This window comes from Pseudoxanthomonas sp. OG2, from assembly GCF_014192765.1.
Classification (GTDB): domain Bacteria; phylum Pseudomonadota; class Gammaproteobacteria; order Xanthomonadales; family Xanthomonadaceae; genus Pseudoxanthomonas_A; species Pseudoxanthomonas_A beigongshangi.
Genome location: NZ_JACHYM010000001.1, coordinates 285,887 through 342,236, shown reverse-complemented (window position 1 = coordinate 342,236; position 56,350 = coordinate 285,887). Strand labels below are relative to the sequence as shown.

Genomic DNA, 56,350 nt, shown 5'->3' with positions numbered 1-56,350 from the left:
ACGATGCCGACGCGGTGCGCCTGCTCACCGAGCTGCGCCGCTACGCCGACGACGATCTGAAGAAGAAGCTGGAGCCGGTCGAAGGCGTGGCCGCGGTCAAGGTCGGCGGCGGCCTGGAAGACGAAATCCAGGTCGACATCGACCAGCAGAAGCTGGCCCAGTTGAACCTGCCCATCGACAACGTCATCCAGCGCCTGCAACAGGAGAACATCAATATCTCCGGCGGTCGCCTGGAAGAGGGGTCGCAGCGTTACCTGGTGCGCACGGTCAACCAGTTCGCCACGGTCAACGAAATCCGCGAGATGCTGATCACCGCGCAGACCAACGGCGGCAGCAGCGCCGCGCAATCGGCGGCCGCGCAGATGGCGGCGATCGCCGCGTCCACCGGTTCGGCGGCAGCGATGGCCGCGGCGGCTTCGGTGCAGAGCGCGTCTTCGAGCGATACAAGCGCCATCGCCGGCGGTATGGCGGTGCGGCTGAAGGACGTCGCGGATGTCCGCCAGGGCTACAAGGAGCGCGAGGCGATCATCCGCCTGGCCGGCAAGGAAGCGGTGGAACTGGCCATCTACAAGGAAGGTGATGCCAACACCGTGTCCACGGCCGACGCGGTCAAGAAGAAACTGGAAGAGCTCAAGAGCCAGATTCCACCGGACGTCGAGCTGACCACCATCGAGGACCAGTCGCTGTTCATCGAGCAAGCGATTGCCGACGTCAAGAAGGACGCGGTCATCGGCGGCATCCTGGCGATCCTGATCATCTTCATGTTCCTGCGCGATGGCTGGAGCACGTTCGTCATCAGCCTGTCGCTGCCGGTGTCGATCATCACCACGTTCTTCTTCATGGGCCAGCTAGGCCTGAGCCTGAATGTGATGTCGCTGGGCGGTTTGGCGCTGGCGACCGGCCTGGTGGTGGACGATTCCATCGTGGTGCTGGAGAGCATCGCCAAGGCGCGCGAGCGCGGACTGGGCATATTGCAGGCGGCGATCGCCGGCACCCGCGAAGTGAGCATGGCGGTGGTGGCGTCGACCCTGACCACGGTGGCGGTGTTCCTGCCGCTGGTGTTCGTGGAAGGCATCGCCGGCCAGTTGTTCCGCGATCAGGCACTGACCGTGGCGATCGCCATCGCGATTTCGCTGGTGGTGGCGATGACCCTGATTCCGATGCTGAGCTCGCTCAAGGGCCGCCCGCCATTGGCGTTCCCGGAGGAAGCACCGCATCCGCGCTGGCAGCCGACCTCGGCCTGGCAGCGTCCTTTCGCCTTCGTCGGCCATCTGATCGGGCTGGTGTTCCGCTCCGTGTTCTTCGGCATCGCTTGGTTCGTGGTCAAGGCGTGGCGTGGCGTGGCCGCGGTGGTCGGTCCGATCATGCGCAAGCTCAGCGACCTGGTGATGATGCCGTACAACGGCGCCGAGCGTGCCTATCTGCGCCTGCTGCCGGCTTCGCTGGCACGACCCTGGCTGGTGCTGGGCTTCGCCGGCGCGGCATTCGGCCTGACCCTGCTGACGGTGCCGATGCTGGGCGCGGACCTGATTCCGCAGCTGGCCCAGGATCGCTTCGAAATGACGGTCAAGCTGCCGCCGGGCACGCCGTTGAAGGACACCGATGCGCTGGTCCGCGAGTTGCAGCAGAAGCACTCCAAGGATGACGGCGTGCAATCGCTGTATGGCGTCAGCGGCAGCGGTACCCGGCTGGACGCCAGCCCGACCGAGAGCGGCGAGAACATCGGCAAGCTGACGGTGGTGATGACCGGTGGCGGCAGCGAGAAGATCGAGGCCGCCGAGACCGAGCGCCTGCGCGCGACCATGCAGTCGCACGCCGGCGTGCAGGTGGACTTCGCCCGTCCCGAACTGTTCAGTTTCTCCACCCCCCTGGAAGTTGAGCTGCGCGGACAGGATCTGGCCTCGATCGAGCAGGCCGGCCGCAAGCTGGCGGCGATGCTGCGCAACAATCCGCACTACGCCGACGTCAAGTCGACGGTGGAGGAGGGCTTCCCGGAGATCCAGATCCGCTTCGATCAGGAGCGCGCCGGTGCGCTGGGCCTGACCACCCGCCAGATTGCCGACGTGGTGGTGAAGAAGGTCCGCGGTGAAGTGGCCACGCGCTACAGCTTCCGCGATCGCAAGATCGACGTGCTGGTGCGCGCGCAGGAAACCGACCGCGCCAGCGTGGAGAGCATCCGCCGTCTGATCGTCAATCCCGGCAGCAGCCGGCCGGTGACCCTGGACGCGGTCGCCGACGTGGTGTCCACCACCGGTCCCAGCGAGATTCATCGCACCGACCAGATCCGGGTGGCGATCGTCTCGGCCAACCTGCGCGACATCGACCTGGGCGGCGCCGTCGCCGAGGTGCGCGACATGGTCGCCAAGGAACCGCTGGGCGCGGCCATCGGCATGCACATCGGCGGACAGGGCGAGGAACTCGCCGAGTCGGTGCGCTCGCTGCTGTTCGCGTTCGCCCTGGCGGTGTTCCTGGTCTACCTGGTGATGGCCTCGCAGTTCGAGTCGCTGCTGCATCCGTTCGTCATCCTGTTCACCATCCCGCTGGCCCTGGTCGGCGCGGTGCTGGCGCTGCTGATGACGCGCTCGCCGGTGTCGGTGGTGGTGTTCATCGGTTTGATCCTGCTGGTCGGCCTGGTGGTGAAGAACGCGATCATCCTGATCGACAAGGTGAATCAGTTGCGCGAGGCCGGTGTGGCCAAGCGCGAGGCCCTGATCGAGGGTGCGCGCTCGCGCCTGCGCCCGATCGTGATGACCACGCTGTGCACGCTGTTCGGCTTCCTGCCCCTGGCCGTCGCGCCGCTGTTCGGCAGTCCGGGCGCGGAAGTGCGTTCGCCGATGGCGATCACCGTGATCGGCGGCCTGCTGGTGTCGACCCTGCTGACCCTGCTGGTCATCCCGGTGGTCTACAACCTGCTGGACCGCCGCGCCGATGACTACTACCTGGAGCGCGGGCGCCGCAATCGCGCCTCGGCCGAAGGCATTGATGGTGCGGGTGAGGGCGGCACGGCCGCGGCGGAGCACGCATGAGCGTCGCCGAGTTCAGCATCAAGCGGCCGGTCACGACGATCATGTTCTTCGTGTCGTTGTTCGTGATCGGCATGATCGCGGCGATCCGGCTGCCGCTGGAAGCGTTCCCGGACGTGTCGCCGCCGTTCATCATGGTGCAGCTGCCGTACACCGGCTCGACCCCGGAAGAGGTCGAGCGCACGGTGCTGCGGCCGGTCGAGGAAACGCTCTCGACCATGACCGGCATCAAGCGGATGGACAGCTCCGCGCGCTCGGATGGGGCCAACATCTTCATCCAGTTCTCGGACTGGAACCGCGACGTGGCCATCGCCGCCTCGGAGGCGCGCGAGCGCATCGACGCCATCCGTGACGACTTGCCGGACGACCTGCAGCGCTACTTCGTTTTCAAGTTCTCGACCACCGACGAACCGGTCCTGCGGGTGCGCCTGGCCAGTGCCACCGACCTGACCGGCGCGTACGACATGATCGACCGCGAATTCAAGCGCCGGCTGGAACGGATTCCCGGCGTGGCGCGGGTCGAGGTGTCCGGCGCGCCGGCCAACGAGGTGGAAATCGCGATCGAGCCGGATCGCCTGACCGCGCACAACCTGAGCCTCAACGAGCTGACCACCCGCCTCCAAGCCGTCAATTTCTCGGTCTCGGCCGGGCAGATCACCGACGGAGGCCGCCGCCTGCGCGTGCAGCCGGTGGGCGAACTGGCCGATCTCGAACAACTGCGCTCGCTGGTGCTGAACAACAGCGGCCTGCGCCTGGGCGACATCGCCGAGGTGCGGCTGAAGCCGGCGCGGATGGACTACGGGCGCCGCCTGGACGGGCGCGCGGCGGTGGGCCTGGACATCTTCAAGGAGCGCAACGCCAACCTGGTGGAAGTCTCCAGCGCGGCGCTGAAGGAAGTGGAGGCGATTCGCGAAAGCCCGGCACTGAATGACGTGCAGGTCCTGGTGATGGACAACCAGGGCGACAACGTCACCTCCTCGCTGCTGAGCCTGGCCGAAGCCGGCGGCATCGGCCTAGTGCTGTCTATCGCGGTGCTGTTCTTCTTCCTGCGCCATTGGCCGTCGACGCTGATGGTGACCCTGGCGATTCCGATCTGCTTCGTGATGACCCTGGGCTTCATGTACTTCGCCGGCGTCACCCTCAACATCCTCAGCATGATGGGGCTGCTGCTGGCCGTGGGCATGCTGGTGGACAACGCGGTGGTGGTGGTGGAGAGCATCTATCAGGAACGCGAGCGGATGCCGGGCCAGCCGGTGCTGGCCTCGATCGTCGGCACCCGCCACGTCGCCATCGCGCTGTCGGCGGGTACGTTGTGCCACTGCATCGTGTTCGTGCCGACGATGTTCGGCGAACGCAACATGCTGAGCATCTTCCTGTCCCAGATCGCCATCACCATCTCGGTGTCGCTGCTCGCGTCCTGGCTGGTCGCGGTGAGCCTGATCCCGATGATCTCCGCGCGACTGAAGACGCCGCCGGCGGTGAGTAAGCCCGACGGGCTGATTCCGCGCATGCAGCGCCGCTACGCCGGCCTGCTGCGCTGGACACTGGCCCATCGCGGCTGGAGCGTGCTGGGCATCCTGCTGATCATCGCGGCCAGCGTGCTGCCGATGACCCAGATGAAGACCAACATGTTCGGCGGCGAGGATGCCGGCGAGACGCGAATCTTCTATCAGTGGAAGGGCGCCTACACCAAGGAGCAGATGTCGCAGGAAGTCGGCAAGATCGAGGCCTACCTGGAAGCCAACCGCAAGCGCTTCAAGATCACCCAGATCTATTCGTTCTTCAGCGAACAGGGCTGGGGTGGCACCAACATCAAGCTGGACACCAAGGACATCACCGAGAGCAAGCAGCTGGTCGATGCCATCCGCAAGGACCTGCCGAAGTCGGCGCGTGCCAACGTCGGCATCGGCGACCAGGGCGGACCGGGTGGCGGTGGCGGCCAGCAGGCGCAGAGCGTATCGGTGCAACTGGTGGGTGATTCCACCCAGACCCTGACCGAGCTGGCCAACGAAGTCGTGCCGATCCTGGCCAAGCGCAAGGAATTGACCGACGTGCGCGTGAACAGCGGCGACCGCAACAGCGAACTGGCGGTGCGCGTGGATCGCGAGCGTGCGCTGGCGTTCGGCTTCAGCGCCCAGGAAGTGGGGCGCTTCGTCGAACTGGCCCTGCGCGGCGCGCCGCTGCGCGAATTCCGCCGTGGCGAGAACGAGGTGCCGGTGTGGGTTCGCTTCTCCGGCGCCGAACATTATGGTTCCGAGGATCTGGAATCGTTCACCGTGCGCGCACCGGATGGCCGCACCGTGCCGCTGCTGGCGATGGTCGACGTGGCCATCAAGCCGTCGGCCAACGAGGTCCAGCGTTCCAATCGCCAGACCACGCTGACCATCCAGGCCAACCTGGCCGACAAGGTGTCGATGCCGGAAGCACGCAAGGCGATGGAGGATACCCTCAAGCCGCTGGCGTATCCGGCGGGTTACAGCTACAGCTTCGATGGCGGTGGTTTCCAGGAGGATCAGGAAGCCATGCAGCAGATGATGTTCAACCTGCTGATTGCCCTGATCATGATCTACGTGGTGATGGCGGCGGTGTTCGAGTCGCTGCTGTTCCCGTCGGCGATCATGAGTGGCGTGCTGTTCTCGGTGCTGGGCGTGTTCTGGCTGTTCTGGCTGACCGGCACCGAATTCAACATCATGGCCTTCATCGGCATCCTGGTGCTGATGGGCGTGGTGGTGAACAACGGCATCGTGATGATCGAGCACATCAACAACCTGCGACGGCGCGGCATGTCCCGCACCGAGGCGCTGGTGGAAGGCAGCCGCGAACGCCTGCGCCCGATCATGATGACGATGGGCACGGCGATCCTGGCAATGGTGCCGATTGCGATCAGCAATACCCAGTTGGCGGGTGATGGCCCGCCGTACTTCCCGATGGCGCGCGCCATCGCCGGTGGGCTGGCGTTCTCCACCGTGGTCAGCCTGCTGTTCCTGCCGACCATCTACGCGATCCTCGACGATCTGCGCAGCGGTACGGTCCGGGCCCTCCGGCGTGCGCGTGGCAAGGGCGATGCGCCGGCGGCGGCCAGCCTGACCGCATTGCATACGGAGTAATGCGGACAGGCGTGCCTGACCAGGAAGGCCGGCCCAAAGCCGGCCTTCTTTTTTCCTTCCTCACCCTCCTTCCGCCAGGAGGGCACGCAACGACGGGTGTTACTTCTCCACGAAGGCGCGTTCGAACACGTAGTCCCCGGGATGGCCGGTCCGGGGCGAAACCTGGAAGCCCCGCTGGTCCAGCAGGGCGCGGATCTCGGCGAGCATTGACGGGCTGCCGCAGATCATGAAGCGATCGCGGGCCGGATGCAGCGGCGGCAATCCGCTGGCATCCGCCAGGCGGCCATCGGCGATCTGCGCGGTGAGCCGGCCGGTGTTGCGAAAGGCGTCGCGGGTCACGGTCGGGTGGTAGAGCAGCTTCTGCCGGATCTGCGCGCCGAGGAACGGGTGCGCCGGCAGATCCCGCTCGATGAAGGCCGAGTAGGCCAGATCACTGATGTGCCGCACGCCATGCGCGACGATGACCTTCTCGTAGCGCTCGTAGGTTTCCGGATCCTGGATGATGCTCATGTACGGGGCCAGGCCGGTGCCGGTGCCGAGCAAATACAGATGCCGTCCGGGATGCAGGTCGTGCAGGACCAGCGTGCCGGTGGGCTTGCGGCTGACCAGTACCGGATCGCCGACCTGAAGATGCTGGAGCCGGGACGTCAGCTGCCCGTCCTGGACCTTGATGCTGAAGAACTCGAGATGTTCTTCCCAGTGCGGGCTGGCGATGCTGTAGGCCCGCATCAGCGGACGGCCGTCGACTTCGAGCCCGATCATCACGAAATGGCCGCTCTCGAAGCGCAGGCCCGGATCGCGGGTGGTGCGGAACGAGAACAGGCTGTCGTTCCAGTGGTGGACATGGGTGACGCGTTCGGTCACGTGCAGGCTCATCGGTGGACTCCGGGACAGAAGAAAAGAGGGAGGTGTTCACGCCAACCATGCACGCAGGCCCGCGAGTGCCGCGAGTCCGCACAGCGTCCAGGCGACGCCCGCCAGCCAGCGCGGCCGGTAAGGCAGGACGCCCAGCGCAAGCGAGAGGCCGGCCGCAGTCATCGCGCCCAACCAGATCACCGGACCGCGCGCCCAGTCCTCGGCCTGGCCGGCCACCAGCAGGGCCAGCGCGAGCAGGCTTCCGCCGAGCCAGCGCCACTGGCGCATCCGGCCGGTACCGGCCCGTGCGGCGCCGTGCAGATCCATCTGGTGTTTTTCCATCGACAGGCACAGCGCCGCGAAACCCGCATAGGCCAGAGCCGTCAGCAGCAGGAACACGAGCACGCTCATGCGTTCGCTCCCGCCGGCCCCGTATTGGCGACATTGGCGGCCTGCCGTCGCCGCGCCGCCGCGCTTGCCGGCGGTTGCCAGCGCTGCATGCGGCGGCCGGCACAGGCCAGGCCGGCACCCAGCGCAAGCATGGCGAGATCAAAACCGGCCATCACCCAGTCATGCCGCATGAGCGAGACACCGAGGTGCGTCGAAGTGGTCAATGCGTTGACCAGCGGCAGCAGCAGGAACAGCAGTGCGGCGACGTAGAGCTGCCAGGCCCACATGGCGCGCCTGGGCCAGGCGAAAGCGGCCAGCAGCGCGACGGCCCATGCCGCGAAAAACACGTTCGCCTCCGCGGACGCGCGCTCGGCGATCGTCAACGGCAGCAACCGGTTGCTCCAGAAGTAGGCCGCGAACGCGATCGGCAGGCCGGCGACCGCGCCGATGTTGAGCGCATCCACCAGCCGCAGGCCGAAACCGATGCGCCCTGTCTTCAGGTGTTTGGGGCGCTCCTTGATGGCCCACAGGATCACGCCGCTGGCGACCATCAGGCAACCGGCGAGGCCGGACAGGAAGAACAGCAGGCGCAGCAGGGGATCGGCGAAGCGTGCCAGATGCAGGCCATACATCACGCCGCGGGTGCGGGTGGTACCACCCGGACCGGGGCTGGCATCAAGCAGGGCGCCGGTGGCGCCGTCGAAACGCAACGAGGGCGTGTCGATCGACAGGCGCTTGCCGGTGCGCTGGAACACGTCGACCACGGCATTCGCATCACCGGGATGGTGAACGGTGAAGCCGCCGGGCTCGCCGCCCTGCCAATACCGGCGCGAGGCATCGAGCACACGCAGGATGTCCGGTGTGCCTGGCGCGGATGTCCCCGCGGCGTCGCGCGGTTCGCCGAACCGGGCGAACGCGGCGCTGAAGAAGGCATCCTCGTCGGCCGGATAGGCCGCCTTCACGCCCCAGGGCAGGTACATGAACATCAGGGTGACGATGCCGGTATAGGTGATCATCGCGTGGTATGGCAGCGCCATCACCGCGCTGACGTTGTGGAAATCCAGCCACGAGCGCTGGCCCTTGCCGGGGCGGAACGTGAAGAAGTCCTTGAAGATCTTCTTGTGGGTGATCACGCCGGTGATGATCGCCACCAGCATGAACATCGCGCAGAAGCCGACCAGGTAGCGCGCCCACACCACCGGGATGTAGTGCAGGTCGAAATGCAGGCGGTAGAAGAAATCGCCGCCGCGGGTTTCGCGGGCGGCAATCGCCTCGCCGGTATCGGGGTTGACGGTGGCGTCGCCGAAGCGTCCGCCCCGCCGGCCACGGCGCTTGCCCTCGTCCGGCGAAGTGGCGGATTCGGGATTGCGCCAGAACATCCGCAGGGTGCCGTTACGGTCGTCGGGCAGGGTAACGGTCCAGCTTTCGGCCCGCGCCGCGTGCCGTTGAAGGTATTGAAGCGCACGCTCGGCGGCTTCCGGCCCCCGCGCGAGGGTGCTGGGTACCTCCGGACGCATCCAGCGGCTGATTTCCTCGCGGTAATAGCTGGCGGTACCGGCCATGAAAATCAGCAGCAGCAGCCAGCCGACCAGCAAGCCTGTCCAGGTGTGCAGCCAGGCCATCGACTGGCGGAAACCCTGCTTCATGCCGCAGGTCCCAGCCAGGCCGTGCCCACGCCCATCAGCAGCGCAGGCAGGGCGATGCCGATCCAGGCACGCAGGGCGGTGCGTACCGCGAACGCCCACAGCGCGGCGCAGGCGCAGACGACGATCGCGACCAGCATGCCGGTCAGCACGGCCTGGGCGCGATCCATCGGCAGCGCCAGGGCGAGGAAGGACGAGGTAGTGGCGGCCAGCGCATAGCCGCCGAGGATGGCCGCGAGGCTGCGCGAGGCGATGCCGGCGCGCGGATGCCGGAGCACACCGGCAAGGCGTTGGGGACGGGGGGAGAAAAGAACTTTCACGAACGCATCCGGGCTTGCGACAGGAATGGGCAGGCGGCTTCGCCACCCGCCCGGGAGCCGCCTTCCCTGGCGGCGGCCGACGCCATCGGGCGCGGTGTCCATTCCGCTATAACGTGCCAGGCCACCGCATCCCTCAAGGATTGCCGGGCGCGGGTGGCCGATGCCGGGGTCAGAGACGGATGCGCAGGTTCAGGGTGACGTTGCGTGGTTCTCCCCAATGCACGCCGTTGTAGAACCCCATCCGGCTGTAATAGTCCTTGTCCAGCAGGTTGTTGATGTTGAGGCTGGCAGTGATGTTGTCGCTGAAGCGATAGCTGGCCGCCAGATTGAGCAGATGGACGGCGTCCTGTTCCATCGGTGCGCGCCGGGTGAGCGGGGCGCCGGTGGCCGGGTCGTACGCGCCCGTCGGCCGGTTGCCGGTACCGGTGAGCTTGCCTTGCCAGGTGACGCCGCCACCGATGCTCAGACGGTTCCAGCGGCCAGGCAGGCGGTAGTAGGTATTGAGGCGGAACAGATCCACCGGCTGCATGGTGTTGATGCGAACGCCGGCCGCGTTCTCGGCCTTGGCGTGGGTGAAGCCGCCGGCGATGTTCCAGTTCTCGGTGACCTGGCCTTGCACTTCCAGTTCCCAGCCCCGCACCTGGTTGCCCTTGCCGCTGGACTTGTAGGCGTAGGCCGGCGAGCCGTTGATGATCCGTGGAGGGACCGAATCATCGATTTCCGCCAGGTTGTCCTGTTCGCTGCGGAACACCGCCGCGCTCGCGTTGAGGCCGCCATCGAAGAACTCGCCCTTCAGGCCCAGCTCGTAGCTGTTGCCCTCGATCGGATCCAGATAGCGGTCGTTGCGATCGCGATATTCCTGCGGCTTGAAGATGCTCGTGTAGCTGGCATAGGCGGTCAGCTTGTCATTGAGATCGAAGAGCACGCCGGCGTAGGGAGTGAACACATCTTCGACTTTGTAGCCACCCCGGGCCTCGAGCGTGCCGGCCGTGTTGTAGCGTTCCTCGTTGGCGGTTTCCCAGGTGCTGTAGCGCGCACCAACCACCGCCTTCAGGGCGTCGGTGAAATTCAGGTGCGCGGCGATGAAACCGGCGCTCTGCCGGGTTCGGGAGCTGTAGGCGTTGTGGCCATGGCGGATACTGCCGAACCGGGGCACGTTGCCGTCCCAGGTGCGCCAGTCCGGAATCCGACTGTAGTCGGCCCAGCTGGCATAGCCAGCCGGCGGCAGGGTTTGCGTATAGGGTTCGTAAGATCGCTGGCTCAGGGTGCTGTAGCCAGCCAGCAGGGTGTGCTCGCGGCCGAACAGGCGGAACGGACCGCCGGCGTTGAACTCCCAGGCATCGCTGCGGGTGCTTCCCAGGAAGCGCGAAGTCCACACCTGGATCCCGCTGCCGTCGGCGCGCGGAAAGCCTTCGCCGCCGTAGAACATGTAGCCGTCGGTGTCGCTGTCGGCACGGGTATAGGCCAGTCTGGCCAGCCAGCCATTGGCGAAGGACTGTTCCAGGCGGGCGAAAGCCTGGCGATCCTCGCGTGGCCACGAACTCCATTTGGCCGACAGATTGGTGTTGCGCGGCAATCGCGCCAGACTGCCGTCGGCCATCCAGTAGGGCAGCGTGCCCCAGGTGGCGCCCTGGGTTTTCGGCGACTGGTAGTCGTAGCCCGCGGTCAGCAGCGTGCGCGGCGTCAGATCGGCTTCGATCACACCGTACAGCACGTTCTTGTCGAGCCGGTAGAAGTCGCGCCAGGAGTCGCTCTGCTGCTTGGCGGCGACCAGGCGGCCACGCAGCCGACCATCCCAGCCCAGCGGGCCACTGATGTCGGTCTCGAAGCGGTGGTTGCTCCAGCGCCCGATCGTCAGCCCCGTGGTCATCGCGAATTCGGAGGTCGGCCGCTTGCGGATCAGGTTGATGGTGCCGGACGGATCTCCCGCGCCCGTGGTCAGGCCGGTGGCGCCACGAACCACTTCGATGCGTTCGTACACGGCCGAATCACCGTCGGCCTTGACGTAGCCGCCGGTATTGAGCATGCCGTCGACCTGGATGTTGTTGATGGCGTAGCCGCGCGCGTTGTAGCTGACGCGCTCGCTGTCGGTGTACTGGACGAACACGCCGGTGACCTGCTGCATCACGCCGGACAGGCTGAACAGTCCCATGTCGTCCAGGCGCTGGCGGGTGATGACGGTGACCGACTGCGGGGTTTCGCGCAGGGACAGATTCAACTTGGTCGCGCTGCCGGTTTCGCGGACCGTATAGGAGTTCTTGTTTTCCTTTTCACCGTGGACTTCGATTGCATCCAGCGTCGTCGGTCCGTCCGAGGCGGCCTGCGCGCGGGCGAGTCCAGGCAGCAGCGCGCACGCCAGGGCGATGGCCTGTGCCAGGGGATGGCGGAAAGGAAGCGTGGGAACGGGGGTGGGGGACATGATGTGATTCCTGAAATGGCGTGGTGTTCGCCCCGGGTGGGGTACGCACGTACAACGCGCCAGCAATGGGAATCACTCAACGGGCAGAACGCCGTCTCAACGCAACAGGCAGTAGATCACCACGCAACACAGCAACAACGCCGCGACCGCCATCCACGTAGGTTGCCCGGCGCGGGACGGGGGCGTGGAAGTAATATGACTAAACTCGCTCGCGAGTACGTGCGCGGGCTGTTCCAGTTGCTCGGACAACTGCAGCGTCTCTTCCCACGCGGTCTGGTGTGCGGGTTCACCCAGCCATGCCAGGAATCGTTCCTGCTCGGCCTCCTCCATCGGCACACCCGAATGCAGGCGCACGTGCCAGGCAATGGCCTGGTCGGAGGGGGAAGGAGTTGGGCTCTCGTGGGGTGCCGACATGGGTGCCTGGGAGCGGTGGCCAGTATGTGGATCAGGTCAACCTGTAACGTTCACCGGCGACCGCGGTTGACTCGGCCTGTGCCTGCCGGCGCAGGAAATCGCGGCAGCGATGCATGGCCAGCATCATCTCCTTTTCGACCGTGCTGGTCGATACGCCGAGCGCCTGGCCGATTTGCGGGTAGGTCCAGCCATCGATGCGTTGCATGAGGAACACCCGGCGCGTGCGCGGCGGCAGTCCGCGCAGGGTTTGCAGCAGTCCTTCCAGACGCGCGCGGCTGTCCGCCATCTGTTCCGGGGATGCGGAGGAAACGTCGGTATCGTGGCTGGCCTGGCGTGCGTGCTCGTGGCGCACGCGCCGGGATCGCAGATGATCCAGCGCCAGGTTCTGCGCGGTGCGGAACACCAGGCTGAGATCCGCTTCACCCAGGTGGCGATCCTTCAGCCGCAGGTAGGTGTCCTGCACGATGTCCTCGGCCGTGCTGTCGCAGCCGACGATGCGGCGCACCAGATGAACGATGCGCTGGCGCTCGCGGACGAAAACGCGGGTGAAGCCATCCATGTCGTCGGCAGTTCTCACGATAATCGCAAATGATAGTCATTACCATTTGAGCGGGCAACGTGGATCACATAGACGCCCCAGAAACCGCGGTCAACGACTGTGGAACAGTACGGGAGCGTCCGGTCTTATGGCATCGCCGGTGCGCAGCCACGGCGCCGTCGCGGTTTCGATGGTGCAGGGACCGAGCGTGGCGATGCGCAGTGGCCGCATGCGCGCCTGGCGTTCCAGGATCGCCAGCATCCCGGCCAGCATCGCGCCGGAGAACGGCGAATAGAGGTAATACACGCTCGCGGCGGATAGATCGATGGTGCGGGCGTCGCCGGCGACGAAGCGGACGTGCTCAAGCGCCAGCGCGTCGGCACTGCGCCGCGCGCTGGCGACGTAGGCGGGCTCGATTTCGATGCCGACGGCCTGCGCGGGCGTGAGGATGGCGGTCAGCAGCGGGAGATGGCCCAGGCCCGAACCGAGATCGATCAGGACATCGGATTCGCGCAAATCCAGCCGGCGCAGCAGCGCCAGCAAGTGGCGCGCCGGCGTGGGCTGGTAGAACACCATGTCCGGAAGCAGCCCGCCGATGTCCGTCGAGGGCGCATCCGGCGCGAGCACCTCGGCCAACAGCGCGTCCAATGCGTCATAGCCATCGCCATCGGGTGCGTCGCCTTGGCCTGCCGTCAGCGCGGTGAGCGCTTCCGCGCCCCGGCCCTGGCGGATGGCGCCACGCAGCATCGCGCAGAAATCGCGATGGATTGCTTCCAGTTCTTCGCGCAGCGCGCCTGTCTGTCGGGACAGCCCAGCCTCTGCCTGGAAACCGCAGGCTTCCAGGCGATCCAGCACATCACCACGCCGACGCCATTGATCCGGCGCGCGCAGGGCGGCGTCGGCCGTCCAGTGCCGCACCTGTTGCCGTAATCGATCGAGCGGATCCGGAGCGGACAATCGGCAGCCGGATCAGCCGAACAGCTTGCCCAGCATGCGCAGCCCGCCGGTCCACACGCCGATGGCCGTTCCCAGGCTGGTCAGGAAGAAGTTGAGCAGCACCCGCGCCACCCGGTTGCGCCACCAGCCGCGCAGGGTCTGCACATCGTCGCGCAGCGCCATGAAATCCGCATAGGTCGGTTTGCGCAGGCTCGCCTCGACCAGGGCGCTCACGGTGCCGGACGCCAGCGCCGGATGCAGCGGGGTGAGCGGGGAGGCGACGAACGCGGCGGCGATGCTCAGGGGATGCCCCCCGGCGATGGCGCAGCCCAATGCGCCGAGGGCACCGGTCGCGAGCACCCATTGCACGATGAGATCCGAACCGACGTCGACGCCACCCCGATAGAAACCCCAGGCGAAGCCACCCAGCACGAACGTGGTCAGCAGAATGGTGAACCAGGGAATGCTGCTCTTTTCGGGAATGTGCTCCAGCTCGGCGAGCGTGGCGGCCGGTTCATCGTTGTCCTCGCGCAGGTGCCGGGCCAGTCCGTGCAGATGGCCCGCGCCGACCACCGCCAGCATTTCGTGCGGCTTGTCGCCCTTGGTCTGTTGGCCGCCGGCCTGGCGCAGGCGCGTGGCCATGTAGCGATCCCGCTCGGCGATGACGGTTTCGTACAGCGCCGGATTGTCCTGGGCGAATTCGCCGAAGCTCGATTCGAGCATGTCACCCTGTTTCAGCTTCTCGATTTCGGCATCGCCGACTTCCTCGTCGGCGAACATGCCGGCCAGGATGCCGGCGCTGATCTTGGCGCGGCCCCACCAGCTCAGGCGATGCAGGGCGCGCTTGAAGGTCAGGCCGACCTCGCGATCGATCAGGTGCACCGGCAGCCCGCGTTCGCGCGCGTCTAGCGCGCCGGCCTTGAGTTCGGCGCCGGGTTCCACGTCCAGTTGTTCCGCCAGCCGGCGCTGGTACGCGGCCAGGGCCAGGTTGGCGGCAAACAGGTGGGTCTTGCCTTCGCGCAGCACCTTGATGAGATCCAGCTTTGCCTGCGCGTCGGGATCCGTGAGCGATTGCAGACGGCCGGCGTCGAGTTCGACCGCCACGCTGTCGTAGGCGCCACTGGCGACCGCCGCGCGCACGGCGTCCACGCTGCTGCGCGAGACGTGCGCGGTGCCGAGCAGGGTGTAGCGGATGCCGTCGCGTTCGACGATCTGGTGCGGCTGACCGGCCAGCGGGTCGTGCGCGGCGGGAAGAGGGGACGGCGTAGGGTCGTTCATGGTGTCATTCATCGGAAGGGGCCGCGCCGTCACCCGCGCCGAGCGCGCGTTGCATCTGCACGGTATCGAGCCAGCGGCCGTGCTTGCGGCCCAGGCCCTGGAAGACGCCAACGGTGCGGAAGCCCAGCTTTTCATGCAGGGCGACCGAGGCGCCGTTGGCGGGTTCGCCGATCACCGCGATCATCTGCCGGAAGCCGCTGGCTTCGCAGGCGTCGATCAGGCGTTGCAGCAGCGCCTTGCCGACGCCCTGGCCCTGGTGCTCGGGAACGATGTAGACCGTGTCCTCCACGGTCCAGCGGTAGCCGATGCGGCTGCGATAGCTGCTGGCGTAGGCGTAGCCGGCGAAGCGGCCATCGCGTTCGGCGACGAAGTAGGGATAGCCCGCCGCCTGCACGGCGCGCATGCGTTGCGCCATTTCGGCCTCGTCGGGTACGTCGTATTCGTAGGTCGCCACGCGCTCGCGCACTTCCTCGGCGTACAGGGCGGCGATGGCCGGGATGTCGGCCTCGGTGGCGTCGCGGATGTGCAGGGGCAAGCGGGTGATGCCTCAGTCGATGTAGCGCTTGAGCAGATCGCCGTAGGCGTCGATGCGGCGGTCACGCAGGAACGGCCAGATCCGGCGCACGTGCTCGCTGCGTTCCATGTCCACTTCCACGCTCAGGAGGGTGGCGTCGGTGCCGGCCTCGGCGAGGAACTCGCCCTGCGGACCCAGCACGTGGCTGTTGCCCCAGAACTGGATGCCGGACGTGCCCAGTGGCGAGGGTTCGTGGCCGACGCGGTTGCAGCTGAGCACCGGCAGGCCGTTGGCGACCGCATGGCCGCGATGGCTCAGCACCCACGCATCGCGCTGGCGATTCTTTTCTTCCTGCGTGTCGTCAGGATCCCAGCCAATCGCGGTCGGGTACAGCAACAGCTCGGCGCCGGCCAGCGCCATCAGGCGCGCGGCTTCCGGATACCACTGGTCCCAGCACACCAGCACGCCCAGGCGACCGACCGAAGTGTCGATCGGCTTGAAGCCGATGTCGCCGGGAGTGAAATAGAACTTCTCGTAGAAGCCCGGATCATCCGGGATGTGCATCTTGCGGTACTTGCCCGCGATGCTGCCGTCCTTCTCGAACACCACCGCGGTGTTGTGGTACAGGCCGGTGGCGCGGCGCTCGAACAGCGAACTCACCAGCACCACGTTGTGTTGCTTCGCCAGGCGTCCCAGGCGTTCGGTGCTGGGGCCGGGAATCGGTTCGGCCAGGTCGAACTCGCCGACCGACTCGTGCTGGCAGAAGTATGGGCCGTTGTGCAGTTCCTGCAGCAGCACCAGGCGCGCGCCGCGGCGGGCGGCCTCGGCCACGCGTTCCTCGATCACCGACAGGTTGGCGTCGGCATCGCCGTGGTTCTTTTCCTGGATCAGGGCGACGGGCAGGGAGGTCTTGCGGGTCATGGCGGGGGCGGTGTTGAGCGGACGCGCATGGTAACGCGGATGGCCCGGCCCCGGGCCGACCGCGGGTGAACGGCGGGCGCGGCGCCGTCAGGCGCCGGCCTGCTCGCGACGGCGCTGAGCGCGCCCCAGCCAGGCGCCGTTGCCGGCCCAGACCAGGGCGATGCCGGCGCCGATGAACATCGCCAGCGCGGGGTGCTCCGCGACCAGATCCAGCATCCGCTTCACCCAGCCGCTGAGCGCATCGGCACCGCGATAGACCACGGTGTCGATGAAGTTCTTGGCCTTGTATTTGTCCTCGGCGCCGACCACGGTGTACAGCATCTCGCGGCCCGGCCGCACCAGCGCGTATTCGCCCGCGCGGCGCACCACCATCACCACCGCGAACACCGCGAAGGTGGGCGCCAGCGCCAGCCACAGGAAACCGGCGGCGGTGATCAGCGGTACCAGTACCAGCAGGATGCCCACGCCGAGCCGGCGCGCGATCTGCCCGGTGATGAAGATCTGGGTCAGGATCGCCAGGCTCTGCACGATGGTGTCGATCAAGCCGAACACCTGGGTCTGGCGGGTGCGGTCGGGAAATACCTCCGCAACCAGTCGCGCCTGTTCGAAGTACAGGAAGGTGCTGACGCTGGCCAGCAGCAGCACGAACAGGGCGATGCCCAGCAGGTAAGGCGAGCGGAACACCGCCGTCGCGCCCGCGAACGGATTTCCGCCCAGCGGGCGGCTGCGGGTGGCGCCATCCTGGATCGGAAGCGGATGCGCGTCGCGCCAGCGCTGCAGCCAGTTGGCGGCGGCGATGCTGCCGGCTAGGAACAGCGCGGACAGCAGCACCAGCCCGGCATGCCCCAGCGGCGCGACCAGCAGGGTGCCGAGGATGGGGCCGAACAGGCCGCCGAGACTGGCGCCGCCCGCCATCAACGCGAACAGCCGCTTGGCCTGCGCCACCACGAACAGGTCCGCCAGCACGCTCCAGGCCAGCGAAATGGTCAGCAGGTTGAACACCGACAGCCAGATGTAGAACGTGCGCGCGATCCAGACGTTCTCCGGCTGCCAGGCGAACAGCGCGGCGAAAACCAGCAGGTTCAGCACGAAGAAGCCGAAGGTCCATGGCAGGATATGCCGCCGCCGTACCCGCGCCGCCACCCAGCCGAACAGCGGCATCGCCGCCAGGGTCGCCACGAAGGTGCCGGTGAACAGCCATTGCAGGTTGTCCACGCCGCCGGCCACGCCCATCGTCTCGCGCACGGGACGCAGCATGAAGTAGCCGGTGAACAGCAGGAAGAACAGCGCCAGTCCCGCGACGACCGCGGCGGTCTCGCGGGGTTCGACGTTGAACAGGCGGGCGATCAGGTTGGGGCGCGGCGAGGCGTCGCTCATCGGGTACTCAGGCGAATTGGGCGATCAGCGACTGGCGCTGGGTGGCATCGAGATCCGCGCCGACGCCGGCGCGCAGGTTGTCGCTCTGCCGATCGGGCTTGCCGGTGGCGGGAATCACCACCGTCACCGCAGGATGGCTCAGCGCGAATTTCAGGAACGCCTGCGCCCAACTGGTGATGCCGGCCTCGGCCGCCCAGCCGGGGAGCGGCTTGTCCTTCACCTGCGCGAACAAGCGGCCATCCTCGAACGCGCGGTTGATCATCACGCCCACACCAAGGTCCTGCGCCAGCGGCAGCACCCGTTTCTCGGCACCGCGCGAAACGACCGAATAGTTGATCTGCAGGAAGTCGGGTTTCTCCGCCTGGACGATGTCGGCCAGTTCGTCCTGCGCGCGCTCGACGTAGTGGGTGACGCCGACGTAGCGCACCTTGCCCTGCTGCTTGAGTTCGCGCGCGAGCGCCAGTTGCGCCTTCAGATCCCCGAGGTTGTGGACCTGCAGCAGCTCGACCTTGTCGGTCCGCAGGCGGCGCAGGCTGTCGTTGAACTGAGCCAGGCCTTCCTCGCGTCCGGTGACGCCGGAGAGTTTGGTCGCCAGCCAGGCCTTCGGTCGCAGGCCCTGTTCGGCCAGCAGGGGACCGAGCACATCCTCGGCGGTACCGTAGGTCGGCGCGGTGTCGATGACGCTGGCGCCGGCGGTGAAGAAGCGTTTCAGCACCTCGCGCAGCGGATCCTGTTCCGCGGCGCTGGCGCCGACTTCGAAACTGCCGGAGGTGCCCATGCCGATGACGGGAATGCGCTCCTGCGTGTGTGGAATCAGCCGGGTATTGAGCGGTCCGGGCAGCGCGGTGCTGGCTGCCGACGGCGTCTTGCCCGGCGCGCTCTGGGCCATCCCGGCCTCGGCGGTGTCACGGCAGGCCGCGAGGCCAAGACCCGCGGCGGCCGCGGCGGTGGAAGCAAGGAACTGGCGTCGTGTGTACACCGTGGACTCCTCCGCGCTGGGCAAGAGAGCGTTATCAGTGATTGGTGTCACGCATGTGTAAACGAAGCGTTCAATGCCGCCCCAACCAAAGACCTAGTCGCGATGTTTCGACCTGAAATGTGAAACGGGGCGGATTCCTGCGAATCCGCCCCGTTCGTTTCGAACTGCCGAGTCCGCCACTCAGACCGCGGAAAGCAGGTCCTGTGGCAACTGCATGGTGATGCAGTGGAGACTGCCGTTCTGCCAGATCAGCGCCCGGCACGGCACCTGCACGATTTCGCGACCGGGATAGGCCGCCGCCAGAACTTCCGCCGCCTTGGCGTCGGCCGGGTCGCCATAGGCCGGCATCAGCACCGCGCCATTGAGGATCAGGTAGTTCGCGTACGAGGCGGCCAGGCGGCGACCGTTGTCCAGGACCGGTTGCGCCCAGGGCAGCGGGAATGGGCGGTAGGGTTCGCCGGTGCGGGTGCGCAGGGCGGCGATGTCGGCCGCCATCGCCTGGAGTTCGGCGAAGTGCGAGTCGGCCGGATCGTCGCAGGCCTGGAACACGATGGCGTCGCCAGGCGCGAAGCGGGCGAGGGTATCGACGTGGGCGTCGGTGTCGTCGCCTTCCAGGTAGCCATGATCCAGCCACAGCACCCGATCCTGTTTCAGCCAGCCGCCCAGCCGCGCGGTCAGCTCCTCGCGGCTGGCCTGCGGATGACGCTCGTGCAGGCATTGCCACGTGGTCAGCAACGTGCCCTCGCCATCGGTTTCGATGGCGCCACCTTCCAATGCAAAATCAATGCTTTGGACGAAATAGTTGTGAAACAGGTTCATGCCGGACAGCTCGCCGACCAGGCGGTCGTCGCGGCTGGCCTCGAACTTGCCGCCCCAGCCGGTGAAGCGGAAGTCGAGCAGCTTGAAGCGGCCACCGTCGCGCAGGCTGATCGGGCCGGAGTCGCGCAGCCAGGTGTCGTCGTACTCGGCCGGCACGAAGCGAACCCGGTCCATGTCCACCCGCGCCGAGCGCAGCCGGGCTTCCGCATAGATCTGCAGATCATCGTCGGCGACGCAGATCACCACGTCCTGGAAGCGGGTGATGGCCGCCACCAGCGCCACGTAGGTTTCCTCGACCTCGCCCAGGCGTTCGGCCCAGTCGGTGTCGGCATGCGGCCAGGCAATCAGGATCGCGGACTGGGGTTCCCACTCGGCGGGAAAACGGAAAGCGTCGGTCATCGTACCAATCGGTCAGTGCGGGTCAGCGGATGGGGGGCTTGGGCCCGATTTCTTCCGGGCCGGCCTGGTTGGCGACCACGTCGATCACGCGGTCGCGTTCGAAATACACGGTGAAGGCGGGGTAGACCCAGCGATGGATCGTGGGCCATTGCCGCTTCTGGCCGCCGCGCGGTTCCAGCTTCTGCTGCGGTTCGCCGAAGCGCGCCTGCACCTGGTTGCTGGTCCAGCCGCGCACCGGCGCCGCCTGGGCGGCGGTTTCCTGCACGCGGTCAACCAGCAGGGTGTCGGCGGCGAAGGCGTTGGTGGCCAGGCCCAGCAGCACGTACATCGGGATGACGAGGACGCGATGGTTCATGGCGGATTTCCCCCGGAAAGAGGCGGCCTTTATAGCAAAAGCGGCGCAACAAAAAACCGCCCGAAGGCGGTTTTCCGGGAGTTCCGCGCAGGCTGGACCGGAAGGTCGCCCGCGGCCGGAAACTCAGCGCTGGCGCGCCTTGAAACGCGGATTGGACTTGCAAATCACGAAGACCTTACCGCGGCGGCGGACCACCTTGCAGTCGCGGTGACGGGCCTTCGCCGACTTCAGGGAGGACAGGACCTTCATGATGAAACCTCGGCGTAAAAGAATATGGGGCGAAACGAAGCCCGCTATTCTAAATGCATTTCCCCAGCAACATCAAGTGGTTGCCGGACGAGACGGGAAACCGGCCGGCGCGGCCCGCGGGCGGCGCGGCATAATAGTGTGAAAACCACAGGATTCCCCATGTCCGAGAGCATTCCCGTCCTCACCATCGATGGCCCGTCCGGGGCCGGCAAGGGCACGGTCAGCCGCATCGTCGCCGACCGCCTGGGCTGGCATTACCTGGATTCCGGCGCGTTGTACCGGGCGGTCGGGGTGGCGGCGAGCTGGGCGGACCTGGACATTTCCGACCCCGCGGCGCTGGTCCGATGCACCTTCGACACCCAAGTCCGCTTCCAGGACGGCCCGCAGGGCCTGCGGGTCATCGTCGACGACGTGGACGCCACCGAGGAACTGCGGCTGGAAACCACCGGGGCGCTGGCCTCGGCCATCGCCGCGATCCCCGAGGTCCGCTCGGCCCTGAAGGAGCGCCAGCGGGCTTTCCGGCAGCTTCCGGGCCTGGTGGCCGACGGTCGTGACATGGGTACCGTCATCTTCCCGGACGCCCCCTACAAGGTGTTCCTGACCGCCAGCGCCGAGGAAAGGGCGGAAAGGCGCTATAAGCAGTTGAAAGACAAAGGGGTTTCGGTTACCTTAGACGGTCTGCTACGCGAGATTCTCGCCCGCGACGCCCGTGACGCACAGCGCACGGTGGCACCCCTGCGGCCGGCCGACGACGCCGTCCACATCGACACCACCGGCCTGGGCATCGACGAAGTCGTGGCGCGCGTGCTGGCCATCGTGAGTCGTTGATCGCAATTCATCGCGGCGACTTCCGGTTCAAGGCACGCCGTGGAATCCACTGGCAGTATCGAGCCCGTTCTCCGGTGCCTTGCACCGGGGCGACGGTTTTTCCACTTCAACTACACACGGCACTTTCCTACGTGCCGAAAGGGTGGACGGAGGAACGCCGCGAGGCGCGCACCCGTCCGTGTGTCCAACCGAGTAATCAACAATGACCGAATCATTTGCCGAACTGTTTGAACAGAGCCAGACCCAACTGGCCAAGCTGAAGCCGGGCGCCATCGTCACCGGCGTCGTCGTGGAAGTCCGCAACGACGTGGTGGTGATCAACGCCGGCCTGAAGTCCGAAGGCATCGTGCCGATCGAACAGTTCCGGAACGACGCCGGCGAAATCGACGTGGGCGTGGGCGATGAAGTGAAGGTGGCCCTCGACTCGATCGAGAACGGCTTCGGCGAAACCGTCCTGTCGCGCGAGAAGGCCAAGCGCGCCATGGTGTGGGACGAGCTGGAGCAGGCGCTGGAGAAGAACGAAACCATCACCGGCCGCATCAGCGGCAAGGTCAAGGGTGGTTTCACCGTCGACATCAAGGACGTCCGCGCGTTCCTGCCGGGCTCGCTGGTCGACGTCCGTCCGGTCCGCGACCCGGGCTACCTGGAAGGCAAGGAGCTGGAGTTCAAGCTCATCAAGCTGGATCGCAAGCGCAACAATGTGGTCGTCTCCCGCCGCGCGGTGGTCGAGAGCGAGCATTCGGAAGAGCGCGAGCAGCTGATGGACAAGCTGCAGGAAGGCGTGGTGCTGAAGGGTGTGGTCAAGAACCTCACCGACTACGGCGCGTTCGTCGACCTGGGTGGCATCGACGGCCTGCTGCACATCACCGACATGGCGTGGAAGCGCGTGCGTCATCCGTCCGAAGTGGTCGAAGTCGGCCAGGAACTGGACGTCCGCGTGCTCAAGTACGACCGTGAGCGCAACCGCGTCTCGCTGGGCCTGAAGCAGCTGGGCGAGGATCCGTGGGACAACATCGCCCGCCGTTATCCGGCCAACAGCCGGGTGTTCGGCAAGGTCTCCAACGTCACCGATTACGGCGCGTTCGTCGAGATCGAGCCGGGCGTGGAAGGCCTCGTGCACGTGTCCGAGATGGACTGGACCAACAAGAACGTCAACCCGTCCAAGGTCGTGCAGGTCGGCGACGAAGTCGAAGTGATGGTGCTGGACGTGGACGAAGAGCGTCGCCGCATCTCGCTGGGCATGAAGCAGGTCGCCGCCAATCCGTGGGAAACCTTCGCGGCTACCCACAAGAAGAACGACAAGGTGTCCGGCCAGATCAAGTCGATCACCGACTTCGGCATCTTCATCGGCCTGGACGGCGGCATCGACGGCCTGGTCCACCTGTCCGACATCAGCTGGAACACCACCGGCGAAGACATCGTGCGCAACTTCAAGAAGGGCGACACGCTGGAAGCTGTGGTGCTGGCCGTTGACCCGGAGCGCGAGCGCATCAGCCTGGGCGTCAAGCAGCTGGAGCAGGATCCGTTCGGCCAGTACATGGCGGCGCATCCGAAGGGCTCGAAGGTCGAGGGCGTGGTGAAGGAAGTCGACGCCAAGGGCGCCGTGATCGAACTGGCCGACGGCATCGAAGGCTACGTGTCGGCTCGCGACATCGCCAACGAGCGCATCGACGACGCCAGCCAGCACCTGAAGGTCGGCGACAAGATCGAAGCCAAGTTCATCGGCATGGATCGCAAGGGCCGCACCCTGCAGCTGTCGATCAAGGCGAAGGACGAAGCCGAAATGCGCGAAGTGCTGGAGGAATACCAGTCCGCGTCGGGCGGCACCACCACGCTGGGCGCGCTGCTGCGTGCACAGCTGGACGGCAACAAGTCCGAGTAAGCCAAGCAAGTCCGTTGTAAGCAACACGAGCTTCCGGCCGGCCCGGGTCAATGACCCGAGCCGGTGCGGAACGTACCCGCCCGAAAGCCTGCGCGATGACCAAATCCGAACTCATCGAAATCCTGACCCGCCGCCAGCCGCACCTCAAGGCCGAAGACGTCGACCTGGCCGTGAAGGCGTTGCTGGAAATGATGGCCGGGGCGCTGGCGCAGGGCGATCGCATCGAAATCCGCGGGTTCGGCAGCTTCTCGCTGCACTACCGCCCGCCGCGCATGGGCCGCAACCCCAAGACCGGTGATTCGGTCGCCCTTCCGGCCAAGCATGTTCCCCACTTCAAGCCGGGCAAGGAGCTGCGCGAACGCGTCAGCGACGTCACCCCGGTGGAAGAAAGCGCGGACTGATTTTCAGGTTTTCGACGGCGTCTGGCAGGACCGGCGCGGGACGCCGGCCTCACGCCCGGCTGCGCACGGAGCCGGCGCTCGGCTAAGCTAGCCCCGACTGGCAAGCGCAGGGAGTCGCCCGATGAGTACCATCCGCCTGGTTGTCGCACTGGTTTTTCTCGCCGCCGGTTTGGTGATCGGCGTGCTCAATACCCAGCCGATCGTGCTGAAACTGCTGTTCACCGAGATTCCGACCTCTTCCGGCGTCGCGATCATCCTCTCGCTGCTGTTCGGCGTGCTCATCGGCGGCCTGATCGTCATGGCCACCATGGTGCTGCCGCTCTATGCGCGCCTGCGCAAGGCGAACAAGGTCCAGGCCTCCGCCGCTTCCTCCTCCATCCCGCCAACTCCTGGCATGGGTCCCTGATCGATGGAATTCCTCAACGAGTGGTTCTGGTTCTTCCTGTTCCTGCCGCTGGCCGCGCTGAGCGGCTGGATCATCGGCCGGCGCGGCGGCCAGCGCCATGGCGACACCCAGGTCAGCCGTCTGTCCAGCACCTATTTCCGGGGCCTGAACTACCTGCTCAACGAACAGCCCGACAAGGCTATCGAGCTGTTCCTGCACATCGCCGAGCTGGACAAGGAAACCTTTGAAACCCAGGTCGCGCTGGGGCACCTGTTCCGCCGCCGCGGCGAAGTGGACCGGGCGATCCGCCTTCACCAGGGACTCGTGCAGCGTCCGGACCTGAGCGACCAGCAGAAGGTCCAGGCATTGCTCGCGCTGGGCGAGGACTACATGCGCTCGGGGCTGCTGGACCGGGCCGAGACCGTGTTCACCGACCTGGCCCGTATCGACCAGCGCGCGCCGCAGGCCCTCAAGCATCTGATCGGCATCTACCAGGCCGAGCGCGATTGGGAAAAGGCCATCGACAACGCGATGCGCTACGAGGAAGTGACCGGCGAGGCGATGGGCAAGCTGGTCGCGCAGTTCGAGTGCGAACTGGCCGAGCGTCACCGCACCGCCAACGATGTCACCGCGGCGCGCGCGGCGATTGCCCGTGCCTACCAGGCCGACGCCGGCTGCGTGCGCGCGGGCATCCTGGAGGGGCGGCTGGAATCGGATGCCGGCAATCACGAGGCCGCCATTCGCGCCTACGAGCGTGCCGCGCGCCACGATCCCGACTATCTGCCCGAGGTGCTGCCCGGGTTGCTTGCCAACTATGAGAAGGTGGGCGATCTCTCGGGTGCGCGGACGTTCCTGTCGGAAATGAGCGAGCACTACCGCGGCATCGCGCCGGTGCTGGCCCTCACCAAGCTGGTGGAAGGACAGGATGGCGTCGCCGCCGCGCGCGCCTACCTGGCGAGGCAGCTCAAGGATCGACCCTCGGTGCGGGGTGAGGCGGCCCTCATCGACCTGACCCTGGCCGAAGGCGCCGACCCGTCCGCGACCCTGCACGATCTCAAGCACATCACCGATCAGTTGCTGGTCCGCAATCCCAGCTACCGCTGCACCCGCTGCGGATTCGGCGCACGCACGCATCACTGGCAATGTCCCAGCTGCAAGGAATGGGGCAGCATCAAACCGTTGCTGAACTACGCCGTCGTCTGATGCCTGGATTCATCCCCTGGCTCATGCTGCACTTCGTGGTGGCAGCGGCAGGTACCTGGCTGGCGCGCCGCTACGCGCTCCATCGCCGCCTGGTCGATCAGCCCGGCGAGCGCCGGAGCCATTCGATTGCCACGCCGCGAGGGGGCGGGATCGCCATTGTCGTGGCGCTGCTGCTGGCCGCGGCCGTGCTCGGCTGGCGGACGCCGGGGGAGCGCGAACTGTTCGCCGCGTTCGGAATCGGACTGGCGCTGGTTGCCGGCGTGGGCTGGTGGGACGACCACCGTCCGCTGCCGGCGTCCTGGCGGTTGCTGGCCCATCTGATCGCTGCCCTCGTGTTCGCCACCGCCCTGCATCGCCAGGGGGCGTCGGCATGGCAGGTACTGTTGGCCATCATCGCCATTGTCAGCCTGGTCAACGTCTGGAATTTCATGGACGGGATAGACGGCCTGGCCGCTAGCCAGGCGTTGATCGCCGGCCTGGCGGGCGCGTTCTTCCTGCCGGGCCCTTGGTCCTGGCTGGCGGCGGCGCTGTTCGCGGCATGTTGCGGTTTTCTGCCGTTCAACTTCCCTCGCGCCCGGATTTTCCTGGGAGATGTCGGCAGCGGAGCACTGGGATTCGCACTGGCGGCGCTCTTGAGCGTCGCCTCAAAGAATGCGGCAACGCCGCCAATGCTCTTGTTGCTGCCGCTGGCCGCGTTCCTTGTCGACGCCGGCTTCACGCTCGCTACGCGCATCCTTAACGGCGAGCGCTGGTGGACGCCTCATGTCACGCATGTCTACCAGCGCGCCGCCCGACGTTACGGTCATGTGGCCGTAACCTCGCTCTATGGCCTGTTCAGTGGTGTTACGCTCTTGTTAATGTGGATGCTGTCTAATGCCGGGGCCGGGTCCGGGCTCATTGCCTTGGTTGCTTGGTACGCATTCGCGCTTGCGCTCTGGGGATGGTCGCGCAAGGGATTGGCATAGGGTCAGGGAGGAGTTGCATGCAATCTTGGCGGGACCGGACGACGGCATTCCTACCGCGCCTGCTGGTGGCGACCCATGATTTGTTCATGGTGTGGCTGTGCTGGCAACTGCTGCACTTCGTGCGCTACGCCATGCTGCCCCAGTCGCCGGGTTATCCCCTCTGGTCGAACGAAATCGCCATCGTGGTCGCTGGCCAGGGGCTGGTGTTCTGGTGGATGGGTCTCTATCGGGGGCTGTGGCGCTTCGCCAGCCTGCCGGATCTCTGGAACATCGTGAAGGCGAGCGGCCTGGGCTTCCTGGCCATCGTCGTCGGACTGTTCTTCTACAACCGCTTCGGCTCCCTGCCACGGGCGGTGCTGGCGTTCTATCCGTTCGCGCTGGTGGCTTTCCTGGGCTTGCCGCGCCTGCTGTATCGGGCCTGGAAGGACCTGCAGACCAGCCGGCTGCATGAGAATGCATCGCGCGTGCTCGTCCTTGGCGCAGGCCGGGCGGGCGAGGCGCTGGTCCGGGAACTGCGCAGGACCGGCGTCTACCAGCCGATCGGCTTCCTGGACGACGCGGTCAAGCTGCATGGTTCCAAGCTGCTGGGGGTGCCCGTGCTGGGCAGCCTGGACCAGGCCGCCAGCGTCGCCCGCGAGAGCGCGGCGCGGATGCTGGTCATCGCGATGCCGTCGCTGGATGCGCCGAGCATGCAGCGGGTTGTCGCCATTTGTGAAAGTACCGGCCTGCCGTTCCGCATGGTGCCGAGGCTGATCAATGTCCTCGAGGGACATGCCATGCCGGGCGACCTCAAGGAGGTGGCCATCGAGGACCTGCTGGGCCGGAAATCGGTGACTCCGGACTGGAAGCTGATCCGTGGCTGGCTGGGGGGCCGGACCGTCCTGGTGACGGGCGCCGGCGGTTCGATCGGCTCCGAACTGTGCCGGCAATGCGCGCGCCATGGTGCCCAGCGCATCGCCCTGCTCGAAATCGACGAACTGGCCCTGATCACCATCCAGGCCGATCTGCGACGGGCGTTTCCGGATCTGGAGGTCCTTCCCGTGCTGGGCAACTGCGGAGATCCCGCGGTTGTCGAACACGCGCTGGCGCTGGCCGAGCCGGATGCGGTCTTCCACGCCGCGGCTTACAAGCAGGTGCCGCTGCTGGAACAGCACCTGCGCGAAGCGGTAGGCAACAACGTGCTGGCCACCGATATGGTGGCCAAGGCCTGCCGTCGCAGCGGGGTGGGGACGTTCGTCCTGATCTCCACCGACAAGGCGGTGGATCCGGTCAACGTGCTGGGGGCGACCAAGCGGCTCGCCGAGATGGTTTGCCAGGCCACGGACGATGGCCATGCCGGCGGGACCCGGTTCGTCACCGTCCGCTTCGGCAACGTGTTGGATTCCGCCGGCAGCGTGGTTCCCCTGTTCCGCGAGCAGATCCGCAAGGGTGGGCCGGTGACGGTGACCGACCCGGAAGTGACCCGTTACTTCATGACGATTCCGGAGGCCAGCCAGTTGATCCTGCAGGCGGCCGCCGGCGCGGCGCATGCCGCCATCTATACGCTGGACATGGGCGAGGCCGTGCCCATCCGGCTGCTGGCCGAGCAGATGATCCGGTTGGCGGGCAAGCAGCCGGGCCGCGACATCGCCATCGTCTATACCGGCCTGCGTCCGGGCGAGAAGCTGCACGAGAACCTCTTCCACGCGGACGAGGCCTACCGGCCGACCTCCCATTCCAAGATCATGCAGGCCGAGGCGCGCACCGTGTCGGCCGATTTCATCGAACTGGCCTTGCAGCGCCTGCGGGCCGCCTATGGCCGCTACGATGTCGACGAGATGCAGGAGATCCTGCGCATCGCGGTACCCGAGTTCTCGCCGCTTGAACAATCTCTTGAACCCGCTTCGGCTACCATCGTGACCTTCCCCGCTCGAGAAGCCCGCAGGACCCGATGACTGGACGCATCCGCAAGGCCGTATTTCCCGTTGCAGGCCTGGGAACCCGTTTTCTTCCCGCCACCAAGACCGTTCCCAAGGAAATGCTGCCGATCATCGATCGGCCGCTGATCCAGTACGCCGTCGATGAAGCTATCGAAGCGGGCTGCGACACCCTGATCTTCGTCACCAACCGCTACAAGCACGCGGTGGCCGACTACTTCGACAAGGCTTACGAACTGGAGCAGAAGCTGGAGCGTGCCGGCAAGCACGAGCAGCTCGAACTGGTCCGGAATGTGCTGCCCGAGGGCGTGCGCGCCGTATTCGTCACCCAGGCCGAAGCATTGGGACTTGGCCACGCGGTGCTGTGCGCCAAGCCCATCGTGGGCAACGAACCGTTCGCGGTCCTGCTGCCCGACGACCTCATCTGGAACCGGGGCGCGGGCGCGCTGAAACAGATGGCCGATGCCGCCGAGGCGACCGGCGCCAGCATGATTGCGGTGCAGGACGTGGCCCGCGAACAGACCGGCAGCTATGGCATCGTCGCCACGGATGCGTTCTCGGGCCGATCCGGCCGGATCAATGCCATCGTCGAAAAGCCCAAGCCCGAGGTCGCACCGAGCACGCTGGCGGTGGTGGGGCGCTACGTTCTTGATGGCGGGATTTTCGACCTGCTGGAGAACACCACGCCGGGAGCCGGCGGGGAAATCCAGCTGACCGACGCCATCGCGACCCTGCTCGCGCAGAAGCCGGTCCATGCCTACCGTTTCCAGGGCACGCGCTTCGACTGCGGTACCCACATCGGCCTCATCGAGGCCACCATCCGCTATGCGCTGGATCATGAAAAGCTGAGCGATGCGGCGCGCAGCATGATGCAGGATGCGCTGAGCGAACTGGGCGTGACCGATCTGGAGTAGGGCGCGGGTGGACGCCTGAAACACGGACAAAAGAATGGCGCCTGATGGCGCCATTCCTCTTTTCGGCAGTAGCGGAGTCAGGGCGTCAGAGCGACTCGAAGATGCCGGCGGCGCCCATGCCGGTGCCGATGCACATCGTCACCATGCCGTACTTCTGCTGGCGACGGCGCAAGCCATGGACGATGGTGGCGGTACGAACCGCACCGGTCGCGCCCAGCGGATGACCCAGCGCGATGGCGCCGCCCAGCGGGTTGATCTTGGCCGGGTCGAGTTCACTGTCGCGGATGACCGCAAGCGCCTGCGCGGCGAAGGCTTCATTGAGCTCGATCCAGTCCAGTTGATCCTTGCTCAGGCCGGCCTGCTTCAGCGCCTTCGGAATCGCGGCGATCGGGCCGATACCCATCACTTCCGGACGCACGCCGGCAACCGAGAAGCTGACGAAGCGCGCCAGCGGCGTCAGCCCGTAGTCCTTGATCGCCTGTTCGGAAGCGAGCAGCACCGCGCCGGCGCCATCGCTCATCTGCGAGGAGTTGCCGGCGGTCACGCTGCCGCCGAACTGGCCGTTGCGGAACACCGGGCGCAGCTTGGCCAGGCCTTCCAGCGAGGTGTCCGCGCGCGGGCCCTCGTCGTTCTCGACCAGCAGCTTCTTCAGGCGAATGGTGTTGCCCGCCAGATCCGGCAGGTGCGACAGGACCTCATAGGGCGAGATCTCGCTCTTGAATTCGCCCGCGGCGATGGCCGCCAGCGCTTTCTGGTGGGAGGCGAGGGCGAAGGCATCCTGTTCTTCGCGCGAGACCTTCCATTCCTCCGCGACCTTCTCCGCGGTGATGCCCATGCCATAGGCGATGGCGACGTGGTCGTCCTTGAACACCGACGGCGACAGCGCGACCTTGTTGCCCATCATCGGCACCATCGACATCGACTCGGTGCCGCCTGCCAGCATCAGGTCGGCGTTGCCCAGCCGGATCTGGTCGGCGGCCATCGCCACCGCCTGCAGGCCGGACGAGCAGAAACGGTTGATGGTCTGCGCGGCGATGGTGTTGGGGAGGCCGGCCAGCAGCACGCCGATGCGGGCCACGTTCATGCCTTGCTCGCCTTCCGGCATCGCGCAGCCGATGATGGCGTCATCGATGCGGTTGACGTCGATGCCCGGCGCCTGCGCGATGACCGACTTCAGCACATGCGCGAGCATGTCGTCGGGACGGGTATTGCGGAACACGCCCTTGGGTGCCTTGCCGACCGGGGTGCGGGTGGCGGCGACGATGTAGGCGTCCTGGATTTGCTTCATGGCTTTCTCCGAGAGCCGGGATTGGGGATTCGGGATTGGGGATTCGTAACGCCCCGTGCCCGGCCTTCCCGGCGATGATGGAATTTCGAAGGGAAGGGAATCCGCTTTGCACGAATCCCCAATCCCGAATCACGAATCTCAGTTCCTAAGCGGCTTGCCGGTCTTCAGCATGTGCGCGATGCGGGCCTGGGTCTTTTCCTGCTGGGCCAGTTCGACGAAATGCTTGCGTTCCAGCGCCAGCAGCCATTCCTCGTCGACCAGCGCGCCGCGATCCACTTCGCCGCCGCACAGCACGGTGGCGATGCGGGTGGCGATTTCATAGTCGTATTCGCTGATGAAACGGCCTTCCAGCATGTTGACCAGCAGCATCTTGAACGTGGCGATGCCGACGTCGCCGGCGACCTGGATGCGGCGTGCCGGCAGCGGCGGACGATAGCCGCTCTCGGCCAGTGCCAGCACCTGCTGCTTGGCGATATGCAACTGCTCGTAGGCGTTGAACACGACAAGGTCGTTCGCCCGCATGAGGCCAAGTTCCTTGGCTTCGACGGCTGAAGCCGAGACCTTGGCCATGGCCACCGTCTCGAACGTGCGCTTGAGTTCGGCGAACACGTCTCCGCCCGGTCCGGCCGCCTGCGAGGCGCGTACCGCGATTTCCTTCAGGCCGCCGCCGGCAGGCAGCAGGCCCACGCCCGCTTCGACCAGGCCGATGTAGCTTTCCAGCGAAGCCACGGTGCGGGCGCTGTGCATCTGGAACTCGCAGCCACCGCCCAGCGCCAGGTCGCGCACCGCGGCCACGACCGGCACCAGCGAGTACTTGATGCGCTGGCTGGTGGCCTGGAAGTTGGCGACCATGGCCTCGAACTCGGCAATCTTTCCGGCCTGCAGGGCGCCGAGCGCTCCGGCCAGATCGGCACCGGCGGAGAAAGGCTCCTTCGGTTGCCAGATCACCAGGCCCTTGAACTTCTGCTCGGCGATGGCCACGGCCTGCTGCACGCCTTCCAGCACGGCATCGGACACGGTGTTCATCTTGGTCTTGAAGCTGACCACGCCCACGCCGTCGCCATCGGTCCACAGGCGCACGCCGTCGTTCTCGAACACCGTCTCGCCCTGTGGGAAGGATTCGCCCAGCAGCGGGTCCGGGAAGCGCTGGCGGCGATACACCGGCAGCGCCGAACGCGGCAGTTTGGCGTTGCGCGCCGGGCTGTAGCTGCCGTCGGCGGCATGCACGCCTTCGCGACCATCGAATACCCAGTCCGGCAGCGGCGCATTGCTCATGCTCTTGCCGGCAACGATATCGTCGGCGATCCACTGGGCGACCTGCTTCCAGCCGGCGGCCTGCCAGGTCTCGAACGGACCCAGCGACCAGCCGTAGCCCCAGCGGATGGCCAGGTCGACGTCGCGTGCGGTTTCGGCGATGTCGGCCAGGTGGAAGGCGCTGTAATGGAACAGGTCGCGGAACACGGCCCACAGGAACTGTGCCTGCGGATGCTGGCTCTCGCGCAAGCGGGCGAACTTCTCGGCCGGGTTCTTCAGCTTGAGGATCTCGACCACTTCCGGTGCCGCGGCACGGTCGGCGGGACGGTAGTCCTGCTTTTGCAGATCCAGTACCACGATGTCCTTGCCGACCTTGCGGAAGATGCCGGCCCCGGCCTTCTGGCCGAGCGCGCCCTTGGCGATCAGCGCATCCAGCCATGCCGGCGACTTGAAGTAGCCGTGCCAGGGATCCTCGGGGAGGGTATCGGCCATGGTCTTGATGACGTGGGCCATGGTGTCCAGGCCGACCACATCGGAGGTCCGGTAGGTGGCCGACTTGGGGCGACCGACGAGCGGCCCGGTCAGGCCGTCGACTTCATCGAAGCCCAGGCCGAACTGCTGGGTGTGGTGGATGGTGGCCAGGATCGAGAACACGCCGATGCGGTTGCCGATGAAGTTCGGGGTGTCCTTGGCGTAGACCACGCCCTTGCCCAGGGTGGTGGTCAGGAAGGTTTCCAGGCCTTCCAGCACGGTGCCGTCGGTGGTCCTGGCCGGGATCAGTTCGGCCAGGTGCATGTAGCGCGGCGGGTTGAAGAAATGCACGCCGCAGAAACGATGGCGAAGTTGTTCCGGCAGTACTTCGGCCAGCTTGTTGATGCCCAGGCCCGAGGTGTTGCTCGCCAGCACCGTGTGCTCGGCGACGAACGGGGCGATTTTCTTGTAGAGGTCCTGCTTCCAGTCCATCCGTTCGGCGATGGCCTCGATGATCAGGTCGCAGTCCTTCAGCTGGTCCAGCCCGGTATCGTAATTGGCCGGGCTGATCGCCTCGGCCAGCGTCTTGCTGGCGAGCGGGGCGGGGCTCAGCTTGCCCAGGTTGGCGATGGCCTTGAGGACAACACCGTCGGGGTGGCCTTCCTTCGCGGCCAGGTCGAACAGCACCGTATCGACGCCGGCGTTGGTCAGGTGGGCGGCGATCTGCGCGCCCATCACGCCGGCACCGAGCACGGCCGCCTTGCGCACAAGCAATGGATTGGACATTTCGGGAATCCTTGGATGTCAGGGGGTTATTTGACGTGGTCGGCGCGCAGGCCGGCCTCGGCGAAACGGATGAGTTCGCGGGCGGCCCGCTCACGGTGCACCGCCTCGGTGACACCATGGGGACGCTTGATGAGCCCGAAATCCGCCATGGCATAGGTCAGCGCGCCGGACAGGAAATCCAGCCGCCAGTACAGCTCTTCCTTGCTCAGGCCGGGCACGCAGCCGGCGATGGCCTTGCCGAACTCGCGCAGGACATGGCCATAGTGGTCTGACAGGAACTTGCGCAGGCCGTCGTTCTTCTCGGCATAGGCGCGGGCGATGACCCGGACGAAGGCCCCGCCGCCGTGGCGGTCCTGGGCCAGGGCCAGGGCGGGCTCGACGAACGCGGCCAGGATCGGCTCCAGTTCGCCCGGATGCTGCTCCAGGGCGGCCCGAAGCTGGCCCAGCCGCTGGCCGCTCATTTCGTCCATGCGTCGCCGGAAGACCTCGTTGACAAGGTTTTCCTTGGAGCCGAAGTGGTAGTTGACGGCGGCGATGTTGACGTCGGCCCGGCTGGTCACCTGCCGCAGGGAGGTGCCGGCAAAGCCGAACTGGGCGAACAGTTCCTCGGCGGCGCCGAGGATGCGCTCCTTGGTGGAGAAGTGGGGGGTGTTGCCCATGCGGTCGGCCCTGCTAATCAAACGCTTGTTTGATTGTCCATCCGCTCACGTATGGTTGTCATGCTGCCTTGCAGCAATCCGGTCTCCGGCCAGGTGCGCAATTGCGGCCAATACGTTAGAATCTCGCTCCGCAATTCAGGCTAAGCCCGTGTTTCGACGCGGGTTTTTTCATGTTAACCTTGGGCCGAAAGTGGCCCGCCCAACGGAGAAATCCCCATGGCGCTGGAGCGCACCCTGTCGATCGTCAAGCCCGATGCCGTTGCCAAGAACGTCGTCGGCGAAATCTATGCCCGTTTCGAAAAGGCCGGTCTCAAGATCGTCGCCGCGAAGATGAAGCACCTGTCGCGTCGCGAGGCCGAAGGTTTCTATGCCGTGCATCGCGAGCGTCCGTTCTTCAACGCGCTGGTCGAATTCATGATCTCCGGTCCGGTCGCCATCCAGGTGCTGGAAGGCGAGAACGCGGTGCTCAAGCATCGCGAGATCCTCGGCGCCACCAACCCGAAGGAAGCCGCGCCGGGTACCATCCGCGCCGACTTCGCCGACTCCATCGACGCCAATGCGGCGCACGGTTCGGATTCGGTCGAGAACGCGAACATCGAGATCGCGTACTTCTTCGCCGCCACCGAAGTGTTCTCGCGCTGAGCCAGCGATGAGCAGCCACGAACTCGCGCCGATTGAACTGAAGCTGGCCGCGGATGCGCAGCCGGCGGTGAGCGGCGCGGGCGTGTCTGCGAAACAGAACCTGCTGGACCTCGATCGGGACGGCATGGAGCGTTTCTTCGTCGAACAACTCGGCGAGCAGAAGTTCCGCGCCCACCAGGTGATGAAGTGGATTCATCACCGCTACGTCACCGATTTCGAGCAGATGACCGATCTCGGCAAGAACCTGCGCGCGAAGCTGCAGGAACATGCCGAGGTCGTCGTCCCGGGCATCGTGTTCGACAAGCCCTCCGCCGACGGCACCCACAAATGGCTGCTGGGCATGGGCGTTGACGGCAAGAATGCCGTCGAAACCGTCTACATCCCGGACAAGAACCGCGGCACGTTGTGCGTGTCCTCGCAGGTGGGCTGTGGCCTCAACTGCACGTTCTGCTCCACCGCGACCCAGGGGTTCAACCGCAACCTGACCACCGCCGAGATCATCGGCCAGGTCTGGATTACCGCGCGCCACCTGGGCAACGTGCCGGCGCAGAACCGTCGCCTCACCAACGTGGTGATGATGGGCATGGGCGAGCCCCTGCTCAATTTCGACAACGTCGTGCGTGCGATGAACATCATGCGCGACGATCTGGGCTACGGCCTGGCCAGCAAGCGCGTGACCCTGTCGACGTCAGGACTGGTGCCGATGATCGATCGGCTTTCGACCGAAACCGACGTCTCGCTCGCGGTCTCGCTGCATGCGCCCAACGATGCGCTGCGCGAGCAGTTGGTGCCGCTCAACCGTAAGTATCCGATCGCTGAATTGATGGCGTCGTGCGCGCGCTACCTGCGGGCCAACAAGAAGCGCGACTCGGTGACCTTCGAGTACACGCTGATGAAGGGCGTCAACGATCAGCCCGAGCATGCGCGCCAGCTCGCCCAGTTGATGCGCAAGTTCAGCAACGCGACCCAGCTCAAGGATGCGGGCAAGGTCAACCTGATTCCGTTCAACCCCTTCCCGGGCACGCGCTACGAGCGTTCGGGCGAGGAAGACATCCGCGCCTTCCAGAAGCTGTTGCTGGACGCGCATGTATTGACCATGGTCCGGCGGACCCGCGGCGACGACATCGATGCGGCCTGCGGACAGCTGAAGGGGCAGGTGATGGATCGCACCCGTCGCCAGGCCGAGTTCCGCCGCCAGTTGCAGGAACAGGGCATCGGTGGTGCGGCGGCATAAGCCCTGGCTGCTGCTGCTGGCCCTGGTGCTGGTGGCGACCGGCTGCAGCCGGCTGACCTTCATAAGACCCAAGATGGAACGCAAGGACGGGGAGCAGATCGCGCCGACCTACCAGGTCAGCGACAGCGCCGAGACCAAGCGCCGGATGGAAGTCGAACGTGCCCTGGCCCTGGCGACCCAGCGGCTGCAGGCCGGCGACCTCGATGTCGCCGAGCGCGGCGCCCGGGCCGCGATGAAGGCCGATTCCCAGTCCGCCGACGCGCAGACCATCCTGGCCGTCGTGGCCGAGCAGCGCGGCCAGGCCAAGGCTGCGGGCGAGCATTACCGGCGGGCCACCGAACTGGCACCGGGGCGGGGCGCCGAGCAGAACAACTACGGTGCCTGGCTCTGCTCGAACGGCTATCCGGCCGAATCGCTGGTGTGGTTCGACCGCGCACTGCAGGACAGCGAGTACGAGACCCCGGCCGCGGTGCTCGCCAACGCCGGCGGTTGCGCCGACAAGGCGGGGCAGCGCGAGCGGGCCGAGCGCGATCTGCGTCAGGCGCTGGCGCTGGATCCGCGCAATGCCTTCGGGCTGCTTTCCATGGCCGAACACGAGTACCGCGCCGGGCGTTATTTCGAAGCCCGGGCGTTCGTCGAACGCAGGCTGGCGGCTGCACCCGCCAGCGCCGACGTGCTAAAACTTGCATCACAAATCGAAGAAAGACTCGGCGACAGGACTGCTGCCGGTCGATATGTTCAGCAACTTCGGGCGGAGTTCCCCGACGCGTCAGACGCTCAAACTGGGGGAAAGGCAGAACAATGACGGGTTCCAACTCGATTGATACGCAGCGCCTGCAGGGCTGCGGCGCGTTCCTGCGGGATGCGCGCGAGAAGGCGGGTCTCAGCCTGCAGGACGTGGGGAATCGGCTGAAGATGCCGCTCAAGGTGCTGCAGGCCCTGGAAGGGGAACAGTGGTCGCAGCTCGGGGCACCGGTGTTCGTCCGCGGGCAACTGCGCAGCTATGCGCGGTTGCTGAAGGTCGACATCGATCCCTTCCTGGCGCAGGCCGACCTGGAAACCGTCCGTCCGGCGGAACTGGTGAGCCACAGCTACACGCCCAAGGCGCAGCGCCTGTTCGAAAGCGCCAAGCGGCGGGCCGTGTACGTGGTCATCACCGCGGTCATCGCCACGCCGGTATGGATGGCGACCCGGCCGCACCTGGGTGGCAACGGCGGCCAGACCACCGCATCGCTGGACGTGATCCCGCAGAAACCGGCCGCCACGGGGACCGCGGGTGGTACCGCGACACCCGCGCAGCGTCCGGCCGCGACGCCTTACGTGGCTTCGTTGACGCCACCCATCAGCCGGGCACCGGAGGCAGCGCTCAGCCTGGTGTTCAAGGGCGACAGCTGGGTCCAGATCGTCGCTCCGGATGGCAGCGGCATCGAGCAGGCCCTGCTGAAAGCGGGGGACCAGCGCAGCTATCCAGCCGGCCAGGTCGGGCGGATTGTCCTGGGCAACGCGGCGGCGGTCGAGGTTCAGCAAGCCGGTAGTACGGTGGACCTGACGCCGTACCGGCGCGCGAATGTCGCGCGCTTTACGGTATCCTCTGACGGTTCCCTCGCACCGGTCGCCGACTGACCCGAGCGCGGGTTTGTCCAACCAAAATCAAGACCCCGCTCGGACGGGGCGAGAGTACGCATGGCGATTGATGATCTGCTCGACGAGCACGAACAGGGCGAACGCGTCCGCAGTTGGCTGAGGAACAATGGCGCCGGATTGATTGGTGGCGTCGCGCTGGGACTGGCGGTGATTTTCGGCGGCCAGTGGTGGCAGAAGAACCGCCAGCAGCAGGACGAGCAGGCCAACCTGAATTACGAGAAGGCGATCGACGGCATTGCCGCCAACGACCTGAAGAAGGCCGAAGCGGCGGTCGCCTCGCTGGGCGGCAAGGACGGGGTCTATGGCGACCTGGCCGCGCTGCAGCTGGCCAAGGCCCAGGTGGACGCCGGACAACGCGATGCCGCCATCACCACGTTGCGGGCGATCCAGGCCGATTCCTCCCTTCATGCCATTGTCCAGCAGCGGCTGGCGCGACTGCTGGTGGACGCCGGCAAGTACGATGAGGCCTTGAAGCTGCTGGCCGATGCCAAGGATTCGACCAGCCTGGAGATCCGTGGCGACGCGCTGATGGCCGGCGGCAAGCAGGCCGAGGCGCGCGATGCCTATACCAAGGCGCTGACCAGTCTCGACGTGGCCTCGCCGCAGCGCCGCCTGGTGGAACTGAAACTGACCGACGCGGGCGGCACTCCGCCGAAGACCGGAGAGTCTGCATGATGGCGAGGAACGCAACGGGCAAGCGGTTGCTGGCGGTGGCGGCACTGGTGCTGGTCCTGTCGGGCTGCAGCACCATCAAGGGCTGGTTCGGCGGAAACAAGAAGGACGAGAAGCCGACCGAGCCGGCCGAACTGGTCGAGTTCACCCCGTCGGTGGAAGTGGCCAAGGTCTGGAGCGCCAACGTGGGCAAGGGCGAGGATCGCCTGGGCCTGCAGCAGGCACCCGTGGTCGCCGATGGCCGGGTATATGCGGCCGCCGTCGAAGGCGGCGTGCGTGCGCTCGACCTGCAGACCGGCAAGGAAGTCTGGCATTTCAAGCCGGAGAAGACCCGGGCCGGCGATGCCGCCCAGCCCGATCAGGTCGCCGAGGAACCGGCGCAGGGCGAAGAGGAAACCAAGGCCGCCAAGCGCGCCCGCAAGGAAGCCGCCAAGCTGGCCAAGAAAGCGGCCAAGCGCAAGATCGAATGGCGCTTCTCCGGCGGTCCCGGCGCGGGCGACGGGCTGGTCGTGATCGGCACGCTGGACGGCCGCGTGATCGCGCTGGACGCCAGCAACGGCACCGAGAAGTGGCGCGCCAAGGTGCCCAACGAGGTCATCACGGCACCGGCGATCGGCCAGGGCTATGTGCTGGTGCGCACCAATGACGGCCGGGTGAGCGCGTTCGACGCCGCCAGCGGCGAACGCCGCTGGTTCTGGACCAGCGAACTGCCCAGCCTGACCGTGCGTGGCAATGCGCCGGTGACGCTGGGGCCGGGCGTGGTGTTCGTCGGCAACGACGACGGCACGGTCGCGGCGCTGTCGCTGCGTGATGGTCGCCAGGTCTGGAGCCAGACCGTGGGCAGCCCGGATGGTCGCAGCGAACTGGATCGCATGGCGGACGTCGACGGTCCGCCGGTACTGGACGGCACCACCCTGTTCGCCACCAGCTACAAGAAGGAAACCGTCGCCATCGAGGGTCCCAGCGGGCGGCCGCTGTGGCAGCGTGACAACGGTGGCCCGGGTGGCCTGGGCGTGACCAGCAGCCATGTCGTGGTCGCCGATCAGGGCGGCACGGTGTGGGGCCTGGACCGCTACAGCGGCAACGCCACCTGGTCCAACCCGAAGATGCTCCGTCGCTCGCTGACCGCGCCGTCGATTCATGGCGACTTTGCGGTGGTGGGTGATTTCGACGGCTACGTGCATTGGCTGAAGCTCGACAATGGCGAGGAAGCCGCGCGCGCGCGCGCCGGCGGCAAGGCTATCCGCGCCAAGCCGGTGGTGGCCGACGGCATCCTGCTCATCCAGAACGTCGAGGGCGAGCTGACCGCGTTCCGCTTCAAGTAAGCCAGCGCGGTGCCGAACCAGGGCGGTCCGGAGCGAATGCACCGGGCCGCTTTCCGTTTACGAGTTCCCTTTTCCGGGCCGGCTCGGCATCATGCGGAACCGGCCCGGCAGGAGCCGGAAGGCTTCGGCCCCGCCGCCCTTCATCCCCGTATTCCTGCCTTCCCATCCTTTTCCGGTTCAATCCATGCTTCCGCTCGTCGCCCTGGTGGGCCGTCCCAATGTCGGTAAATCGACGCTGTTCAATGCGCTGACCCGCAGCCGCGACGCCCTGGTCCACGACCAGCCGGGCGTGACCCGCGACCGCCACTACGGCGTCTGCCGACCCGATGCGGAGCAGTCCTTCGTGGTGGTCGATACCGGCGGCATCGCCGGTGAGGAAGAAGGCCTGGCCGGAGCGACCGCGCGGCAGGCGCGCGCGGCGGCCGAGGAGGCGGATCTGGTGCTTTTCATCGTCGATGGCCGCGAGGGGCCGTCGGCGCTGGACGATGACATCCTGCGCTGGTTGCGCAAGGCGGCACGGCCGACCCTGCTGGTAATCAACAAGATCGACGGTGTGGACGAACCGGGTGCGCGCGCCGAGTTCGCCCGCTACGGCTTCGATGACGTGATGACGATCTCCGCCGCGCACCGGCAGGGCATCGATGATCTGCTCGAACAGGTGTTGGAGCGATTGCCGGAAGAGGGCGAAGCCGAAACCCTCGACAACGATCCCAACCGGATGCGGGTGGCGTTCGTTGGCCGTCCCAACGTGGGCAAGTCGACCCTGGTCAACCGCCTGCTGGGCGAGGAGCGGATGATCGCTTCCGAGGTTCCGGGGACCACCCGCGATTCGATCGCGGTGGACCTGGAGCGCGACGGGCGCCAGTACCGGCTGGTGGACACCGCCGGCCTGCGCCGCAAGTCGCGCGTCGACGAGGCGGTCGAGAAGTTCAGCGTGGTCAAGACCCTGCAGGCCATCGAGCAGTGCCAGGTCGCGGTGCTGTTGCTGGACGCCAGCGAAGGCGTCACCGATCAGGATGCCAGCGTGCTGGGCGCCATCCTCGACGCCGGCCGCGCGCTGGTCGTGGCGATCAACAAGTGGGACGGGCTGACCACCTACCAGCGCGAGCAGGCCGAAGCCCTGCTGTCGCGCAAGCTGAATTTCGTCGAATGGGCCGAGGCGGTGCGCATTTCCGCCAAGCATGGTTCCGGCCTGCGCGAACTGTTCCGCGCCATCCATCGCGCGCATGCCTCGGCCACCCGCGAATTCGCCACCAGCGAGATCAACAAGGCGCTGGAGGTGGCATACGAGTCCAATCCGCCGCCGAGCATCCGCGGCCATGTCTCCAAGCTGCGCTACGTGCATCCGGGCGGCAGCAATCCGCCGACCTTCGTCGTCCACGGCACCCGCCTGAAGGTGTTGCCGGATTCGTACAAGCGCTATCTGGAGAACTTCTTCCGCAAACGCTTCAAGCTGGTCGGCACGCCGGTGCGGTTCGTGTTCAAGGAAGGCACCAACCCTTACGAGGGCAAGAAGAACGAGCTGACCGATCGCCAGATCGCGCGCAAGCGCCGGTTGATCCGGCACGTCAAGCGCGGCAAGTAGGCCATTCCCGGCATGCCTGCGGACATTCCCGGCCGGCTCGCGTTCGATGAAGCGCTGGTGATCGTCCGCACGGTGGCCATGGCGCGTGCGCTCGGGGCCGAACGCGTCCCGGTCCGCCGCGCCGAAGGCCGGATCCTGGCGGAACCCATCACCGCGCCCATCGCGCTGCCGCCATTCGACAACAGCCGGATGGACGGATTCGCGCTGCGTCATGCCGATCTTGCCGGCGCCGGACAGCCGCCGCGTCTGCGCATCGCCGGCGAACAATACGCCGGTGCCGGCCTGGGTGATGCGGCGATCGCCGCGGGCACCTGCGTCCGCATCACCACTGGCGCGGCGCTGCCGGCCGGCGCGGACACGGTCGTCATCAAGGAAGATGTCCGTGAGGACGGCGGGTGGATTGAACTGGCGGATGTGCCGGTCGTGGGAGCGGACATCCGGCGCGCGGGCGAGGATGTCGCGGCCGGCGAACCGATCCTGGCCGCGGGACAGGTGCTGAGCCCGGTCCGGGCCAGCCTGCTGGCGGCCCTGGGCATCGCGGATGTCGCGGTGAGGCGACGGCCGACGGTGGCGGTGTTCACCACCGGCGATGAACTGGTCGAACCGGGGATGCCGCTGCCGCCGGGGCGCATCTACAACAGCAATCGCGAACTGCTGATGGGATTGCTCCGTCAGCAAGGACTCGAACCGACCGCGTGGCCGACCCTGCCGGACGACCCCGAACGGGTCCGCAGCCAGTTGGAAGACGCCGCGTCGGCATTCGATGTCGTGCTGACCTGCGGCGGGGTTTCCGCCGGCGAGAAGGATTTCCTGCCCGGTTTCCTCGCCGGCAGCGGGCGGATCCATTTCTGGAGGGTGCGGATGAAGCCGGGCATGCCGGTCCTGTTCGGCGAACGGGAACAGGCGGTATTCCTGTCGTTGCCGGGCAATCCGGTCTCGGTGCTGGCGACCTTCCTTGCGCTGGGCGTTCCGCTGCTGGACGGCCTGCAGGGTCGAAGCGAAGCCCGGCCACGCTGGCATGCGCGACTGGCCGCGCCCTGGCGGAAAAACCACGTTCGCCACGAGTTCCTGCGAGGCCGGCTGCAACCGGATGCGGATGGGGTGCTGCGCGTGGTTCCGAACGCCGCCGATGCCTCGCATCGACTGCGTGGCGCCGCCGACAGCAACGCGCTGATCGTGCTGCCGGAAGGCGAGCGCGAGTACGCCGTGGACGACGTGGTGGAAATCCTGCCGTACTGACCGGCGCGGACGCCGGAGTCGGCGAACTGCGCGATAATCCGCGCATGGACATCCGTGAAATCACCCCGGCACAGGTGCGCGAACATCTGTCCCACGGCGCCGTCTTCATCGACGTGCGCGAGGAACACGAGCGGGTGGGCGGCCAGGCCGAAGGCGCCATCGGCGTGGCCAAGGGCGACCTGCTGGCCGACCGGTCCCGCCATCTTCCCGATCCGCAACGCGAGGTCGTGCTGATCTGCCAGCGCGGCGGCCGCTCGATGGATGCGGCCAGGTCGTTGCAGGCGGCCGGCTATGCGCGATTGCTGTCGGTTGCCGGCGGAACCAGTCGCTGGATCGCCGATGGGTTGCCGGTGGTCAAGCCGCAACTCGACGCGGAAGCCGCCGATTTCTACGACCGCTACTCGCGCCACCTGCTGTTGCCGGAAGTCGGGGTGGAAGGGCAGCGTCGCCTGCGCGAGGCGCGGGTACTGATGATCGGGGCCGGGGGCCTGGGCTCGCCGGCCGGTTATTACCTGGCTGCGGCCGGCATCGGCCACCTGCGCATCGCCGACGATGACGTCGTCGATCGCAGCAACCTGCAGCGGCAGATTCTCCATACCGAGGCGCGCATCGGCCAGGCCAAGGTCGATTCCGCGCAGGCCACGCTCAATGCGCTCAATCCCGGCACCCGGATTGAAGCGGTGCAGGAACGGGTCACTTCGGCCAACGTCGAGCGCCTGCTGGAAGGCGTGGACGTGGTGCTGGACGGCGCCGACAACTTCCCGGTGCGCTATCTGCTCAACGACGCCTGCGTGAAGCTGGGCAAGCCGCTCGTCTACGGCGCGGTGCAACGTTTCGAGGGGCAGGTGAGCGTGTTCGATGCGGGCCGCCATCGCGGACAGGCACCGTGCTACCGCTGCCTGTTCCCGGAACCGCCACCGCCGGAATTCGCCCCCAACTGCGCCGAGGCCGGCGTGCTCGGCGTCCTGCCGGGGGTCATCGGACTGCTCCAGGCCACCGAGGTGATCAAGCTGCTGCTGGGCGCGGGCGAACCGCTGAGCGGGCGGCTGCTGCATTTCGATGCGCTCGGCATGCGGTTCCGCGAGACCCGTCTGCGCGCCGATCCGCATTGCCCGGTCTGTGCACCCGGCGTGGCGTTCCCCGGCTACATCGACTACGCCAGGTTCTGCGGGGTGGGGTGACCGCGCACCACCCAGATAGCGCGGTGGCGCCGCGGGTTCAACGGGTGTAACCGGAAGAGGAGGGCGGCTGGGCATGCGGCGAAATCTGCGACTCCAGCCAGTCGACGAACAGCCGCAGCAGCCGTGACTGGCGCCGGCGCGGGGGATACAGCACCGCGATCGGCAGGCTGGGCGGCTGGAAGCCGGGGATGAGGATTTCCCGCAGTTCGCCGCGCGCAATCAGGTGCGCCACGTCGTAGCGCGGTACCTGGATGACGCCCAGCCCGGCCAGGCAGCAGGCGATGTAAGCCTCCGCGTTGCTCACCGCGACGCGTCCATGCATGGCCAGTTCGTGCGTGCGACCGTGCCGGTCGTCGAGGTACTCCCAGAGCTCCGGCTTGCCCGCGGCGACGCGGCCGAAATGGACCGCGGGCAACAGGGCCAGTCCTGGCAGATCGGTGGGCATGCCGTGTTCGGCCAGCAACGCGGGGCTGGCGCAGGTGGTCTGCGGCAACCGGCCCAGTGGGCGGCTGGCCAGATCCTGCTCACCTGATTCGCCCACCCGCAGCACGCAGTCGATGCCTTCCTCCAGCAGATCGCTGAACTTGTCAGTGCTGCCCAGTTCCAGGCGGACATCCGGGTAGCGGCGCAGGAAGTCGGGCAGCGCCGGCGCAATCAGGCGGCGGGCGATGCGCGCCGGCACCTCCACCCGCAGCAGCCCTTCGGGCGGCTGTTCGGCGCGGAACAGGCCATCGACCTCGGTGGCCTCCGAGAGCAGGCGGCCGGCGCGTTCGTACAGCAGTTCGCCCTCGCCGGTCAGGCGGACCCGGCGGGTGGTGCGCTGGAACAGGCCCACGCCCAGCCGCTCCTCCAGTTTCTGGATGGCGGCGGACACCGAAGAGGTCGCCAGGCCCAGGCCGTCAGCGGCGCGGGTGAAGCTGCCGGTCTCGGCCACGCGCTGGAAGATCGCCAGGGATTGGAGCAGGTCCATGATCGATTGTTCGGTCGCGCCGAAAAGACTTTGAGATTCCGCTCTGTTTATCAGAGAAATCCGAGAATTCAAACTGCCGGCTCCCCCTCACTCCTGGAGCACGTCATGAGCCATTCCCTGCAAGGCAAGGTCGCCGTGATCGCCGGCGGCGGCAAGAACCTGGGCGCCCTGATTGCCCGCCAGTTCGCGGAAGCGGGCGCCGCGGGCATCGTCATCCACTACAACAGCGATGCTTCCCGCGCCGACGCCGAGCGCACGGTCAACGAGCTGAAAGCCGGCGGCACCGACGCCATCCTGTTCCAGGGCGATCTGTCGGTGGTCGGCAACAATGTCGAACTGTTCGAGCGCGCCGTGCAGCACTTCGGTCGCGCGGACATCGCGGTCAATACCGCTGGCGTGGTCATCAAGAAGCCGATCCTGGAGGTCACGGAAGACGACTACGACCGCAGTTTCGCCGCCAACTCGAAAGCGGCCTTCTTCTTCATCCAGCAGGCCGGCAAGTCGCTGTCTGACGGCGGCAAGATCGTCACCATCGTCAGTTCGTTGCTGGCCGCCTATACCCCGTTCTATGCGGTCTATCCGGGCAGCAAGGCGCCGGTGGAACACTACACCCGCGCCGCCTCCAAGGAATTCGGCGCACGCGGCATCTCGGTGAACGCGATCGGCCCGGGACCGATGGACACGCCGTTCTTCTACGGCCAGGAAACCGCCGAGTCCACCGCCTATCACAGCACCGCGGCGGCGCTCAGCGCCTACTCGAAGAAGGGCCTAACCGATATCGGGGACATCGCTCCGATCGTGCGCTTCCTGGTCACCGACGGCTGGTGGATCACCGGCCAGACGATCTTCGCCAACGGCGGCTACACCACGCGTTGACGCGCCGACAAGGTCCGCCGCCCCGGCCGTGGCGCGGCGGTGGACCTTGGGTTATGTTCGCGCCGTGGGGGCCTGGCGGACGCCACGGCCGGTCACGGCAATCTCCACTTCGAAGGGGAACGGGATGCGTACGCTGATCCTGATCGTGCTGGGACTGGTGCTGGCCACGTTGGCCATGCATTTCGCGCCGGCCGCCAAGCGGGGGCTGTGGGCCGGCGGTTTCGCGCTGGCCTGGCTGGGCGTGGTGGGCTGGAACCTGCGCACCGGTCTGTCGCATGGCTACTCGCTGGACGAGGAACTGCCCATCCAGTTGCTCATCTATGCCGTGCCCGTCGCCGCGGCACTGGCGTGGTGGCTGCGCACGCGTCCCCACTGAACCCATCGAGGCCGCGCCGCATGGAAACGAACGGGTCATGGCTGCGCACGCGTGGCCAGCGGGACAGCGGCAAGGTCTCGATGACCGAACTGTTCTTCGATCTGGTGTTCGTGTTCGCGGTGACCCAGCTGTCGCATACCCTGCTCGAGCATCTGGACCTGGGCGGGTTCCTGCGGACATCGGTGCTGTTCCTGGCGGTCTGGTGGCTGTGGATCTTCACTTCGTGGTGCACCAACTGGCTGAATCCGGATACGACCGCGGTGCGGTTGTTGCTGTTCGCGCTGATGCTGGGCGGGCTGGTGCTGTCCTCGTCGATTCCGCAGGCATTCGGCGCGGCGGGGCTGGCATTCGGACTGCTGTTCGCGATCATGCAGGTGGGACGCTCGCTGTTCATGGTGCACGCCTTTCGCGGACATCGGGAGCAGCGCGACAACTTCCTGCGAATGAGCCTGTGGCTATTGCTGTCTGGCGCGTTCTGGCTTGCCGGCGGCATGCTGGAAGGCGAGCAGCGGCTGATCTGCTGGATCATCGCCCTGGGCATCGAGTACTTGGCGCCCGCGCTGTATTTCCAGGTGCCGGGCCTGGGGCGGTCGCGGACCAGCGACTGGGACGTGGACGGTGCGCACCTGGCCGAACGCTGCATGCTGTTCGTGATCATCGCGTTGGGCGAGTCGTTGCTGGTCACCGGCGCCACCTTCTCGCAACTGGCGTGGACGCCGCCGACGATGGCGGCCTTCCTGGCCGCGTTCCTCGGCAGCGTGGCCATGTGGTGGATCTATTTCGACTCGGGCGCCGAACACGGCAGCCATCGCATCGCCGGTTCCGACGATCCGGGCCGGATCGCGCGGATCGCCTATACCTACCTGCATCTGCTGATCGTCGCCGGCATCATCGTGTGCGCGGTGGCCGACGAACTGGTGCTGATGCATCCGGATCACGCCACCCCGGCGGGCGTCGTCGCCATCCTCGGCGGACCTGCGCTGTACCTGGCCGGCAACGCGCTGTTCAAGTGGCTGACCTGGGACCGGCGCTTCCCGCCGCTGTCGCACCTGGCCGGACTCGTCCTGCTGGCGTTGATGGCCGGTTGGGCGGTGTGGGCGCATCCCTCCGCGCTGGTGCTGGGCATCGGCACCACGGCGGTGATGGTGATCGTGGCGGTGTGGGAGACGCGTGCGTTGCGCCGGGGCAGGGCGGCCACGCCTATCGCGGGATCCTGATCCGGCGGAGTGCGGCTAGACTGGCGCACATGTCCGTCGAATCCACCACCAGCGACCTGGTCAAGGTCGTCGCCCTGCTGGGCGCGGCCGTTGTCGCCGTGCCGATCTTCCGTCGCCTCGGCTTGGGCTCCGTGCTCGGCTACCTCGCCGCCGGCCTGCTGATCGGTCCGTTCGGGCTGGGCTGGTTCTCCGATGCCCAGGCCATCCTGCACGTGGCCGAACTGGGCGTGGTGATGTTCCTGTTCGTGATCGGCCTGGAGATGCGGCCCTCGCATTTGTGGAGCCTGCGCGGCGAGATCTTTGGACTCGGCACGCTGCAGATCCTGGCCTGCGGGCTCGCCCTGACCGGCGTGGGACTGGCCTTCGGCTATTCGCTGCCGGTCTCCTTCATCGGTGCCATGGGTTTCGTGCTGACCTCCACCGCGGTGGTCATGCAGTTGCTGGGCGAGCGTGGCGACATCGCATTGCCGCGTGGACAGCGCATCGTGTCGATCCTGTTGTTCGAGGATCTGCTGATCGTGCCGCTGCTGGCGGTGGTCGCGCTGATGTCGCCGGACGTCGCCGCCCGTGGCGGTGAATCCCGCTGGGTCGGCATCGGCATCGCCGCCGCGTCGGTGGCCGGACTGGTCGCGGCCGGCATCTGGCTGCTCAATCCGCTGTTCCGGATCCTGGCGGCGGCGCGCGCGCGCGAGGTGATGACCGCCGCCGCGCTGCTGGTGGTGCTGGGCGCGGCGCTGCTGATGCAACTGGGCGGCCTGTCGATGGCGATGGGCGCGTTCCTGGCCGGCGTGCTGCTGTCCGAATCCACCTTCCGCCACCAGATCGAGGCGGACATCGAGCCCTTCCGCGGCATCCTGCTGGGCCTGTTCTTCCTCGGCGTGGGCATGGCCCTGGACCTGGGCGTGGTCTGGGGCCATTGGCCGCTGATCCTGAGCGCGGTGCTGGCGATGATGCTGGTCAAGGCCATCGCCATCTACGCGGTCGCGCGGCTGACCCGGACCTGCCATGCCGAGGCGCTGGATCGCGCGGTGGTCATGGCGCAGGGCGGCGAGTTCGCCTTCGTGCTGTTCGGCGCCGCCGCCGCGGCGCACGTCATCGATGCGGAGATCGCCGCCAACCTGACCGCGATCGTGGTCCTGTCGATGGCGCTGACACCGTTGTTCGCCACCTTGTTCCGCCGTTTCGCGCCCAAGACCCAGGCCAACCTGGAAGGCGTGGACAAGGCCGAGGGCCTGAGCGGCAGCGTGCTGATCATCGGCTTTGGCCGCTTCGGCCAGGTGATGAGCCAGTCGCTGCTGGCGCGCGACGTGGACGTGACCATCATCGACAACGACATCGAGATGATCCGCAGTGCCGAGGAATTCGGCTTCAAGATCTACTACGGCGATGGCACCCGCCTGGATGTGCTGCATGCCTCCGGAGCCGACAGCGCCCGCGCCATCGCGGTCTGCATCGACAAGCGCGAGTCGGCCAGCCGGATCGTGGAACTGGCCCGGCAGGAATTTCCGCAGGCCAAGCTGCTGGTCCGCTCCTTCGATCGCGAGCATTCGCTGGCGCTCGTCGCCGCCGGCGTGGACTACCAGATCCGCGAGACCTTCGAGTCCGCCGTGAACTTCGGCGAAGCGGCCCTGATCCAGTTGGGCGTGCCGGAGGACGAAGCCGCCGAGATCGCCGCGGAAGTCCGTCGGCTGGACGCCGAGCGGTTCGAACTGGAAATCGCCGCGGGCGATGTGCGCGCCGGCATCCCGCTGATGCGCGGCAACCAGCCGTTCAAGCCGAGCCCCACGCCGTTCACGCCGCCCCGGCGCGAGGCGCGGGCGCTCAACGACGAGGCCGCGCAGGTCATCGGCGAAGAGGAAGAGGAGTAGTTTCCCGGCGCATGGGGGCCTGCGAGCCTTCACGCAGGAAATCGGCAATGCCCGACCAGTAGCGCGGCGATGCGGACAGATCATCGTGTCCCGCATCGGCGAATGCGATCACGCGCGGCGGGGTCGCTGCCGCCGCGATCAGTCGGTCCGTGTGCGCGGGCGGCACCACGGCATCGTGATCGGCGCGCAGCAGCAGCCATTCGCCCCGATGCGCGGGCAGGTGATGGACCGACTCATAGCGATCACGCAGCAGCCAGCGCACCGGCAACCAGGGGTAGTGCGTGCCGGCGACCGCGGCGAGGCTGTCGAAGGGCGTGACCAGCACCAGCCGATCGACCGGCCGCCGCGCCGCGACCTGTACCGCGATGCCGCTGCCGAGGCTGCGCCCGATCACCGCGATGCGGCCGTTCGGATGACGTTTGCGGACTTCGTCATGGAGGGCCAGCGCGTCGGCCACCAGCGTGGCTTCGTCCGGAGTACCGGCATTGGGACCATAGCCGCGATAAGGCAGCAGGTAGACGCTCCAGTCCGGCAGCGCACGGTCGAAATCGGCAGCGTTGTCCTGCACGCGCTCGGCATTGCCGCCGAAGTAGATCAGCGCGTCGGCCTGGCCGGGATGCAGGTGCCATCCGTGCAGGGTCAGATCGCCGCGCCGCAGTTCGAAATCGGTGCCGGCGACCGGCGTGCGCGTGGTCTGCGGGTAGTAGATGAAATGGCGCTGCTGCGCGTACATGCCGGCGCACAGTGCCAACCAGAGCAGCGGGGGCAGGGCGGCGAGGGCCAGCCACGGCCACATGCGGCGCCTCCGCGCGTCAGCCATGCCGCGTCCTGGCGGCCTCGAACGCCGCCAGCTGCTCCGGCGTGGCCTCCGGCTGGTGGCGCGCTTTCCATTCGGCGAACGGCATGCCGTAGACGCGCTCGCGCGCCTGTTCCTTGTCCATCGGCTGCCCCTGCTCGGCGGCCGCCTCGCGGTACCAGTCGGCCAGGCAGTTGCGGCAGAAGCCGGCCAGGATCATCAGATCGATGTTCTGCACGTCCGGGCGCTGCTCGTTCAGGTGCTGGAGCAGGCGGCGGAAGGCGGCGGCTTCGATGGCGGTGGTGTCGTTCATGCGGGTTCCTGTGGTGGCGTCTCCGCGGGGCGGCCGCGTCGCCGCTCACACAGGAATGCCGGAATCGGGGAGAATATGCGGACTCTACACCGCTCCGATCCCCTCCGATCCCGATGACTGCCCGAATCCTGGACGGCCGCCGCGTTGCCGAAAACCTGCTCGACGAACTGAAGGCGAGGGTGGACGCGCGCCTGGCCGCGGGCGGCGACCGGCCGGGGCTGGCGGTGGTGCTGGTGGGCGGCGATCCCGCGTCCACCGTGTACGTGCGCAACAAGCGCCGGGCGGCGGAAAAGGTCGGCATCCACGCCTACGACTACGATTTGCCCGCAGGCACCAGCGAGGCGCAACTGCTGGCGCTGATCGACCAGTTGAACGCGGATCCGAAGATCCACGGCATCCTGGTGCAATTGCCGCTCCCGGGCATCCCCGACGCCAGCCGGCTGATCGAGCGCATCGACCCACGCAAGGACGTGGACGGTTTCCATCCGGCCAACGTCGGCCACCTGGCCCTGCGCCAGTTCGGCCTGCGCCCGTGCACGCCGCGTGGCATCACCACCCTGCTGGCCTACACCGACCGGCCGGTGCGTGGCCAGAACGCCACCATCGTGGGCGTCAGCAACCACGTCGGCCGGCCGATGGCGCTGGAACTGCTGATCGCCGGCTGCACGGTGACCAGCTGCCACAAGTTCACCCCGCCGGACGTGCTGGAAGCGCGGGTCCGCGACGCCGATATCCTGGTAGTGGCGGTGGGCCGGCCGGGACTGATTCCGGGGCAGTGGGTCAAGCCGGGCGCGGTGGTCATCGATGTGGGCATCAACCGGCTCGACGACGGGCGCCTGGTGGGCGACGTGGGCTTCGACGACGCCGCCGCGCGGGCCAGCTGGATCACGCCCGTACCGGGCGGGGTGGGGCCGATGACCGTGGCCACGCTGATGCAGAACACCCTGGAAGCCGCGGAAGCCGCGCTGGCGGCACGCTGAATCCCGCTGGCCGCTGACAATCAGGGCCGCAACGGGCTACAATATCGCGCTTCCCCACACTCCGGGTCCGCCGATGCTGCGCATCCAGGCTGAAGCACTGACTTACGACGACGTCTCGCTCGTCCCCGCCCACTCCATCGTCCTGCCGAAAGACGTCAGCCTGGGGACGCGCCTCACGCGCGAACTCCGCCTGAACCTGCCGATCGTCTCGGCGGCCATGGATACCGTCACCGAAGCCCGCCTGGCCATCGCGATGGCGCAGATGGGCGGCATCGGCATCGTCCACAAGAACCTGACCGTCGAACAGCAGGCCGCGGAAGTGGCCAAGGTCAAGAAGTTCGAGGCCGGCGTCATCAAGGAACCGTTCACCGTCGGTCCCGAGACGACGATCGCCGAAGTCCTCAAGCTGACCCGCGCGCGCAACATTTCCGGCGTGCCGGTGGTCGACGGCGGCCAGCTGGTCGGCATCGTCACCAGCCGCGACATGCGCTTCGAGACCAAGCTCGACGATCCGGTCCGCCACATCATGACCAAGAAGGACCGGCTGATCACGGTCCGCGAAGGCGCCAGCGACGCCGAAGTGCTGCAACTGCTGCACAAGCACCGCATCGAGAAGGTGCTGGTGGTCAACGACGGCTTCGAACTGCGTGGCCTGATCACCGTCAAGGACATCCAGAAGAAGACCGACAATCCCAACGCCGCCAAGGACAGCGCCAGCCGCCTGGTCGTCGGCGCCGCAGTGGGCGTCGGCGGCGATACCGATCAGCGCGTGGAAGCCCTGGTGGCGGCCGGCGTTGACGTCGTCATCGTCGATACCGCGCACGGCCATTCACAGGGCGTGCTGGATCGCGTGGCCTGGGTCAAGAAGCGCTTCCCGTCGCTGCAGGTCATCGGCGGCAACATCGTCACCGGCGACGCCGCGCTGGCGCTGATGGACGCCGGCGCCGACGCGGTCAAGGTCGGCGTGGGCCCGGGTTCGATCTGCACCACCCGCATGGTCGCCGGCGTGGGCGTGCCGCAGATCACCGCGGTCGACATGGTCGCCGAGGCGCTGCAGGACCGCATCCCGCTGATCGCCGACGGCGGTATCCGCTATTCCGGCGACATCGGCAAGGCGATCGCCGCCGGTGCGTCCACGGTGATGATCGGCGGCCTGTTCGCCGGCACCGAGGAAGCCCCGGGCGAAGTCGAGCTGTTCCAGGGCCGCAGCTACAAGAGCTACCGTGGCATGGGCAGCCTGGGCGCGATGGAGAAGGGGTCCAAGGATCGCTATTTCCAGGATGCGAGCGACGCCGACAAGCTGGTGCCCGAAGGCATCGAAGGCCGCGTGCCATACCGCGGTTCGGTTGGCGGCATCATCCATCAGCTGGTGGGCGGCCTGCGCGCCACCATGGGCTACGTGGGTTGCGCGACCATCGAGGAGATGCGCAGCAAGCCGAAGTTCGTGGTGATCACCGGCGCCGGCCAGCGCGAGAGCCACGTCCACGACGTGCAGATCACGAAGGAACCGCCGAACTATCGGATGGGGTGAACCCATCCGATGGGATGAGGTGATTCGGGATTCGAGATTCGATAAAAGAACCAGTACCAGTGCGAGGAAGTATGTCCGGCGTTTCCGAGTCCCCAATCTCCAATCCCCAATCCCGGCTTCACGACGACAAAATCCTCATCCTCGATTTCGGCGCGCAGTACACGCAGCTGATTGCCCGGCGCATCCGCGAGATCGGTGTCTACTGCGAAATCTGGGCCTGGGATCATGATCCCGAGGAAATCGCGAAATTCGGCGCCAAGGGCATCATTCTTTCCGGTGGCCCCGAATCCACCACGCTGCCGGGTGCGCCGAAGGCGCCGCAGCAGGTGTTCGACGCCGGCCTGCCGATTCTCGGCATCTGCTACGGCATGCAGACCCTGGCCGCGCAACTGGGCGGCGCCACCGAAGCGGCCGACGCCCGCGAGTTCGGCCACGCCGAAGTCGAGCTCGTGGCGCATGACGCGCTGCTGGGCGGGCTGACCGACCATGATGGCGATCCGCGCATCGACGTGTGGATGAGCCATGGCGACCACGTTGCCAAGGCGCCACCGGGCTGGACGATTACCGCTGTCACCGACCGCATTCCGGTTGCCGCGATGGCGCTGGAGGAAAAGCGCTGGTACGGCGTGCAGTTCCATCCGGAAGTCACGCACACCAAGCAGGGCCAGACCCTGCTGCGCCGCTTCGTCGCCGAAATCTGCGGCTGCAAGACCCTGTGGACCGCCGCCAACATCATCGACGACCAGATTGCCCGCGTGCGCGAGCAGGTCGGCTCCGACGAGGTCATCCTCGGCCTTTCCGGCGGTGTGGATTCCTCGGTGGTGGCCGCGCTGCTGCACAAGGCCATCGGCGAACAGCTGACCTGCGTGTTCGTGGACACCGGCCTGCTGCGCTGGCAGGAAGGCGATCAGGTGATGGCAATGTTCGCCGAGCACATGGGCGTGAAGATCGTGCGGGTCAATGCCGCCGAGCGCTATTTCAAGGCGCTGGAAGGCGTCAGCGATCCGGAAGCCAAGCGCAAGATCATCGGCAACCTGTTCGTCGAAATCTTCGAGGAAGAATCGAACAAGCTGAAGAACGCCAAGTGGCTGGCGCAGGGCACCATCTATCCGGACGTGATCGAGTCGGCCGGCAGCAAGACCGGCAAGGCCCACGTCATCAAGAGCCACCACAACGTCGGCGGCCTGCCCGAGCACATGAAGCTGGGCCTGGTCGAACCGTTGCGCGAACTGTTCAAGGACGAAGTGCGCCGGCTGGGTGTGGAGCTGGGCCTGCCGCGCACGATGGTGTACCGCCATCCGTTCCCGGGTCCCGGCCTGGGCGTGCGAATCCTGGGCGAGGTCAAGGCCGAGTACGCCGACCTGCTGGCGCGCGCCGATGCCATCTTCATAGAGGAGCTGCGCAAGGCCGACTGGTACGACAAGGTCAGCCAGGCGTTCGCGGTGTTCCTGCCGGTCAAGTCGGTCGGCGTGGTCGGCGACGCCCGCGCCTACGAGTGGGTGATCGCGCTGCGCGCGGTCGAGACCATCGATTTCATGACCGCCCATTGGGCGCACCTGCCGTATGACCTGCTGGGCACCGTTTCCAATAGGATTATCAATGAGTTGCGTGGTGTTTCTCGTGTCGTTTATGACATCAGCGGAAAGCCGCCCGCCACTATCGAGTGGGAGTAGTCCGCGGCACGGCTTCCACCTTATGGAACAATGATTTATCGATGGTTCCTGAGTAGCTTTCGAGGTGCGTCGATAGCCGCTCCGCTGGTTCGTCGTCCAGATGAGCCGCCAATGGGGCGGACTCCAACAGGAGACAGACATGCGCGTACTGGTTTTCGTGAAAGCCATCGAGGGCGGCGACAAGATCGGCGACCCCACGCCCGAGGCGCTTGAAGCCTTCGCGGCGATGGACCGGTTCACCGAGGAACTCGTCCAGGCCGGCATCTTCGTGGCCGCCGCAGGCCTCAAGAACAACGGCGAGGCCAAGCGCCTCAGTTACGACGGCGCCCACCTGACGGTCACCGACGGACCGTTTGCCGAGACCAAGGAACTGATCGCCGGCTTCTCGATCTGGGAGGTCAAGGACATCGACGAGGCCATGGCCTGGGCGAGGCGCGCGCCGATGTCGGGCCCGAGCGAAATCGAAATCCGGCCGTTCTACGAGGCGGCGGATCTGGCCGATTTCGTGAGCCCCGAGGAATTGGCGACGCCTCGCGAGGGGGAGCGCGGGAAGCTCGGCGTCGCCTGAAACCACCGGCGCTGTTTCAGCGCGGCATCGCAAGGTTTGCGCGATGCCGCTGGTGGCTGGCGATGGCGACGGCGATCAGGCCACCGACGACCGAGACGTGTTCCAGGGCGAAGAACAGCGACAACTGCGCCTGGCCGCCGCTCTGGCTCCAGAAGGTGTGCACGATCAGGATGGTCAGGATCAGGAACACGGACAGGACCGCCGCGCCGAGCCACACGAGCCGATCCAGCAGGATCAGCGTCGCGCCACCGAGCAGTACGCCGATGGTGGCCAGGTTGAAGAACGGCGCCGGTTCCAGGCCGGCGCCGCGCATCTCCTGCATGCCGGCGTCGAAATCAATCAGTTTGGCCAGGCCGGAGGAGACGAACACCACCGCCAAGGCCAGGCGGGCGATGAACCACAGGATCGGACTTTCGAGCAGGGCGGCGACGGTCTTCGGCATCTCGGTTTCTTTTCGCGAGGGAGGAAAGCGCGCGGCCGGCGCAAGGCCGGGTACCGGAAACAAAATTCCGGCGGCCGCATTTCAGGCGAGTGTCGGCCCTCAAGTGGACTTGAGGTCAAGCGCGTGCGCATGTTTCGCGAGCGGGTGGGAACCCGCGCTCCGTCGATGACCAGGACGTATCCGGAGGAAGCGTGCCGGCAAGCGCCGCCGCGCAATCCAGCTCAGGACGCCTGCAGGCGGTCGTACATCCGCACCAGATCCACCAGCGTCTTCGCCTGCATCTTGCGCATCAACTGTGCGCGCCGGACTTTCACGGTGATCTCGCTGACCCCCAGATCCGCGGCGATCTGCTTGTTGAGCCGGCCCCGCACGACGCCCTGGATCACCGCCTGCTCGCCCGCGTTGAGCGAGGTCCAACGCTGGCGCAGTTCGTCGATGGCACCTTCCTCCGCGCGGCGTGCGCGATCCTGCTCGATGCCGCGCTGGATCGCATCCAGCAGATCCTGATCCCGGAACGGCTTGGTCAGGAATTCGAGCGCGCCGTTCTTCATCGCTTCCACACCCATGGCGATGTCGCCGTGGCCGGTGATGAAGATGACCGGCAGGGCGATGCCCAGTTCACCCATCTGCCGATGGAAATCCATGCCGCTCTGTCCGGGCATGCGCACATCGAGGATCAGGCAGCCGGGCGCGTCCTCGCGGGGAGCGGCGAGGAAGTCGCTCACCGACCCGAACACACGCACCCGCAGGCCGACCGAGGCCAGCAGATCCTCCAGCGCCGCGCGCACCGAGCGATCGTCATCGATCACATGGACGATCGGCTCCGGAGCAGGGACGACGGGAGGGCGGACTCGATTCATGGCACTGTCCTCATGCGGACGTCCCCGGTGCGGGAGGAAGCTCGAACACCAGTTCGGCACCGCCTTGCGCGCGGTTCGCCGCACGGATGCTGCCTCCGCTGGCCTGGATGATGCCGCGGCTGATGCTCAGCCCCAGGCCGAGACCGTCGGCCTTGGTGGTCCAGAAAGCCTCGAAAGGCAGGTCATCCATCGCCGCGGGCAGGCCGCTGCCGGTGTCGGCCACGCTCACGCGCACCCGTCCGTCGGGCGCGCGTGCGCTGCCCACGCGCAGCGAGCGCCGGCCCGGCGGAGTGGCCGACATCGCCTCCACCGCGTTCAGGACCAGATTGGCGAGCACCTGCTGGATCTGCACGCGATCGGCGAACACCGGCGGCAGTTCCTCGGACAGTTCCAGCGTGACGGGGACGCCGTGGCGCTCCAGTTCCGCGCGCGCCAGCGACAGGACTTCCTCGATGGCCGGATTGATGGCGAAGGCCTGCGGTTGTTGCGCTTGCCCGCGGGTCATGCCGCGGACGCGGACGATGACGTCGCTGGCACGCCGCGCATCATCCAGGATGCGCTCCACCGCCTGCCGCGCCTTGTCCAGGTTCGGCGGCGACTGCGCCAGCCAGCGCTGGCAGGCGTTGCCGCTGGTGACGATTGCGGCCAGCGGCTGGTTGACCTCGTGGGCGATGGAGGTGGTCAGTTCGCCCAAAGTGGAGGCGCGTGCCACCCGCAGCAGCCGGGCCTGCGCGTCCTGGGCGTCGGCGCGCGCGGCTTCCATCTTCAGCGCCAGGTAGGTGGTGACCATGATCGTGACGATGCCGATGCCGGAGTTGATCAGGCCCACCCGGTAATTGCCGAAACCGGACAGGGCGAAGCTCAGCAGGG

The 56,350-nt window shown here is 66.8% G+C and carries 52 protein-coding genes (2 of these 52 cut by a window edge); 27 read left to right on the top strand and 25 right to left on the bottom strand.

Going from position 1 to position 56,350, the window contains the following annotated elements; genetic code table 11:
* Window positions 1-3,026: the 3' portion of an efflux RND transporter permease subunit gene (locus tag FHW78_RS01455; RefSeq protein ID WP_183636796.1), read on the top strand. Its footprint begins 496 nt before the window's first position; only the last 3,026 of its 3,522 coding nucleotides appear in the window; its start codon lies off the left edge, out of view; it ends in the stop codon at window positions 3,024-3,026.
* Complete coding sequence (locus tag FHW78_RS01450) at window positions 3,023-6,130, top strand: efflux RND transporter permease subunit (protein ID WP_183636794.1); 3,108 nt, start codon at window positions 3,023-3,025, stop codon at window positions 6,128-6,130. Before FHW78_RS01455 ends, FHW78_RS01450 begins: the two co-directional genes overlap by 4 nt.
* A 99-nt stretch (window positions 6,131-6,229) precedes the next feature.
* On the opposite strand, the gene FHW78_RS01445 is transcribed toward FHW78_RS01450, so the two are convergent.
* The 16 genes from FHW78_RS01445 to ykgO form a co-directional block, all read right to left on the bottom strand.
* The gene (locus FHW78_RS01445; RefSeq protein WP_183636792.1) at window positions 6,230-7,006 is read right to left on the bottom strand and encodes a ferredoxin--NADP reductase; all 777 of its coding nucleotides are present in this window, start codon (window positions 7,004-7,006) and stop codon (window positions 6,230-6,232) included.
* A gap of 36 nt (window positions 7,007-7,042) precedes the next feature.
* A complete protein-coding gene (locus FHW78_RS01440) occupies window positions 7,043-7,396 on the bottom strand; it encodes a DUF3325 domain-containing protein (RefSeq protein ID WP_183636790.1) in 354 nt (117 codons plus the stop codon).
* On the bottom strand, window positions 7,393-9,021 hold the full coding sequence (locus FHW78_RS01435; RefSeq protein ID WP_183636788.1) for a PepSY-associated TM helix domain-containing protein: 1,629 nt from the start codon (window positions 9,019-9,021) through the stop codon (window positions 7,393-7,395). The genes FHW78_RS01440 and FHW78_RS01435 overlap by 4 nt, the downstream gene beginning before the upstream one ends.
* Window positions 9,018-9,296: a DUF3649 domain-containing protein gene (locus FHW78_RS19875; protein WP_328805132.1), complete on the bottom strand. Its 279-nt coding sequence runs from the start codon at window positions 9,294-9,296 to the stop codon at window positions 9,018-9,020. Before FHW78_RS19875 ends, FHW78_RS01435 begins: the two co-directional genes overlap by 4 nt.
* Window positions 9,297-9,507: 211 nt before the next feature.
* On the bottom strand, window positions 9,508-11,757 hold the full coding sequence (locus FHW78_RS01425; RefSeq protein ID WP_183636784.1) for a TonB-dependent siderophore receptor: 2,250 nt from the start codon (window positions 11,755-11,757) through the stop codon (window positions 9,508-9,510).
* Between the two features lie 96 nt (window positions 11,758-11,853).
* A complete protein-coding gene (locus FHW78_RS01420; protein WP_183636782.1) occupies window positions 11,854-12,171 on the bottom strand; it encodes a DUF4880 domain-containing protein in 318 nt (105 codons plus the stop codon).
* Between the two features lie 31 nt (window positions 12,172-12,202).
* The gene (locus tag FHW78_RS01415; RefSeq protein ID WP_183636780.1) at window positions 12,203-12,748 is read right to left on the bottom strand and encodes an RNA polymerase sigma factor; all 546 of its coding nucleotides are present in this window, start codon (window positions 12,746-12,748) and stop codon (window positions 12,203-12,205) included.
* Between the two features lie 72 nt (window positions 12,749-12,820).
* Complete coding sequence (locus tag FHW78_RS20125; protein WP_183636778.1) at window positions 12,821-13,627, bottom strand: methyltransferase domain-containing protein; 807 nt, start codon at window positions 13,625-13,627, stop codon at window positions 12,821-12,823.
* A 51-nt stretch (window positions 13,628-13,678) separates the two neighbouring features.
* The gene (locus tag FHW78_RS01405) at window positions 13,679-14,935 is read right to left on the bottom strand and encodes a TraB/GumN family protein (protein ID WP_183636776.1); all 1,257 of its coding nucleotides are present in this window, start codon (window positions 14,933-14,935) and stop codon (window positions 13,679-13,681) included.
* On the bottom strand, window positions 14,928-15,458 hold the full coding sequence (locus FHW78_RS01400; RefSeq protein ID WP_183636774.1) for a GNAT family N-acetyltransferase: 531 nt from the start codon (window positions 15,456-15,458) through the stop codon (window positions 14,928-14,930). The genes FHW78_RS01405 and FHW78_RS01400 overlap by 8 nt, the downstream gene beginning before the upstream one ends.
* Window positions 15,459-15,470: 12 nt before the next feature.
* The gene (locus FHW78_RS01395; protein WP_183636772.1) at window positions 15,471-16,358 is read right to left on the bottom strand and encodes a carbon-nitrogen hydrolase; all 888 of its coding nucleotides are present in this window, start codon (window positions 16,356-16,358) and stop codon (window positions 15,471-15,473) included.
* An 87-nt stretch (window positions 16,359-16,445) separates the two neighbouring features.
* Window positions 16,446-17,735 carry an MFS transporter gene (locus tag FHW78_RS01390; RefSeq protein WP_183636770.1) on the bottom strand — a complete coding sequence of 430 codons (1,290 nt, stop codon included), beginning with the start codon at window positions 17,733-17,735 and terminating at the stop codon, window positions 16,446-16,448.
* 7 nt (window positions 17,736-17,742) lie between these two features.
* Entirely contained in the window at window positions 17,743-18,714 is a 972-nt protein-coding gene (locus tag FHW78_RS01385) for an aldo/keto reductase (RefSeq protein WP_183636768.1), read from the bottom strand.
* Between the two features lie 180 nt (window positions 18,715-18,894).
* Window positions 18,895-19,932: an agmatine deiminase family protein gene (locus tag FHW78_RS01380; protein ID WP_183636765.1), complete on the bottom strand. Its 1,038-nt coding sequence runs from the start codon at window positions 19,930-19,932 to the stop codon at window positions 18,895-18,897.
* A gap of 22 nt (window positions 19,933-19,954) precedes the next feature.
* Window positions 19,955-20,287 carry a hypothetical protein gene (locus FHW78_RS01375; RefSeq protein WP_183636762.1) on the bottom strand — a complete coding sequence of 111 codons (333 nt, stop codon included), beginning with the start codon at window positions 20,285-20,287 and terminating at the stop codon, window positions 19,955-19,957.
* 123 nt (window positions 20,288-20,410) lie between these two features.
* Entirely contained in the window at window positions 20,411-20,536 is a 126-nt protein-coding gene (gene ykgO, locus FHW78_RS01370) for a type B 50S ribosomal protein L36 (protein ID WP_010342887.1), read from the bottom strand.
* A 159-nt stretch (window positions 20,537-20,695) separates the two neighbouring features.
* Here ykgO and cmk point away from each other — a divergent pair, with 159 nt between their 5' ends.
* The 8 genes from cmk (at window position 20,696) to galU (ending at window position 29,030) form a co-directional block, all read left to right on the top strand.
* Window positions 20,696-21,364, top strand: coding sequence for a (d)CMP kinase (cmk, locus tag FHW78_RS01365; protein ID WP_183636759.1), 669 nt, complete (start codon window positions 20,696-20,698; stop codon window positions 21,362-21,364).
* A 202-nt stretch (window positions 21,365-21,566) separates the two neighbouring features.
* Window positions 21,567-23,246: a 30S ribosomal protein S1 gene (rpsA, locus tag FHW78_RS01360; RefSeq protein WP_183636756.1), complete on the top strand. Its 1,680-nt coding sequence runs from the start codon at window positions 21,567-21,569 to the stop codon at window positions 23,244-23,246.
* 95 nt (window positions 23,247-23,341) lie between these two features.
* Window positions 23,342-23,647, top strand: a complete 306-nt coding sequence (locus FHW78_RS01355; RefSeq protein WP_141452670.1) for an integration host factor subunit beta — start codon at window positions 23,342-23,344, stop codon at window positions 23,645-23,647.
* A 121-nt stretch (window positions 23,648-23,768) separates the two neighbouring features.
* Window positions 23,769-24,053 carry a LapA family protein gene (locus tag FHW78_RS01350; RefSeq protein WP_183636753.1) on the top strand — a complete coding sequence of 95 codons (285 nt, stop codon included), beginning with the start codon at window positions 23,769-23,771 and terminating at the stop codon, window positions 24,051-24,053.
* A 3-nt stretch (window positions 24,054-24,056) separates the two neighbouring features.
* Entirely contained in the window at window positions 24,057-25,235 is a 1,179-nt protein-coding gene (lapB, locus tag FHW78_RS01345) for a lipopolysaccharide assembly protein LapB (protein WP_183636750.1), read from the top strand.
* 23 nt (window positions 25,236-25,258) lie between these two features.
* Window positions 25,259-26,200 (top strand): lipopolysaccharide biosynthesis protein, encoded by a 942-nt coding sequence (locus tag FHW78_RS01340; protein WP_225562414.1) that lies wholly within the window; start codon window positions 25,259-25,261, stop codon window positions 26,198-26,200.
* A 17-nt stretch (window positions 26,201-26,217) separates the two neighbouring features.
* Complete coding sequence (locus tag FHW78_RS01335) at window positions 26,218-28,134, top strand: nucleoside-diphosphate sugar epimerase/dehydratase (RefSeq protein WP_183636747.1); 1,917 nt, start codon at window positions 26,218-26,220, stop codon at window positions 28,132-28,134.
* Window positions 28,131-29,030, top strand: coding sequence for a UTP--glucose-1-phosphate uridylyltransferase GalU (galU, locus tag FHW78_RS01330; protein WP_183636744.1), 900 nt, complete (start codon window positions 28,131-28,133; stop codon window positions 29,028-29,030). The genes FHW78_RS01335 and galU overlap by 4 nt, the downstream gene beginning before the upstream one ends.
* 85 nt (window positions 29,031-29,115) lie before the next feature.
* Here the strand turns inward: galU and FHW78_RS01325 are convergent, their stop codons facing one another.
* From FHW78_RS01325 to FHW78_RS01315, 3 genes are all read right to left on the bottom strand, one after another.
* Window positions 29,116-30,318: an acetyl-CoA C-acyltransferase gene (locus tag FHW78_RS01325; protein WP_183636741.1), complete on the bottom strand. Its 1,203-nt coding sequence runs from the start codon at window positions 30,316-30,318 to the stop codon at window positions 29,116-29,118.
* Window positions 30,319-30,456: 138 nt separating this feature from the next.
* Window positions 30,457-32,829, bottom strand: a complete 2,373-nt coding sequence (locus tag FHW78_RS01320) for a 3-hydroxyacyl-CoA dehydrogenase/enoyl-CoA hydratase family protein (RefSeq protein WP_183636738.1) — start codon at window positions 32,827-32,829, stop codon at window positions 30,457-30,459.
* Window positions 32,830-32,855: 26 nt separating this feature from the next.
* Window positions 32,856-33,488: a TetR family transcriptional regulator gene (locus tag FHW78_RS01315; RefSeq protein WP_183636735.1), complete on the bottom strand. Its 633-nt coding sequence runs from the start codon at window positions 33,486-33,488 to the stop codon at window positions 32,856-32,858.
* A gap of 216 nt (window positions 33,489-33,704) precedes the next feature.
* Here FHW78_RS01315 and ndk point away from each other — a divergent pair, with 216 nt between their 5' ends.
* The 9 genes from ndk (at window position 33,705) to moeB (ending at window position 43,010) form a co-directional block, all read left to right on the top strand.
* Window positions 33,705-34,130 (top strand): nucleoside-diphosphate kinase, encoded by a 426-nt coding sequence (ndk, locus tag FHW78_RS01310; protein WP_141452680.1) that lies wholly within the window; start codon window positions 33,705-33,707, stop codon window positions 34,128-34,130.
* A 7-nt stretch (window positions 34,131-34,137) separates the two neighbouring features.
* Entirely contained in the window at window positions 34,138-35,364 is a 1,227-nt protein-coding gene (gene rlmN / locus FHW78_RS01305) for a 23S rRNA (adenine(2503)-C(2))-methyltransferase RlmN (protein WP_183636732.1), read from the top strand.
* Window positions 35,348-36,169 carry a type IV pilus biogenesis/stability protein PilW gene (gene pilW / locus FHW78_RS01300; RefSeq protein WP_343205523.1) on the top strand — a complete coding sequence of 274 codons (822 nt, stop codon included), beginning with the start codon at window positions 35,348-35,350 and terminating at the stop codon, window positions 36,167-36,169. Before rlmN ends, pilW begins: the two co-directional genes overlap by 17 nt.
* A complete protein-coding gene (locus FHW78_RS01295) occupies window positions 36,166-36,987 on the top strand; it encodes a RodZ domain-containing protein (RefSeq protein WP_183636729.1) in 822 nt (273 codons plus the stop codon). Before pilW ends, FHW78_RS01295 begins: the two co-directional genes overlap by 4 nt.
* Window positions 36,988-37,047: 60 nt before the next feature.
* Window positions 37,048-37,683: a tetratricopeptide repeat protein gene (locus FHW78_RS01290; protein ID WP_183636726.1), complete on the top strand. Its 636-nt coding sequence runs from the start codon at window positions 37,048-37,050 to the stop codon at window positions 37,681-37,683.
* Window positions 37,683-39,005 (top strand): outer membrane protein assembly factor BamB, encoded by a 1,323-nt coding sequence (gene bamB / locus FHW78_RS01285; RefSeq protein ID WP_255443127.1) that lies wholly within the window; start codon window positions 37,683-37,685, stop codon window positions 39,003-39,005. Before FHW78_RS01290 ends, bamB begins: the two co-directional genes overlap by 1 nt.
* Window positions 39,006-39,189: 184 nt before the next feature.
* The gene (gene der / locus FHW78_RS01280; protein ID WP_141452686.1) at window positions 39,190-40,590 is read left to right on the top strand and encodes a ribosome biogenesis GTPase Der; all 1,401 of its coding nucleotides are present in this window, start codon (window positions 39,190-39,192) and stop codon (window positions 40,588-40,590) included.
* Window positions 40,591-40,602: 12 nt separating this feature from the next.
* Window positions 40,603-41,829 carry a gephyrin-like molybdotransferase Glp gene (gene glp / locus FHW78_RS01275; protein ID WP_183636720.1) on the top strand — a complete coding sequence of 409 codons (1,227 nt, stop codon included), beginning with the start codon at window positions 40,603-40,605 and terminating at the stop codon, window positions 41,827-41,829.
* A gap of 44 nt (window positions 41,830-41,873) precedes the next feature.
* On the top strand, window positions 41,874-43,010 hold the full coding sequence (gene moeB, locus FHW78_RS01270; protein WP_183636717.1) for a molybdopterin-synthase adenylyltransferase MoeB: 1,137 nt from the start codon (window positions 41,874-41,876) through the stop codon (window positions 43,008-43,010).
* Between the two features lie 37 nt (window positions 43,011-43,047).
* Here the strand turns inward: moeB and FHW78_RS01265 are convergent, their stop codons facing one another.
* A complete protein-coding gene (locus tag FHW78_RS01265) occupies window positions 43,048-43,980 on the bottom strand; it encodes a LysR family transcriptional regulator (protein ID WP_183636713.1) in 933 nt (310 codons plus the stop codon).
* 105 nt (window positions 43,981-44,085) lie between these two features.
* On the opposite strand from FHW78_RS01265, the gene FHW78_RS01260 reads away from it, so the two are divergent.
* The 4 genes from FHW78_RS01260 (at window position 44,086) to FHW78_RS01245 (ending at window position 48,317) form a co-directional block, all read left to right on the top strand.
* Window positions 44,086-44,856 carry an SDR family oxidoreductase gene (locus FHW78_RS01260; protein WP_183636710.1) on the top strand — a complete coding sequence of 257 codons (771 nt, stop codon included), beginning with the start codon at window positions 44,086-44,088 and terminating at the stop codon, window positions 44,854-44,856.
* A 124-nt stretch (window positions 44,857-44,980) separates the two neighbouring features.
* Window positions 44,981-45,232, top strand: coding sequence for a hypothetical protein (locus FHW78_RS01255; protein ID WP_183636707.1), 252 nt, complete (start codon window positions 44,981-44,983; stop codon window positions 45,230-45,232).
* A 20-nt stretch (window positions 45,233-45,252) separates the two neighbouring features.
* Window positions 45,253-46,449, top strand: coding sequence for a low temperature requirement protein A (locus FHW78_RS01250; protein WP_183636704.1), 1,197 nt, complete (start codon window positions 45,253-45,255; stop codon window positions 46,447-46,449).
* Window positions 46,450-46,478: 29 nt separating this feature from the next.
* The gene (locus FHW78_RS01245; RefSeq protein WP_183636701.1) at window positions 46,479-48,317 is read left to right on the top strand and encodes a monovalent cation:proton antiporter-2 (CPA2) family protein; all 1,839 of its coding nucleotides are present in this window, start codon (window positions 46,479-46,481) and stop codon (window positions 48,315-48,317) included.
* Here FHW78_RS01245 and FHW78_RS01240 read toward each other — a convergent pair.
* Together FHW78_RS01240 and FHW78_RS01235 are read right to left on the bottom strand one after the other, a co-directional pair.
* Window positions 48,292-49,113: an alpha/beta fold hydrolase gene (locus FHW78_RS01240; RefSeq protein WP_183636698.1), complete on the bottom strand. Its 822-nt coding sequence runs from the start codon at window positions 49,111-49,113 to the stop codon at window positions 48,292-48,294. The two genes, FHW78_RS01245 and FHW78_RS01240, sit on opposite strands and share 26 nt — an antisense overlap.
* Before the next feature lie 16 nt (window positions 49,114-49,129).
* The gene (locus FHW78_RS01235) at window positions 49,130-49,426 is read right to left on the bottom strand and encodes a DUF1244 domain-containing protein (protein ID WP_183636695.1); all 297 of its coding nucleotides are present in this window, start codon (window positions 49,424-49,426) and stop codon (window positions 49,130-49,132) included.
* A 113-nt stretch (window positions 49,427-49,539) separates the two neighbouring features.
* Here FHW78_RS01235 and folD point away from each other — a divergent pair, with 113 nt between their 5' ends.
* From folD to FHW78_RS01215, 4 genes are all read left to right on the top strand, one after another.
* On the top strand, window positions 49,540-50,406 hold the full coding sequence (gene folD / locus FHW78_RS01230) for a bifunctional methylenetetrahydrofolate dehydrogenase/methenyltetrahydrofolate cyclohydrolase FolD (RefSeq protein WP_183636691.1): 867 nt from the start codon (window positions 49,540-49,542) through the stop codon (window positions 50,404-50,406).
* A gap of 73 nt (window positions 50,407-50,479) precedes the next feature.
* Window positions 50,480-51,937, top strand: a complete 1,458-nt coding sequence (gene guaB, locus FHW78_RS01225) for an IMP dehydrogenase (protein ID WP_183636688.1) — start codon at window positions 50,480-50,482, stop codon at window positions 51,935-51,937.
* A 71-nt stretch (window positions 51,938-52,008) separates the two neighbouring features.
* A complete protein-coding gene (gene guaA, locus FHW78_RS01220; protein ID WP_183636685.1) occupies window positions 52,009-53,610 on the top strand; it encodes a glutamine-hydrolyzing GMP synthase in 1,602 nt (533 codons plus the stop codon).
* Between the two features lie 139 nt (window positions 53,611-53,749).
* Window positions 53,750-54,178, top strand: coding sequence for a YciI family protein (locus FHW78_RS01215; RefSeq protein WP_183636683.1), 429 nt, complete (start codon window positions 53,750-53,752; stop codon window positions 54,176-54,178).
* A gap of 16 nt (window positions 54,179-54,194) precedes the next feature.
* On the opposite strand, the gene FHW78_RS01210 is transcribed toward FHW78_RS01215, so the two are convergent.
* From FHW78_RS01210 to FHW78_RS01200, 3 genes are all read right to left on the bottom strand, one after another.
* Window positions 54,195-54,620 (bottom strand): DoxX family protein, encoded by a 426-nt coding sequence (locus FHW78_RS01210; RefSeq protein WP_183636680.1) that lies wholly within the window; start codon window positions 54,618-54,620, stop codon window positions 54,195-54,197.
* A 221-nt stretch (window positions 54,621-54,841) separates the two neighbouring features.
* Entirely contained in the window at window positions 54,842-55,480 is a 639-nt protein-coding gene (locus FHW78_RS01205; RefSeq protein ID WP_183636677.1) for a response regulator transcription factor, read from the bottom strand.
* A 10-nt stretch (window positions 55,481-55,490) separates the two neighbouring features.
* On the bottom strand, window positions 55,491-56,350 hold the 3' portion of the coding sequence (locus FHW78_RS01200) for an ATP-binding protein (RefSeq protein ID WP_183636674.1). The gene runs 196 nt beyond the window's last position; only the last 860 of its 1,056 coding nucleotides appear in the window; the start codon falls outside the window, past its right edge; the stop codon is at window positions 55,491-55,493.

What these genes read in the sequence shown, in the direction of transcription:
- FHW78_RS01450 (WP_183636794.1), top strand. Translation starts at nt 3,023, where the DNA reads ATGAGCGTCGCCGAGTTCAGCATCAAGCGGCCGGTCACGACGATCATG.
- FHW78_RS01445 (WP_183636792.1), bottom strand. Translation starts at nt 7,006, where the DNA reads ATGAGCCTGCACGTGACCGAACGCGTCACCCATGTCCACCACTGGAAC.
- FHW78_RS01440 (WP_183636790.1), bottom strand. Translation starts at nt 7,396, where the DNA reads ATGAGCGTGCTCGTGTTCCTGCTGCTGACGGCTCTGGCCTATGCGGGT.
- FHW78_RS01435 (WP_183636788.1), bottom strand. Translation starts at nt 9,021, where the DNA reads ATGAAGCAGGGTTTCCGCCAGTCGATGGCCTGGCTGCACACCTGGACA.
- FHW78_RS01425 (WP_183636784.1), bottom strand. Translation starts at nt 11,757, where the DNA reads ATGTCCCCCACCCCCGTTCCCACGCTTCCTTTCCGCCATCCCCTGGCA.
- FHW78_RS01420 (WP_183636782.1), bottom strand. Translation starts at nt 12,171, where the DNA reads ATGTCGGCACCCCACGAGAGCCCAACTCCTTCCCCCTCCGACCAGGCC.
- FHW78_RS01405 (WP_183636776.1), bottom strand. Translation starts at nt 14,935, where the DNA reads ATGAATGACACCATGAACGACCCTACGCCGTCCCCTCTTCCCGCCGCG.
- FHW78_RS01395 (WP_183636772.1), bottom strand. Translation starts at nt 16,358, where the DNA reads ATGACCCGCAAGACCTCCCTGCCCGTCGCCCTGATCCAGGAAAAGAAC.
- FHW78_RS01390 (WP_183636770.1), bottom strand. Translation starts at nt 17,735, where the DNA reads ATGAGCGACGCCTCGCCGCGCCCCAACCTGATCGCCCGCCTGTTCAAC.
- FHW78_RS01380 (WP_183636765.1), bottom strand. Translation starts at nt 19,932, where the DNA reads ATGACCGACGCTTTCCGTTTTCCCGCCGAGTGGGAACCCCAGTCCGCG.
- FHW78_RS01375 (WP_183636762.1), bottom strand. Translation starts at nt 20,287, where the DNA reads ATGAACCATCGCGTCCTCGTCATCCCGATGTACGTGCTGCTGGGCCTG.
- ykgO (WP_010342887.1), bottom strand. Translation starts at nt 20,536, where the DNA reads ATGAAGGTCCTGTCCTCCCTGAAGTCGGCGAAGGCCCGTCACCGCGAC.
- cmk (WP_183636759.1), top strand. Translation starts at nt 20,696, where the DNA reads ATGTCCGAGAGCATTCCCGTCCTCACCATCGATGGCCCGTCCGGGGCC.
- rpsA (WP_183636756.1), top strand. Translation starts at nt 21,567, where the DNA reads ATGACCGAATCATTTGCCGAACTGTTTGAACAGAGCCAGACCCAACTG.
- FHW78_RS01355 (WP_141452670.1), top strand. Translation starts at nt 23,342, where the DNA reads ATGACCAAATCCGAACTCATCGAAATCCTGACCCGCCGCCAGCCGCAC.
- FHW78_RS01350 (WP_183636753.1), top strand. Translation starts at nt 23,769, where the DNA reads ATGAGTACCATCCGCCTGGTTGTCGCACTGGTTTTTCTCGCCGCCGGT.
- lapB (WP_183636750.1), top strand. Translation starts at nt 24,057, where the DNA reads ATGGAATTCCTCAACGAGTGGTTCTGGTTCTTCCTGTTCCTGCCGCTG.
- FHW78_RS01340 (WP_225562414.1), top strand. Translation starts at nt 25,259, where the DNA reads ATGCTGCACTTCGTGGTGGCAGCGGCAGGTACCTGGCTGGCGCGCCGC.
- FHW78_RS01335 (WP_183636747.1), top strand. Translation starts at nt 26,218, where the DNA reads ATGCAATCTTGGCGGGACCGGACGACGGCATTCCTACCGCGCCTGCTG.
- galU (WP_183636744.1), top strand. Translation starts at nt 28,131, where the DNA reads ATGACTGGACGCATCCGCAAGGCCGTATTTCCCGTTGCAGGCCTGGGA.
- FHW78_RS01325 (WP_183636741.1), bottom strand. Translation starts at nt 30,318, where the DNA reads ATGAAGCAAATCCAGGACGCCTACATCGTCGCCGCCACCCGCACCCCG.
- FHW78_RS01320 (WP_183636738.1), bottom strand. Translation starts at nt 32,829, where the DNA reads ATGTCCAATCCATTGCTTGTGCGCAAGGCGGCCGTGCTCGGTGCCGGC.
- FHW78_RS01315 (WP_183636735.1), bottom strand. Translation starts at nt 33,488, where the DNA reads ATGGGCAACACCCCCCACTTCTCCACCAAGGAGCGCATCCTCGGCGCC.
- ndk (WP_141452680.1), top strand. Translation starts at nt 33,705, where the DNA reads ATGGCGCTGGAGCGCACCCTGTCGATCGTCAAGCCCGATGCCGTTGCC.
- rlmN (WP_183636732.1), top strand. Translation starts at nt 34,138, where the DNA reads ATGAGCAGCCACGAACTCGCGCCGATTGAACTGAAGCTGGCCGCGGAT.
- FHW78_RS01295 (WP_183636729.1), top strand. Translation starts at nt 36,166, where the DNA reads ATGACGGGTTCCAACTCGATTGATACGCAGCGCCTGCAGGGCTGCGGC.
- FHW78_RS01290 (WP_183636726.1), top strand. Translation starts at nt 37,048, where the DNA reads ATGGCGATTGATGATCTGCTCGACGAGCACGAACAGGGCGAACGCGTC.
- bamB (WP_255443127.1), top strand. Translation starts at nt 37,683, where the DNA reads ATGGCGAGGAACGCAACGGGCAAGCGGTTGCTGGCGGTGGCGGCACTG.
- der (WP_141452686.1), top strand. Translation starts at nt 39,190, where the DNA reads ATGCTTCCGCTCGTCGCCCTGGTGGGCCGTCCCAATGTCGGTAAATCG.
- glp (WP_183636720.1), top strand. Translation starts at nt 40,603, where the DNA reads ATGCCTGCGGACATTCCCGGCCGGCTCGCGTTCGATGAAGCGCTGGTG.
- moeB (WP_183636717.1), top strand. Translation starts at nt 41,874, where the DNA reads ATGGACATCCGTGAAATCACCCCGGCACAGGTGCGCGAACATCTGTCC.
- FHW78_RS01265 (WP_183636713.1), bottom strand. Translation starts at nt 43,980, where the DNA reads ATGGACCTGCTCCAATCCCTGGCGATCTTCCAGCGCGTGGCCGAGACC.
- FHW78_RS01260 (WP_183636710.1), top strand. Translation starts at nt 44,086, where the DNA reads ATGAGCCATTCCCTGCAAGGCAAGGTCGCCGTGATCGCCGGCGGCGGC.
- FHW78_RS01255 (WP_183636707.1), top strand. Translation starts at nt 44,981, where the DNA reads ATGCGTACGCTGATCCTGATCGTGCTGGGACTGGTGCTGGCCACGTTG.
- FHW78_RS01250 (WP_183636704.1), top strand. Translation starts at nt 45,253, where the DNA reads ATGGAAACGAACGGGTCATGGCTGCGCACGCGTGGCCAGCGGGACAGC.
- FHW78_RS01245 (WP_183636701.1), top strand. Translation starts at nt 46,479, where the DNA reads ATGTCCGTCGAATCCACCACCAGCGACCTGGTCAAGGTCGTCGCCCTG.
- FHW78_RS01240 (WP_183636698.1), bottom strand. Translation starts at nt 49,113, where the DNA reads ATGTGGCCGTGGCTGGCCCTCGCCGCCCTGCCCCCGCTGCTCTGGTTG.
- FHW78_RS01235 (WP_183636695.1), bottom strand. Translation starts at nt 49,426, where the DNA reads ATGAACGACACCACCGCCATCGAAGCCGCCGCCTTCCGCCGCCTGCTC.
- folD (WP_183636691.1), top strand. Translation starts at nt 49,540, where the DNA reads ATGACTGCCCGAATCCTGGACGGCCGCCGCGTTGCCGAAAACCTGCTC.
- guaB (WP_183636688.1), top strand. Translation starts at nt 50,480, where the DNA reads ATGCTGCGCATCCAGGCTGAAGCACTGACTTACGACGACGTCTCGCTC.
- guaA (WP_183636685.1), top strand. Translation starts at nt 52,009, where the DNA reads ATGTCCGGCGTTTCCGAGTCCCCAATCTCCAATCCCCAATCCCGGCTT.
- FHW78_RS01215 (WP_183636683.1), top strand. Translation starts at nt 53,750, where the DNA reads ATGCGCGTACTGGTTTTCGTGAAAGCCATCGAGGGCGGCGACAAGATC.
- FHW78_RS01210 (WP_183636680.1), bottom strand. Translation starts at nt 54,620, where the DNA reads ATGCCGAAGACCGTCGCCGCCCTGCTCGAAAGTCCGATCCTGTGGTTC.
- FHW78_RS01205 (WP_183636677.1), bottom strand. Translation starts at nt 55,480, where the DNA reads ATGAATCGAGTCCGCCCTCCCGTCGTCCCTGCTCCGGAGCCGATCGTC.